The 55,800-nt window shown below is 69.4% G+C and carries 55 protein-coding genes, 1 other RNA gene and 1 pseudogene (2 of these 57 running past the window's edge); 26 read left to right on the forward strand and 31 right to left on the reverse strand.

The annotated features are described in order from the left end of the window. Positions 1–1,033, reverse strand: the 5' portion of a protein-coding gene (locus D187_RS10520; protein WP_002632408.1) for a serine/threonine protein kinase. 104 nt of this gene lie to the left of the window's left edge; 1,033 of the gene's 1,137 nt are visible here — the first part of the coding sequence; its start codon is at positions 1,031–1,033; its stop codon lies beyond the left edge, outside the window. Positions 1,034–1,055: 22 nt separating this feature from the next. Further along, positions 1,056–1,655, reverse strand: a complete 600-nt coding sequence (locus D187_RS10525) for a hypothetical protein (protein WP_155893304.1) — start codon at positions 1,653–1,655, stop codon at positions 1,056–1,058. A 592-nt stretch (positions 1,656–2,247) separates the two neighbouring features. Between D187_RS10525 and D187_RS10530 the strand changes: the two genes are divergently transcribed. Together D187_RS10530 and D187_RS54980 are read left to right on the forward strand one after the other, a co-directional pair. Further along, positions 2,248–3,450 carry an ISAs1 family transposase gene (locus D187_RS10530; protein WP_245591686.1) on the forward strand — a complete coding sequence of 401 codons (1,203 nt, stop codon included), beginning with the start codon at positions 2,248–2,250 and terminating at the stop codon, positions 3,448–3,450. A gap of 468 nt (positions 3,451–3,918) precedes the next feature. Then, a complete protein-coding gene (locus D187_RS54980; protein ID WP_155893305.1) occupies positions 3,919–4,356 on the forward strand; it encodes a hypothetical protein in 438 nt (145 codons plus the stop codon). A 194-nt stretch (positions 4,357–4,550) separates the two neighbouring features. Here the strand turns inward: D187_RS54980 and D187_RS10535 are convergent, their stop codons facing one another. Continuing rightward, positions 4,551–4,730 carry a hypothetical protein gene (locus tag D187_RS10535; protein ID WP_002632652.1) on the reverse strand — a complete coding sequence of 60 codons (180 nt, stop codon included), beginning with the start codon at positions 4,728–4,730 and terminating at the stop codon, positions 4,551–4,553. A gap of 91 nt (positions 4,731–4,821) precedes the next feature. Here D187_RS10535 and D187_RS54985 point away from each other — a divergent pair, with 91 nt between their 5' ends. From D187_RS54985 to D187_RS10560, 6 genes and pseudogenes are all read left to right on the forward strand, one after another. Then, positions 4,822–4,989 (forward strand): hypothetical protein, encoded by a 168-nt coding sequence (locus tag D187_RS54985; protein ID WP_002632651.1) that lies wholly within the window; start codon positions 4,822–4,824, stop codon positions 4,987–4,989. Positions 4,990–5,119: 130 nt separating this feature from the next. After that, on the forward strand, positions 5,120–5,692 hold the full coding sequence (locus D187_RS10540) for a redoxin domain-containing protein (protein ID WP_002632650.1): 573 nt from the start codon (positions 5,120–5,122) through the stop codon (positions 5,690–5,692). Then, a complete protein-coding gene (locus D187_RS10545; protein ID WP_002632649.1) occupies positions 5,689–6,315 on the forward strand; it encodes a DsbA family protein in 627 nt (208 codons plus the stop codon). Before D187_RS10540 ends, D187_RS10545 begins: the two co-directional genes overlap by 4 nt. A 142-nt stretch (positions 6,316–6,457) precedes the next feature. Next, positions 6,458–6,877 carry an aminotransferase class III-fold pyridoxal phosphate-dependent enzyme gene (locus tag D187_RS10550; RefSeq protein WP_002632648.1) on the forward strand — a complete coding sequence of 140 codons (420 nt, stop codon included), beginning with the start codon at positions 6,458–6,460 and terminating at the stop codon, positions 6,875–6,877. 59 nt (positions 6,878–6,936) lie between these two features. Further along, entirely contained in the window at positions 6,937–8,079 is a 1,143-nt protein-coding gene (locus D187_RS10555; protein WP_002632647.1) for a glutathione-independent formaldehyde dehydrogenase, read from the forward strand. A gap of 411 nt (positions 8,080–8,490) precedes the next feature. Then, positions 8,491–11,168: pseudogene (locus tag D187_RS10560) on the forward strand (ATP-dependent Clp protease ATP-binding subunit). Between the two features lie 447 nt (positions 11,169–11,615). On the opposite strand, the gene ssrA reads toward D187_RS10560, so the two are convergent. Then, positions 11,616–11,980: a transfer-messenger RNA gene (gene ssrA / locus D187_RS51600) on the reverse strand. A 207-nt stretch (positions 11,981–12,187) separates the two neighbouring features. On the opposite strand from ssrA, the gene D187_RS10565 reads away from it, so the two are divergent. From D187_RS10565 to D187_RS10575, 3 genes are all read left to right on the forward strand, one after another. Continuing rightward, positions 12,188–13,546 (forward strand): M16 family metallopeptidase, encoded by a 1,359-nt coding sequence (locus tag D187_RS10565; RefSeq protein ID WP_020917934.1) that lies wholly within the window; start codon positions 12,188–12,190, stop codon positions 13,544–13,546. Beyond that, positions 13,546–15,162: a M16 family metallopeptidase gene (locus D187_RS10570; RefSeq protein WP_002632642.1), complete on the forward strand. Its 1,617-nt coding sequence runs from the start codon at positions 13,546–13,548 to the stop codon at positions 15,160–15,162. The genes D187_RS10565 and D187_RS10570 overlap by 1 nt, the downstream gene beginning before the upstream one ends. Before the next feature lie 152 nt (positions 15,163–15,314). Next, positions 15,315–17,198, forward strand: coding sequence for an OmpA family protein (locus tag D187_RS10575; RefSeq protein ID WP_002632641.1), 1,884 nt, complete (start codon positions 15,315–15,317; stop codon positions 17,196–17,198). A 12-nt stretch (positions 17,199–17,210) separates the two neighbouring features. Here the strand turns inward: D187_RS10575 and D187_RS10580 are convergent, their stop codons facing one another. Next, entirely contained in the window at positions 17,211–17,672 is a 462-nt protein-coding gene (locus D187_RS10580; RefSeq protein WP_043429270.1) for a hypothetical protein, read from the reverse strand. A 788-nt stretch (positions 17,673–18,460) separates the two neighbouring features. Here D187_RS10580 and D187_RS10585 point away from each other — a divergent pair. The 3 genes from D187_RS10585 to D187_RS10595 are packed head-to-tail and all read left to right on the forward strand — an operon-like array spanning position 18,461 to position 19,789. After that, positions 18,461–18,895 carry a hypothetical protein gene (locus D187_RS10585; protein ID WP_155893306.1) on the forward strand — a complete coding sequence of 145 codons (435 nt, stop codon included), beginning with the start codon at positions 18,461–18,463 and terminating at the stop codon, positions 18,893–18,895. A gap of 22 nt (positions 18,896–18,917) precedes the next feature. Continuing rightward, positions 18,918–19,358, forward strand: coding sequence for a hypothetical protein (locus tag D187_RS10590; RefSeq protein WP_020917936.1), 441 nt, complete (start codon positions 18,918–18,920; stop codon positions 19,356–19,358). Positions 19,359–19,369: 11 nt separating this feature from the next. Then, positions 19,370–19,789, forward strand: a complete 420-nt coding sequence (locus D187_RS10595) for a hypothetical protein (RefSeq protein ID WP_020917937.1) — start codon at positions 19,370–19,372, stop codon at positions 19,787–19,789. A gap of 33 nt (positions 19,790–19,822) precedes the next feature. Here the strand turns inward: D187_RS10595 and D187_RS10600 are convergent, their stop codons facing one another. Together D187_RS10600 and D187_RS10605 are read right to left on the reverse strand one after the other, a co-directional pair. Next, positions 19,823–20,407, reverse strand: a complete 585-nt coding sequence (locus tag D187_RS10600) for a TlpA family protein disulfide reductase (protein WP_020917938.1) — start codon at positions 20,405–20,407, stop codon at positions 19,823–19,825. Further along, positions 20,404–21,426, reverse strand: a complete 1,023-nt coding sequence (locus tag D187_RS10605) for a CFI-box-CTERM domain-containing protein (RefSeq protein ID WP_245591677.1) — start codon at positions 21,424–21,426, stop codon at positions 20,404–20,406. The genes D187_RS10600 and D187_RS10605 overlap by 4 nt, the downstream gene beginning before the upstream one ends. Before the next feature lie 161 nt (positions 21,427–21,587). On the opposite strand from D187_RS10605, the gene D187_RS10610 reads away from it, so the two are divergent. From D187_RS10610 to D187_RS10620, 3 genes are all read left to right on the forward strand, one after another. Beyond that, positions 21,588–21,920, forward strand: coding sequence for a hypothetical protein (locus tag D187_RS10610; protein ID WP_020917940.1), 333 nt, complete (start codon positions 21,588–21,590; stop codon positions 21,918–21,920). 86 nt (positions 21,921–22,006) lie between these two features. Next, positions 22,007–23,188: a S1C family serine protease gene (locus D187_RS10615; RefSeq protein ID WP_020917941.1), complete on the forward strand. Its 1,182-nt coding sequence runs from the start codon at positions 22,007–22,009 to the stop codon at positions 23,186–23,188. A 118-nt stretch (positions 23,189–23,306) separates the two neighbouring features. After that, positions 23,307–23,570 carry a hypothetical protein gene (locus D187_RS10620; protein WP_020917942.1) on the forward strand — a complete coding sequence of 88 codons (264 nt, stop codon included), beginning with the start codon at positions 23,307–23,309 and terminating at the stop codon, positions 23,568–23,570. Here the strand turns inward: D187_RS10620 and D187_RS10625 are convergent. After that, positions 23,567–24,352 carry an RNA methyltransferase gene (locus D187_RS10625; protein WP_081713648.1) on the reverse strand — a complete coding sequence of 262 codons (786 nt, stop codon included), beginning with the start codon at positions 24,350–24,352 and terminating at the stop codon, positions 23,567–23,569. The genes D187_RS10620 and D187_RS10625 overlap by 4 nt on opposite strands. Positions 24,353–24,476: 124 nt before the next feature. On the opposite strand from D187_RS10625, the gene D187_RS10630 reads away from it, so the two are divergent. Beyond that, complete coding sequence (locus D187_RS10630; protein WP_020917944.1) at positions 24,477–24,992, forward strand: hypothetical protein; 516 nt, start codon at positions 24,477–24,479, stop codon at positions 24,990–24,992. A 51-nt stretch (positions 24,993–25,043) separates the two neighbouring features. Next, the gene (locus D187_RS10635; RefSeq protein WP_020917945.1) at positions 25,044–26,003 is read left to right on the forward strand and encodes a phosphoribosylaminoimidazolesuccinocarboxamide synthase; all 960 of its coding nucleotides are present in this window, start codon (positions 25,044–25,046) and stop codon (positions 26,001–26,003) included. A gap of 23 nt (positions 26,004–26,026) precedes the next feature. Here D187_RS10635 and purB read toward each other — a convergent pair whose 3' ends face one another. The 16 genes from purB to rimP all read right to left on the reverse strand — a co-directional run bounded on the left by purB (position 26,027) and on the right by rimP (position 44,299). Continuing rightward, the gene (gene purB / locus D187_RS10640) at positions 26,027–27,340 is read right to left on the reverse strand and encodes an adenylosuccinate lyase (protein ID WP_020917946.1); all 1,314 of its coding nucleotides are present in this window, start codon (positions 27,338–27,340) and stop codon (positions 26,027–26,029) included. Then, complete coding sequence (locus D187_RS10645; protein WP_020917947.1) at positions 27,337–28,287, reverse strand: ABC transporter substrate-binding protein; 951 nt, start codon at positions 28,285–28,287, stop codon at positions 27,337–27,339. The genes purB and D187_RS10645 overlap by 4 nt, the downstream gene beginning before the upstream one ends. Beyond that, entirely contained in the window at positions 28,287–30,494 is a 2,208-nt protein-coding gene (locus tag D187_RS10650) for a bifunctional serine/threonine-protein kinase/formylglycine-generating enzyme family protein (RefSeq protein WP_020917948.1), read from the reverse strand. Before D187_RS10650 ends, D187_RS10645 begins: the two co-directional genes overlap by 1 nt. A gap of 112 nt (positions 30,495–30,606) precedes the next feature. Continuing rightward, positions 30,607–31,062, reverse strand: a complete 456-nt coding sequence (dut, locus tag D187_RS10655) for a dUTP diphosphatase (RefSeq protein ID WP_020917949.1) — start codon at positions 31,060–31,062, stop codon at positions 30,607–30,609. A 77-nt stretch (positions 31,063–31,139) separates the two neighbouring features. Beyond that, on the reverse strand, positions 31,140–32,183 hold the full coding sequence (locus D187_RS10660) for a M23 family metallopeptidase (RefSeq protein ID WP_020917950.1): 1,044 nt from the start codon (positions 32,181–32,183) through the stop codon (positions 31,140–31,142). Between the two features lie 15 nt (positions 32,184–32,198). Continuing rightward, entirely contained in the window at positions 32,199–32,933 is a 735-nt protein-coding gene (locus D187_RS10665) for a hypothetical protein (RefSeq protein WP_002632485.1), read from the reverse strand. 170 nt (positions 32,934–33,103) lie between these two features. Beyond that, positions 33,104–35,284, reverse strand: a complete 2,181-nt coding sequence (pnp, locus tag D187_RS10670; RefSeq protein WP_002632486.1) for a polyribonucleotide nucleotidyltransferase — start codon at positions 35,282–35,284, stop codon at positions 33,104–33,106. 357 nt (positions 35,285–35,641) lie between these two features. Continuing rightward, positions 35,642–35,914, reverse strand: a complete 273-nt coding sequence (gene rpsO / locus D187_RS10675) for a 30S ribosomal protein S15 (RefSeq protein WP_002632487.1) — start codon at positions 35,912–35,914, stop codon at positions 35,642–35,644. A gap of 134 nt (positions 35,915–36,048) precedes the next feature. Continuing rightward, the gene (locus tag D187_RS10680) at positions 36,049–36,369 is read right to left on the reverse strand and encodes a ubiquitin family protein (RefSeq protein WP_002632489.1); all 321 of its coding nucleotides are present in this window, start codon (positions 36,367–36,369) and stop codon (positions 36,049–36,051) included. 1 nt (position 36,370) lies between these two features. After that, positions 36,371–37,240 (reverse strand): tRNA pseudouridine(55) synthase TruB, encoded by an 870-nt coding sequence (gene truB, locus D187_RS10685; protein WP_002632490.1) that lies wholly within the window; start codon positions 37,238–37,240, stop codon positions 36,371–36,373. 6 nt (positions 37,241–37,246) lie between these two features. After that, complete coding sequence (rbfA, locus tag D187_RS10690) at positions 37,247–37,606, reverse strand: 30S ribosome-binding factor RbfA (RefSeq protein WP_002632491.1); 360 nt, start codon at positions 37,604–37,606, stop codon at positions 37,247–37,249. Further along, positions 37,603–38,202: a DUF503 domain-containing protein gene (locus D187_RS10695; protein ID WP_002632492.1), complete on the reverse strand. Its 600-nt coding sequence runs from the start codon at positions 38,200–38,202 to the stop codon at positions 37,603–37,605. Before D187_RS10695 ends, rbfA begins: the two co-directional genes overlap by 4 nt. 91 nt (positions 38,203–38,293) lie before the next feature. Next, positions 38,294–41,614: a translation initiation factor IF-2 gene (gene infB, locus D187_RS10700; protein ID WP_020917951.1), complete on the reverse strand. Its 3,321-nt coding sequence runs from the start codon at positions 41,612–41,614 to the stop codon at positions 38,294–38,296. A 71-nt stretch (positions 41,615–41,685) separates the two neighbouring features. Then, the gene (locus tag D187_RS52105) at positions 41,686–42,039 is read right to left on the reverse strand and encodes a YlxR family protein (RefSeq protein ID WP_306413566.1); all 354 of its coding nucleotides are present in this window, start codon (positions 42,037–42,039) and stop codon (positions 41,686–41,688) included. 28 nt (positions 42,040–42,067) lie between these two features. Further along, the gene (nusA, locus tag D187_RS10705) at positions 42,068–43,756 is read right to left on the reverse strand and encodes a transcription termination factor NusA (RefSeq protein ID WP_002625010.1); all 1,689 of its coding nucleotides are present in this window, start codon (positions 43,754–43,756) and stop codon (positions 42,068–42,070) included. Positions 43,757–43,816: 60 nt separating this feature from the next. Continuing rightward, on the reverse strand, positions 43,817–44,299 hold the full coding sequence (rimP, locus tag D187_RS10710) for a ribosome maturation factor RimP (RefSeq protein WP_002625012.1): 483 nt from the start codon (positions 44,297–44,299) through the stop codon (positions 43,817–43,819). A 218-nt stretch (positions 44,300–44,517) separates the two neighbouring features. Here rimP and D187_RS10715 point away from each other — a divergent pair, with 218 nt between their 5' ends. From D187_RS10715 to D187_RS10740, 6 genes are all read left to right on the forward strand, one after another. Next, positions 44,518–45,321: a carbon-nitrogen hydrolase family protein gene (locus tag D187_RS10715; protein ID WP_002625014.1), complete on the forward strand. Its 804-nt coding sequence runs from the start codon at positions 44,518–44,520 to the stop codon at positions 45,319–45,321. A 95-nt stretch (positions 45,322–45,416) separates the two neighbouring features. Beyond that, complete coding sequence (locus D187_RS10720) at positions 45,417–45,866, forward strand: FecR domain-containing protein (RefSeq protein WP_155893316.1); 450 nt, start codon at positions 45,417–45,419, stop codon at positions 45,864–45,866. Further along, entirely contained in the window at positions 45,863–46,738 is an 876-nt protein-coding gene (locus D187_RS10725; protein ID WP_002625018.1) for a LysM peptidoglycan-binding domain-containing protein, read from the forward strand. The genes D187_RS10720 and D187_RS10725 overlap by 4 nt, the downstream gene beginning before the upstream one ends. Before the next feature lie 18 nt (positions 46,739–46,756). Further along, on the forward strand, positions 46,757–48,457 hold the full coding sequence (locus D187_RS10730) for an HD domain-containing phosphohydrolase (protein WP_002625020.1): 1,701 nt from the start codon (positions 46,757–46,759) through the stop codon (positions 48,455–48,457). Between the two features lie 85 nt (positions 48,458–48,542). Then, on the forward strand, positions 48,543–48,881 hold the full coding sequence (locus D187_RS10735) for a DUF971 domain-containing protein (RefSeq protein ID WP_002625022.1): 339 nt from the start codon (positions 48,543–48,545) through the stop codon (positions 48,879–48,881). 21 nt (positions 48,882–48,902) lie between these two features. Further along, entirely contained in the window at positions 48,903–50,624 is a 1,722-nt protein-coding gene (locus tag D187_RS10740) for a serine/threonine-protein kinase (RefSeq protein ID WP_002625024.1), read from the forward strand. Between the two features lie 25 nt (positions 50,625–50,649). Here the strand turns inward: D187_RS10740 and D187_RS10745 are convergent, their stop codons facing one another. The 5 genes from D187_RS10745 to D187_RS10765 all read right to left on the reverse strand — a co-directional run bounded on the left by D187_RS10745 (position 50,650) and on the right by D187_RS10765 (position 54,271). Then, on the reverse strand, positions 50,650–51,177 hold the full coding sequence (locus tag D187_RS10745; protein ID WP_002625026.1) for a ClpXP protease specificity-enhancing factor SspB: 528 nt from the start codon (positions 51,175–51,177) through the stop codon (positions 50,650–50,652). 28 nt (positions 51,178–51,205) lie between these two features. Further along, positions 51,206–51,703, reverse strand: a complete 498-nt coding sequence (smpB, locus tag D187_RS10750; protein WP_002625028.1) for an SsrA-binding protein SmpB — start codon at positions 51,701–51,703, stop codon at positions 51,206–51,208. Positions 51,704–51,717: 14 nt separating this feature from the next. Then, positions 51,718–52,572, reverse strand: coding sequence for a pantoate--beta-alanine ligase (gene panC / locus D187_RS10755; RefSeq protein ID WP_002625031.1), 855 nt, complete (start codon positions 52,570–52,572; stop codon positions 51,718–51,720). Positions 52,573–52,575: 3 nt separating this feature from the next. Continuing rightward, entirely contained in the window at positions 52,576–53,481 is a 906-nt protein-coding gene (gene panB / locus D187_RS10760; RefSeq protein ID WP_002625033.1) for a 3-methyl-2-oxobutanoate hydroxymethyltransferase, read from the reverse strand. A 166-nt stretch (positions 53,482–53,647) separates the two neighbouring features. Then, on the reverse strand, positions 53,648–54,271 hold the full coding sequence (locus D187_RS10765) for a deoxynucleoside kinase (RefSeq protein ID WP_002625034.1): 624 nt from the start codon (positions 54,269–54,271) through the stop codon (positions 53,648–53,650). Between the two features lie 214 nt (positions 54,272–54,485). Here D187_RS10765 and D187_RS10770 point away from each other — a divergent pair, with 214 nt between their 5' ends. Further along, positions 54,486–54,752 carry a hypothetical protein gene (locus D187_RS10770; RefSeq protein WP_002625037.1) on the forward strand — a complete coding sequence of 89 codons (267 nt, stop codon included), beginning with the start codon at positions 54,486–54,488 and terminating at the stop codon, positions 54,750–54,752. A 16-nt stretch (positions 54,753–54,768) separates the two neighbouring features. On the opposite strand, the gene D187_RS10775 is transcribed toward D187_RS10770, so the two are convergent. Both D187_RS10775 and rsmA read right to left on the reverse strand, forming a co-directional pair. Further along, positions 54,769–55,167 (reverse strand): hypothetical protein, encoded by a 399-nt coding sequence (locus D187_RS10775; protein ID WP_043429280.1) that lies wholly within the window; start codon positions 55,165–55,167, stop codon positions 54,769–54,771. Beyond that, positions 55,167–55,800, reverse strand: partial view of a 16S rRNA (adenine(1518)-N(6)/adenine(1519)-N(6))-dimethyltransferase RsmA gene (gene rsmA / locus D187_RS10780; RefSeq protein WP_002625040.1) — the 3' portion only. It continues 209 nt past the right edge of the window; 634 of the gene's 843 nt are visible here — the last part of the coding sequence; its start codon lies beyond the right edge, outside the window — the gene reads right to left on this strand; its stop codon occupies positions 55,167–55,169. The genes D187_RS10775 and rsmA overlap by 1 nt, the downstream gene beginning before the upstream one ends.

Consider the following 55,800-nt stretch of genomic DNA (forward strand, 5'->3'; position numbering starts at 1 on the left):
CGGCCTCATCAGCGAGGACCGGCGGCTCTACGGTCCCCAGGTAGACGAGCAGCTCTTCGCGCATCTCGGCGGCAGAAAAACGCTCGCGCGGATCCGGTTGGAGCGCACGCCGGACAATGGACCGCAAAGGACCGGGCGCGAACTCAAGTCGACGTTCCGCTTCCGAAGGGTGAAAGCGCAGCAGCCGGTAAGCCAACACGTCCAGGCTAAGCTGTGTGGTCCGCTCGGCACGCACAGGGAATGAGAACCCGACCGGGGCACCCTCCACAGGGGTATCAGTCAGGTCGAGCGGGTATTCAGCCAGCAGCATTTCCAGCAGCACAAGCCCGAGCGAGAACACGTCCGCTCTGCCGTCAATCATTCCCCCGATAAGCGGGTCGGTTCGGCTCCCGGTGGACTCCATCACAGCTCGCAGAACCTCGGGCGAACAGTAGGCCGGGTCGCCGCGCAGCAAGCCGGGCGGCGTCTTCAAGCGGTCGCGCAGCTCCGAGTACGCAGCACCGAAGTTCGTGAGCTTGACGCGCCCATCAAACCCGAGACGGATCCGCATGGGACCCACGGCGCGATGGACGATGTGCATCGGGTGGCCTTCACTGCTGATGCGCTGGTGAGCGTAACCAAGCGCACCCGCTACTTCCGCCGCGACGTATGCCGCAAAGGCGGGCGACAGACGACGCTCCACCAGCAGCGCGAAATCCATCGCGGTGAGGAGGTAGCAACCGCGCAAGTGCTCCATGACCACATAGGCGGTGTCGCCATGGGAAGCGAAGCCGTAAACCTTGGCGATGCCCGGGTGCTCCAGGTGCGACGCGAGCTGCACCTCTTCCCAAACCCGCTCACCCCTCTCACGGTCTGAGGACACCTGCACAGGCTTGAGAATGACCCTTGAGCGACGGCCCATGCTTCCGCTGATGGGGTGCCTCCAGGCAAGAAGAAGCGTGTCGTAATCCCGGTTTAGAACCTGGGTGTCGTAAACCTCGTATTTGAAGCCCTCGAATTCGAAGATAAGACGCGGGCCGGAGCTGTCCGCCATGTTGTGCTCTCCTTACGAAGCTCTACAGCCTGCCGAGGTTGGGGCTGTCCGCACGTCGCCAGTTCTCGCCGTCCGCGCGTGTGTAGAACACGCCCATTTCAAACTCAGCCGCGCCTGCCCCGTGGTCGCGAACCTCGACCCGACCAATCCACCGCGCGGGCTCGCCGGTAAGCGCTGCCGCGAGAAAGCCATCCTGACGGAGAAGGAAAAGGCTCCGGTACTCCTGCACCATCCGGCTCAGGTCCCAGCGGGACAGCCCTTGTCCGTGCTGCTCGACGTAGCGCAGCATCTCGTCGGCAACAAAACGGGGCGCGTAGTGCTGCGGCAGGTAAGGCAGGATCGCGAGGTGCCGACGCAGCCGCTCGGCCTGCACAGGCGACACGCTCCGCCCCTCGGGGATGGCTTCAACAGGCAGCCCGGCCCCCAGCAGCAGCGCGCCGAACTCGTCGAGGCCCGACAGCGCGTCGCGGGTAGCGGCAAGGGCCTCCGGGGGCGGGCGGCTCGCGCACGCAGTCGCGCCGGAGGCGAGCACCGCCAGCAGCACAAGCAAGCTCAGCGGGGCATGAACCGAAAAGCAGGCAACGGAAATCAACCTCATACGAGAGCGCGGTTCGCTCAGCACGGGGCACCACCTCCAGCGTGTTGGTTGGTGAGACAGCGAAACGCCCGGAGAGGTAACACAGTCATGTGAGCAGGGGAAGCCCGGGAGTCCCGAACATATACGAAACATATAATGCACGGATTGCGCGATCAGGCCCGAGTCAGGGAAATCAGTACAGAAATGTTCCCTACATGTATGGGTCAACTAGGCCGCTCGTGCGCGGCGTGTGCCCTTGCAGGACTCGGCAAGTCGCGGACCTGTTGACCACTCACGCGCGACGGTTCGGCCTGGCCCGTCATTACCGGGCCGGTCCTATGAGTAGCGGGGCCCGGTGGCAGGCTTGATTCAAAGTCCCACGAGAGAAGTTATCCCACCTGGACCTACGGGCGAGGTAAGGTGCCCATCCATGGGACGAGGTGGCGCGGGCAGCGGTGGGCTGATCGCGAGGCACGAGTCCGGCACAGGTAGGACGCGGGCCAGATGAGGCCGTTGGAGAGTCGACGTGGACGGGGAGAAAAACCGGGGCGGGAGAGCTGGCGGGCCCTCCACACCCCCTGAGAAGCAAACAGGGACGAGGAAGCAGCAGGGAGCAAACACCTCGGCCGTGCAGCAGATGCTGACGCGATTGGGACTGACGTTCAAGGAGATAGTGGGCCCGCGGGCCAGTCGCGGCAAGAGGCACGGGTTGGGGGCGCTCCTGTCGCTGCTGGTGGTGGGGATGGCGACGGGAAGAAGAGTGCTGCGACAGGTAGAGGCATTGGGGGAGGACCTGGTGCGTGAAGGGACGGAGCCGAAGGGGTTGAGCGGAGCGGTGTCGGACACGACGTTGGATAGACTGCTCAGTCAGCTTGGGCCCGAGGGATGGGACAAGGTGTTGCAGCAGTCGGTGCGGACAGCACTCGAGCAGGGAGTGCTGAGGCAAGACAAGCTGGCGGCGGGAGTGGTGTCGATTGACGGCAAGGCGGGGGAGAGCACGCGAGGACAAGCGCCGTGCGAGCCCTGTCACACACTCCGGGATGAGCAAGGGCAGGAGTATTGGTACCCCTTCGCGCTCCGGGCGGCGCTCACCAGCAGCAGGGCGTGCCCGGTGCTCGACCAGATGATGTTGGAAGGCAAGCAAGGAGAAGCGACGGCCTTTGCGAAGTTGCTCGGACGAGTCGTGGAGAAGTATGGCGAGCACTTCAAGTATGTGACAGGGGACGCGGGGCTGACGAGCGCGGCGAACGCGAGGGCGGTGAGGGAAGCGGGCAAACATTACCTGTTCGCGCTCAAGGAGAACTTCAGCCGGTTGCACGACGTGGCGTGGATAGCGCTGGCAACGGCCCCGGTACAGGTGAGAGTGAGAGAGAAGGCGCGGGGCGAGTGGGTGGAAAGGGAGTTGAGAGTCACGCCCGTACCCGAGACAGAAGAGTTTCCCGAAGCCCGGCAATGGATATGGGTGCGCAGCACGCGGGAGCGCGAGGGGCGTTTGCCCGAGGTGCAGACGCGACTGTTTCTCACCTCCATTCCCAGTGGGGAGTTGTCGGGGGAGCAGATGCTGACAGTAGTGAGAGGGCATTGGGGAATAGAGAACGGGCCGAACTGGACGGCGGACGTGGTGCTGGAGGAAGACACGGCCTCGGCCAGCCTACGGGGGCAGGCTCCCGTGGTGCTCAGTTGGCTGCGGCTGCTGGCCTACAACCTGTTGGCGTTGGTGCGCACACACCTGCCCCCAAAAGACGGCAGGCCCGTGTCCTATGCTCGCACCCAGGAAGTGCTCTACCAAGGCTTGCTGGGCCTGGCGGTGCTCCCGGAGACTCTGGCCGCACTTGCCTGAGCGCCCGCCAGCGCCTGGCTCCGGTCTCCTCTGCTTCCACCTCCTCGGCTTCGCGGGTCCGTCTTCAGCCAGTATCCCTCTCCGGGGGGCGCCTCTCGCGAGGGCCGTCTGGGAGAACGCCACCTCATTGCCTGATACGGCTTGTCTCCCTCCCACCCCTCCTCAAAACCTCCCCCCAGGACTTTGGATCAAGCCTGGTGGGAGGGCCTGGGTTGCCTGTCCACCCAAGGAAGGGAGCGGCCATGCGCCCAAAGCCTTACGGGTCAGGCTCGTCCCGACGGGCTCTGCTCCTCCTCGGCAGGAAGTCTCGACTCTGTCCAGAAGTCAACAATCCTCGCCAGGCAGGACATCTACCCAAAGTTAAAAATGATACACGGTGCGTCTATAGGACAAGCGAACTGCTCGTGCGGCTCCGGGTTGACGGCATGTGCGTTTGTACTTGAGGAAGAGAAAGGAAATCGGTCGGACATGAATCTCAAGGGTGTTCTTTCAGGTATCGCGGGTGCGGTCGTTCTCCTCGGCTCCTCGCATGCGTTTGCGTATGATCCCAATGCAATTCAGCGAGGGTGGGTCGATTCCATTGGGAATGAGCCGTACCCTGGTTTCATCGTTGGGCCAACGACGACGATGAGCATTCGTGGATGGGCCTGTGTCCGTCCGGGCACGGCCGACTATGGTGTGCCTTCAACACAGGTCGCCGTCGCTCATGGCAATGTCAGTCTGCCTGTTCTCGAGGTCCGTCAAACGGTGTACCGGCCTGATGTTGTCGCCGCTGGCGCTTGTTCGGGTTACTACAGTGGCTTCGTGGTGTGGGTTGCGAAGCCCGTGAGTTATGCGTCGAACTACTACGTCGCCTTCCTGGGGCCGTATGGGACGACCTACCTGGAAGGCCAGTCCTATTACTAAGGCGACAGGGGGGAAGCCGGAAGGCTTCCCCTTCTTCGTTTCCGCCCTCGGCCTCGGCTGAGAGCCGCATGAGCTACGTCCTGCAGCGCGTGCTCGAAGCTCACAAGCTTCGCGATTTCGCCGTCTGGGACCCGGCAAGCGAGCTCCTGGTGTTCCCCCAGCCAGGGACGTGACGGGGATGCGAAGGCGCCGTGCTACCGCTCGAAGAACGACACCTGCTGGAAGCTGCTGGCGGAGGCGAGCGAGGTAGGGCGCGGCCTGCCCTGGTACGTGGAGCGGGACCAGGCGTGCACGAACACCACGGGAGCGCCACGACCCCAGTCGAGGTGGAAGAGCCGGGTTCCGTCGGACGTCGGGAGGAAGGGGTCGCGCATCGCGCCTCCTGAGGCGGGGTGGATGCACGCGTCGATAGCTTCCTCCGGGTAAACGGCGCGATGACCTGCGAGGTCATGGACGCCGGAGCGCATGGCCGGGAGGGAGCCTCAGGGGTGGTCGCGGCGAGCGGAGGACGAGCGGAGGACGAACGGACCCGTCCTCTTCCTCTCCAGCACCGGCGAGGTGCTCACCCAACCCCGCGTGACGGGCTTCCTTGCGCCCAAGGACTTCCTCGTCGAGATGCGCAAGGTGAAGTGAGCCGCGCCTCCCTCTCCTCCGTGAGGGGGCCGGGGGGAGGGGGAGCGCGCACCTCATCCTCTCCTCATGGCAGAGGGGTGGGCGCTGGCCCCCCGCGTGGCCAATATTGTGGCGAAAGGGACTTCTCCCCATGGCCACACTCGCTCCTCCTCCTCCAGCTTCGGGCGTCCTTGTGCACGGTCTGCCAGCCGGTACGCGCGCACCCGAGCTGGACCTTCCATCCACCCCTGATGGGCGACGGGTCAAGCTCTCGGACCAGAAGGGCTCCCCCGCCGTCCTCGTCTTCTACCCGGGGGACTTCACCCCCGTCTGCACCAACGAACTGGGGCTCTTCAACGAGCTGATGCCCGTGTTCGGCCAGTTCGGCGCGAAGGTGTTCGGCATCTCGTGCGACTCCCTCTGGAGCCACATCGCCTTCGCCAAGGAGCTCCACATCCAGATTCCGCTCCTCTCCGACTTCCATCCGAAGGGAGAGGTCTCGCGCCGCTACAACGTCTACCGGGAGGACGTCGGCATCTGCGAGCGGGCGCTCTACGTCATCGACGGCAAGGGCGACATCTACTGGAGCTACGTCTCGCCCATCGAGCTCAACCCCGGCGCGGACGGCGTCATCGACGCGCTCGAGCGGCTGACCGGCAAGCAGATGGAGTTCCCCACCTTCCAGCCACAGCAGCAGCCACCTCAGCCGGAGGCCCGGACATGAGCAGACTTCACAGAGGCGTGGACACCAATGACTGGGCGAAGGGGCCGGCCGATGCCCCCGTCACCCTCCTGGAGTACGGCGACTTCGAGTGTCCCTTCTGTGGGCGCGCCGCCTGGGAGCTGAAGCGGCTCGAGAGCGCTATCGGAGACCGGGTCCGCTTCGTCTTCCGCCACTTCCCCCTCACCCAGCTCCACCCGCACGCGCTGCTGGCCGCGGAGGCCGCGGAGGCCGCCGGCGCGCAGGGAAGGTTCTGGGAGATGCAGGACGTGCTCTTCCAGAACCAGCAGAACCTGGAGGCTCCCGCGCTGCTGACGTCCGCGGCCGACCTGGGGCTCGACATGGGCCGCTTCACTCGCGACCTCCAGGAGCACCGCTCCCTGCCGAAGGTCCAGCGCGACTTCATCGAGGGCGTGCGCAGTGGCGTGAACGGCACCCCGACCTTCTTCATCAACGGGGAGCGCCACAACGGCGCCTACACGGCCGAGGCGCTGCTCGCCGCCATCGAGCAGCGGGTGGGGCCCGACATCGAGCCGATGACGGGGCTTCCCTGGGAAGGCGACCGCGTGCCGCGCATGGGCCGGCCCCAGTCGCGCATGCATGTAGGGGGCGCAGGGGCCCTGTGATGGCATCGCGACGAGAGTCCTCGGGGGCGAGCGCGAGCGTGAAGCGCGCGGACCAGCGGTACATGGGCCGCGGCTCCCCGCCGCACGACGTCCAGTTCGTCGGCTCCCGGGGCAGCTACGTCCGATTGCCCTCCAGCTGGCCATGGCCTCCACCGGCCGCTCGAAGTTCGTGTCCATCGAGGACAGCTACCACGGCAACTCCCTGGGCACGATGAGCGTGGGCGCCTCCGAGTACCGGGAGGACCTGCCCAACCTGCTGCGCGGCTGCCTCAAGGTGAAGCGCCCCCTGGACGCCAACGCGGTGGACCGGGTGGAGCGGCTCCTGCGCAAGCGGGACGTCGCCGCCTTCATCATGGAGCCCATCATCTGCAACCTGGGCGCACTCGTCCCCGACGCGCAGTTCATGCGCGGCCTCCAGCGTCTGTGCCGCCGCTACGGGACGCTGCTCATCCTCGATGAGGTGGCCACGGCCGCAGGCAGCAGACGTCAGCGCAGGCCCTGCAGTGCGTCGGTTACCCTTCCGCCGCGCGGCCAGCTCCCTCGGTGGGGCGGGTTGTCCTGACGTGCGTTCCTGCCAAGGCTTGTCGAGGACTACTGCAGCGCCATGCACAGGGAGACACCATGAAGGCACTCGTCTACGAGGGACCGCGCAAGGTCAGTGTGAAAGAAGTGCCGGACGCGAAGATTGAGCGGCCCACCGATGTGGTGGTGCGCATTCGCAGTACCAACATCTGCGGCTCCGACCTGCACATGTACGAAGGCCGCACCGACATGGAGTCGGGCCGGGTGCTCGGGCACGAGAACCTCGGAGAGGTGGTCGAGGTCGGCTCGGCGGTGGACAAGCTGAAGGTGGGCGACTGGGTGGCCGTTCCCTTCAACGTCAGCTGTGGCCACTGCGAGAACTGCGAGCACGGCCTGACCGCCTTCTGCCTCAACGCCAACCCGTCGGGGACGGCCGGCGCCGCCTACGGCTTCGCCGACATGGGGCCCTACAACGGCGGGCAGGCCGAGTACCTGCGCGTGCCCTGGGCCGACTTCAACTGCTTGCGGCTGCCGGAGGACGCCGAGGAGAAGCAGCTCGACTACGTGATGCTCGCCGACATCTTGCCCACCGGCTACCACGTCACCGAGCTCGCCGGGCTCATGCCGGGCGAATCCGTCGTCATCTTCGGTGGAGGGCCCGTGGGACAGATGGCCGCGCTCTCCGCCACCATCAAGAGCGCGAGCAAGGTGATGGTCGTCGACTGCCATCCGGACCGGCTCGCTCTCGCCGAGAAGATTGGCGCCATCCCCATCGACTACTCGAAGGTGGACCCCGTCGAGCGGGTGAAGGAGCTCACCAAAGGCAAGGGCGCCGACCGCGGCTGCGAGTGCGTGGGCTACCAGGCGCACGACCCGCAGGGGAGGGAGCACCCCAACCTGACGATGAACAACCTGGTGAAGGCGGTGAAGTTCACCGGCGGCATCGGCGTGGTGGGCGTCTTCATCCCCAATGACCCCGGCGGCCCCGACTCCTTGGCCAAGAAGGGTGAGATCGTCTTCGACTGGGGCATGCTCTGGTTCAAGGGGCAGCGCGTGGCGACCGGCCAGTGCAACGTGAAGGCCTACAACCGCCAGCTGCGCGAGCTCATCCACCTGGGCAAGGTGAAGCCCTCGTGGATCGTCTCGCACACGCTCCCGCTCGACAAGGCGCCGGACGGCTACCAGCACTTCGACAAGCGCGACAGGGGCTGGACCAAGGTCGTCCTGCAGCCGGCCGCATGAGCCTGCGCGGAAGCGGGGGAAGGGAGGGGGCCGCTTGATGGGCCCCCAGGGCCTCGCGAACCGCGCGTTCGGGACCTGGTGACGTTTCGAGCACTGACGTACGACGGCCCCTACCGGGGAAGGTGCGCAACAAGCCCGAGCCAAGAACCCACCGGGGAGGATGAGCCTGGGGGCGTGCCAGAGCAGCCGGCTGGCTGTTCGGGTGGCGCCCCTCGCCGTGTGCGCCAGGTGGGGCCGGAGGTGCAGACGTGAGGCAGCGGCAGGCGCGCTGCGGAGCGCTGCACGCCCCGAGGTTCGAGTGGGCAGCGACTCGGGGCCTCATGCTGCGGACGCGTTGCGGTCCCTAGCTTTACGTTCAACCGAGATTCGGGGCGCCACCGGTGTGACGGCCCTGAAGGGGGACTCTGCGCCATGGCCAACCTTTGTCAGCTCTGCCAGCAACGCCCCGCGACGACCCGGGTGACGCGGGTTGTGGGCAACCGGAGGAACGTCGAGGAGCTGTGTGACGTGTGCGCCAGCCAGCGCTCGCGCTTCGGGCGCGTAGGACTGGGCACGTCACTGTTCGACCAGTTCTTCAGCGGCTTCGACGAAGAGGACTTCGGGGGCCTGCGCGGAACACCCGAGGCCATCCGGCAGCCGGTGGAGCGCTACGACATCACCGAGGCCTTCTCGGAGGACACCCGCCGGGTGCTCACCTCGGCCGTCGAGGCCGCGCAGCAGGCGGGCGCACCCGCCATCGACACCGAGCATCTCCTGGTGGCCATCGCACGGGACCCGCGCGGCCAGGAGGTGCTCACCCGCCTGAAGATGGACCCGGCCCGGGTGGCCCAGCGCGCCGAGGCGGAGATGCGAAGGGGCAAGCGGCCCATGGAGCGGCCCGAGCTGTCGCCCCACGCCAAGCGTGCGTTGGAGCTCGCCTACGAGGAGGCCTACGCGCTCGGCCACTCCTATGTGGGCCCGGAGCACGTGCTGCTGGGCCTGCTGCAGGAGGGCGAGGGGACGGCGTCGGAAATCCTGCGGGAGCTGGGCGTCAAGCACCAGGACGCGCGCGAGGCCGTCAAGGAGGCGCTCGCCCCGGGCGCGGAGAAGCGCAGGTCCGACACGCCCACGCTGGACGAGTACTGCCGTGATCTGACGGAGCTGGCCTCCGAAGGCAAGCTGGACCCGGTGGTGGGGCGGGCGAACGAAATCGAGACCACGCTGGAAATCCTCTCCCGCCGCACGAAGAACACAACCCCTGCCTCATCGGCGAGCCGGGCGTGGGCAAGACGGCCATCGCGGAGGGCATCGCCCAGCGCATCACCTCCCAGTCCGTGCCCGACACGCTGCGCGACAAGCGCGTGCTGCAACTGGACCTCTCCGCACTGCTGGCGGGCAGCAAGTACCGCGGCGAGTTCGAGGAGCGGCTCAAGAAGGTGATGGACGAGGTGAAGGGCCACAGCGAGGAGATCATCCTCTTCATCGACGAGGTGCACACCCTCGTGGGGGCGGGCGCCGCCGAGGGCGCCATGGACGCCGGCAACATGCTCAAGCCGGCCCTGGCCCGCGGGGAGCTGCACGCCATCGGGGCCACGACCCTCAACGAGTACCGCAAGAACATCGAGAAGGATGCGGCCCTCGAGCGCCGCTTCCAGCCGGTGCTGGTCCCCGAGCCCACCCCGGAGCAGGCCATCGAGATCCTCGAGGGCCTCAAGGACCGCTACGAGTCGCACCACCGCGTGCGCATCAACGATGAGGCCATCGTGGCCGCGGTGGAGCTCTCCGACCGCTACATCCAGGGACGCTTCCTGCCGGACAAGGCCATCGACCTGGTGGACCAGGCCGCGGCGCGCGTGCGGCTGAGGCAGTCCGCACGCCCCGAGCGGCTGACCAACGCCAAGCACTCGGTGGCGAAGGTGCAGCGCTCGCTCGCCGAGGCGCGTGACCGCAAGGACAAGAAGCGCGCCCAGGAGTGCGAGGCGAGGCTGAAGGAGGCGAAGAAGGAGGAGTCGGCCGCGGAGAGGGAGTGGAAGTCTGCCAAGCGTGAGGAGACGCCGGAGGTGACGGACAGGGACATCGCCGAGGTGCTCTCGCGCATGACGGGCATCCCCGTCACCCAGATGACCGAGGATGAGCGCAGGAAGCTCATGTACCTCGAGCAGCGGCTGCACGAGCGCGTCATCGGCCAGGACGAGGCCATCCGTGCGCTCTCGCAGGCCATCCGCCGGGCGAGGGCCGGGCTGAAGGACCCGAACAAGCCCATCGGCTCCTTCCTCTTCCTGGGCCCCACGGGCGTCGGCAAGACGGAGCTGGCCAAGGCCCTGGCCGAGCTGATGTTCGGGGACGAGAAGGCGCTCATCCGCTTCGACATGAGCGAGTACATGGAGAAGCACACCGTGAGCCGGCTGGTGGGCGCCCCTCCAGGCTACGTCGGCTACGAGGAGGGCGGTCAGCTGACCGAGGCCGTGCGGCGCCGCCCCTACTCGGTGCTCCTGTTCGACGAGGTCGAGAAGGCCCACCCTGACGTGTTCCACATCCTGCTGCAGGTCCTCGACGACGGGCGGCTCACCGACGCCCAGGGCAAGGTGGTGAGCTTCAAAAACACGGTCATCATCGGCACGAGCAACCTCGGCTCCAAGATCATCCAGGAGGCGACCGAGCGCAAGGAGCCGCAGGACCGCATCCGCGAGCGGGTGATGTCCGTGCTGAAGGGGCACTTCCCGCCGGAGTTCCTCAACCGCATCGACGAGGCGGTGATGTTCGAGCCTCTCAACCGCGCGCAGATCCGTGAGATCATCAACCTGATGCTCGAGAGGACGCGGCGCCTGCTCCACGGGCAGGCCATCCAGATGGAGGTGACGCCCGCCGGCATTGACGCGCTTCTGGAGCGTGGGTGGGACCCCAGCTACGGGGCCCGGCCGATGCGGCGCGAGATCCAGCGCTCCATCGAGGGCCCCATCTCCGAGTCCCTCATCAGCGGCAAGCTGCGCGAGAACAGCCAGGTGCGCGTCGACTTCCGCGAGGGTGAGTTCAAGTTCGAGGAGGTGGAGGCCATGGAGGAGCGGGCGGAGCGGCCCGCCGCGGAGGAGCAGCCTCCAGCGGTCCACTGAGCTGGCTTGTCGCGGTCGAGGGCTCGCAGTTCCGCCGCTGCCATGGTGCGTCCGAACTGCTTGCCCTGGCCGCTCAGCCATGCGCACAGCTCGTCCCTCATCTCACCGCCACTCTGGTAGCGCTCGTCCGGGTTGCCGCGCAGGGCTGGGCTTGCCCCGGTTACGTGGCTCTCCCGCACATTGTGTGCTCGCCGGTCATGCGGCGATCAATGTTCGTTGGGACATCAGGCGTCCCAATGCGCGGAGCACATGAAGTGCGGGAGAGCCACAAAACCGGGGCAGGCTCAACACCACGTTCCCGTGGGAGACCCTCCGCGCTGAGGGGGCGAAGCTCAAGGTGTCCAGCGCCACGAGCGCGGCCAGTTCATCCGGCTGCCCCCCACGGCCTCGGCGGAAAAAGAAAACCCCGGGTCGCCTGATGGCGCCCGGGGCTCTCACTGCTTCTCTCTGTGGAGGCGGCGGGAATCGAACCCGCGTCCGAAAGCCTTCCGCTCTTCGACCCTACGTGCGTAGTCCGCGATTTGTTACGGCTCCCAGGCTTCCACGGACGGAATCCTGTGAGACGGTCCTGGAAGATCTCACCGCCAAGAGCCCAGGCTCCCTCGACGGCCAGCCCGCATTATGACGGTCCTACCCCACCCCACGGGCCGAGAGCGAGGGGACCGCGCACTGTGAGACTGCTAGTTAGGCAGCCAGCGCGAGCTCAACGTTGTCGTTGGCTTTTGTGTCTGTGTTGGGCGTTTTTACGAGCGACCAACATGCTCGGCACGCGTCTCGAACTTCCATGCCCCCGTCGAAACCAGGTCGCCCCCGTTTCTTGGGTACTGCTCACTCACTGCTACGCCACGTCACGGCTTCTCCTACATTAACCGCCGACAGGTCCACGTCAATCCTCCTGACGTCCCTCCCCGTTGATTCTCCGGCATCCGCTCTCGCCTGCTCCCTCTTGGGAATAGCGGCCGAGCCGTGTGGTTCGCGGGCACCCACCTCGTGGGTGCTTCAGCCACATGAGGACCTGCATGCATCGATGGCTCATTCCCCTTCTGCTCGTCCTGTGGGGCGCGGCGCTCCCCGCCTCGGCCGCCGAGCAGCCCGCTTCCCCCTTCTTCCCCTACCCCATGAAGGTCGACCGCCTGCCCAACGGGCTCACGGTCATCCGGGTGCCCTTCAACTCGCCCGGGCTCATCGCCTACCACACGGTGGTGCGCGTGGGCTCGCGCAACGAGGTGGAGCCGGGCCGCACGGGCTTCGCCCACTTCTTCGAGCACATGATGTTCAAGGGCACGAAGAACTTCCCCGAGGGTGAGCGCGAGAAGGTCATCGCCGCCTACGGCTACGACGACAACGCCTTCACCTCGGACGACATCACCGTCTACCACTCGTACGGGCCCACCGCCGGGCTGCTCAAGCTGGTGGAGCTCGAGGCCGATCGCTTCCGCCACCTCGAGTACCCCGAGCCTTCCTTCCAGACCGAGGCGCTCGCCGTGCTGGGCGAGTACCACAAGAACGCCGCCCTGCCCTGGCTGAAGCTCGAGGAGGAGCTCTCGCGCACCGCCTTCACCCGCCACCCCTACGGCCACACCACGCTCGGCTACTACGAGGACATCAAGGCCATGCCCCAGGCCTACGCCTACAGCCGGGCCTTCTTCGAGCGCTGGTACACCCCCGACAACGTCCTGCTCGTCATCGTCGGGGACTTCGATGACGCCGCGCTGATGGCGGCCGTGCAGCAGCACTATGGCCCCTGGGAGGGCAAGAGCGCCTCCATCCAACTGCCCAAGGAGCCGCCCCAGAAGCAGGAGCGCTTCGTCCACATCGACTGGCCCCAGAGCACCCAGCCCCAACTGCTCTACGCCTGGCGCACCCCGGCGGCGCGGCTCGACACCTCCGACGCCGCCGTCCAGGCCGTGCTCGGCACCTACCTCGTGGGCACCACCAGCCCGCTCTACAAGGAGCTCGTCCTGGACAAGCAGCTCGCCCAGGACCTGGACGGCAGCACCACGCCCCACCGGGATCCCCACCTCTTCAGCATCTCCGCCACCCTCCAGAAGGAGGAGAACCGCGCCGCCGTCCGCTCCGCCCTCAACGCCGCGGTGAAGGAGCTCGTCACCGGCAAGGTGGACGCCGCCCGCGTCGAGGCCATCAAGAGCCGCACCCGCTACGGGCTGCTCATGAACATGGAGACCGCCAAGGACGTGGCCCAGCAGCTCTCCTGGTACGCCGGCATCTACGGCACCCCGGACGCGCTCGCCCGCCATGCCCAGAAGATCTCCGAGGTGAAGCCCGGCGACCTCGTCGCCTTCGCCCGCCGCTACCTCCCCGCCGCCAACCGCACCGTGCTCTCCCTCACCCCCAAGCAGGCCGGAGGTCAGAAGTGATGCGTCCGCTCCTCTCCCGCTCCCTTGCCCTCGGCGCCGCGCTGTACCTCGGCGGCTGCGCCACCGCGTCCCGCACCGCCCCCACTCCCGAAGCGGCTCCGCCCCCCGCGCCCCCCCCGGCCCAGGCCCAGACGCCCGCCGAGCCCCCCGCGCCCACGTCCGTCCCCGCCCGGCCCCTGCGACAGCCGGAGCCCGCGCGGCTCGTCGTCCAGGCCCACCCGGACAGCCCCATCGTCAGCTTCCGGCTCGTCTTCCACGCGGGCTCGGTGGATGACCCCCAGGGCAAGGAAGGCCTTGGCGCCCTCACCGCGCAGCTGCTCGCCGAGGGAGGCACGCAGAGCCTCACCTCCGCCCAGCTCCTCGCGGTCCTCTTTCCCATGGCGGCCGAGCTGGACGCCTCCACCGACAAGGAGTTCACGGTCTTCTCCGGCCGCGTCCACAAGGACTTCCTGCCGCGCTTCCTCGAGCTGTTCACCGACGTGCTGCTCAAGCCCCGCTTCGATCCCCAGGAGTTCGAGCGGCTGCGCTCGCTGGCCCTCAGCGACCTGCGCAACGGGCTGCGCAGCGAGAACGACGAGGCGTTGGGCAAGGTGGCGCTCGACGCGCTCCTCTACGCGGGCCACCCCTACGCGCACTTCGTGGGCGGCACCGAGAAGGGCCTCGAGGCCATCACCCTGGAGGACGTGAAGGCCCACGCCGCGCGCGTCTTCACCCAGGACCGGCTCGTCATCGGGCTGGCGGGTCCGGTGGACGAGCAGCTCCAGCGCACCGTCGTCTCGCGGCTGTCCGCGCTGCCCGCCACCGGCGCGCCGCGCGTGCAACTGCCCGCCGTGCCCACCCCCGGCGGCCGCGCCCTCGTCGTGCAGAAGCCCACCCTCTCCACGGCCATCTCCCTGGGCTATGTCACCCCGCTGCGCCGGGGGGATCCGGACTTCTTCCCCGTGGCCTTCGCCCTGTCGTACCTCGGGGAGCACCGCCAGCTGGGCGGCGTGCTCTTCAACGAGCTGCGCGAGAAGCGGGGCCTCAACTACGGCGACTACGCCTACGCCGAGCACTTCATCGAGGAGCGCGGCTCCACGTACAGCCGCACCAACATCGCGCGCACCCAGCAGGATCTCTCGTTGTGGATCCGCCCCGTGGTGCCCGACAACGCGATGTTCGCCACCCGGGGCACGCTCTACTTCCTCGATCAACTGGTGGCCCAGCCCATCCCCGCGGACCGGTTCGAGCGCAGCCGGGGCTTCCTCCTGGGCTACACGCGCCTGTGGGAGCAGACGGATCAACGCCGCCTGGGCTACGCCATCGACGCGCTCTTCCACGGCACGCCGGACTACCTGGAGCAGTACCGCGCCGCGCTCGCGAAGATGACGCCCGAGTCCGTGCACGCCGCCGTGCGCCGCCACGTGCGTCCCGAGGCCCTCGACTTCGCCTTCGTCACCCAGAACGCCGAGGACCTGGTGAAGCAGTTGAAGGAGCAGGCCCCCTCGCCCATCACCTACGCCTCGCCCAAGAGCCCCGAGCTGCTGGAGCAGGACAAGGCGATTGGCGCGCGGCCCCTGCCCATCCGCCCCGACGCCATCCAGGTCGTCCCCGCGGACACCTTCATGGAAAAATAGCGGCTGGCGGACATACCCAGGGCAGGCACCCCGGGGGTTTTCTTCACCCCCCGGGGAGGCGGTGGTAAGAGCCGGACGGGTTCCAAGGCCCGAATTTCCGGGCCGCCACCCCGGAGCGGTCCTTGCGAAGCACAGCCATCCGACTCGCCGTGATGATCCTCCTGGTGGCCGGTGTCCCGGCACGCGCGGAGGATCCCTTCGTGCGAGGCTTCGACGCCGTCCCCCTGAAGGCGACGCCCGCGCAGAACAGCGGCATCGCGCTCGAGGGCGCCACCCCGGAAACCGCCCAGAGCTACCGGGCCGCCCTCCTCTTCGACTACACCCACGGGGTGCTCGCCCTGAAGCTGGGCGAGGAGAAGCTGGGCAACCTGCTGCCCTACCGGCTCGATGCCCACGCGCTCTTCGCCTGGCAGTTGCACCGCCGGCTGGAGATCGGCGCGGACCTGCCCTTCACCCTCGTGCAGGGCGACAACTTCCAGTTGCTGCGCGACGCGCTCGCCGCGCCGGACTTCCCGGGCGCCGCCGGCGTGAGGCGCTGGGGGCTCGGCGACATCCGGCTGCAACCCCGCGCCTTCCTGCTGCTGCCCGACGAGTTCCCCGTGGGCCTCGCCCTGTCCGCCGAGGTGCGGCTGCCCACCGGTGACGGGCAGAGCTTCCTCGGCGAGCGCGGCGTGCTCGTGGCCCCGAGGCTCGCGGTGGAGCGCGCCTTCGGTCCGGTGCGGGTGCTCGGCAACGTGGGCGTGCGCCTGCGTCCCCGCCCCGCCCAGTACCTCAACCTCTACGTGGGCAACGAGGTGACGTTCGGCGCGGGCGCCATCGTGGACCTGCCGGACGTGGGCCCCCTCACGAACGTGCAGGGACTCGCCGAGATGCACCTGGCCACGCCGATGTCCGCCCCCTTCAACTTCCACCAGGCCGCCTCCCTCAAGACGCCCTGGGGCGTGCTCGTCGGCGCGCGCACCCGCATTTACGGCCCCTGGGGGCTCGAGCTCGACGTGGGCCGCGGCGTGACGCTCGGCAGCGGCTACGGCCGCGAGGAGCTGCGCGTGCTGCTCTCCGTGCGCTACGACCAGGCGTTCCTCGACTCCGATGGCGACGGCGTTCCCGACTCGCGCGACAAGTGCCCCACCGAGGGCGAGGACGTGGATGGCTATCAGGACGACGACGGCTGCCCGGAGCCCGACAACGACGGGGACGGCATCACCGACGGCCAGGACACGTGCCCCAACGGTCCGGACAGCTGCCTGGACTCGGACAATGACGGCGTGCCGGATGGCATGGACCAGTGCCCCAACAAGCCCGGCCCTCCGGGCTACGACGGCTGCCCGGATACCGACGGGGACGAGGTGCCCGACAACGTGGACAAGTGCCCCGACCAGTCTGGCCCCCCCGAGAACGATGGCTGCCCCATCGACAATCCGCCGTTCGTCATCGTCGAGTCGGATCGCATCCGCATCAAGGGCAACATCCTCTTCGAGACCGGCTCGGCCACCATCCAGAAGCAATCCCTCAAGCTGCTCGACGAGGTGGCCACCGTGCTCGATCGCAATCCGTCACTCGGACCCGTGCTCATCGAAGGGCACACCGACAACGTGGGCTCGGACACCCTCAACCTGAGCCTGTCCCAGCGCCGCGCCCAGTCCGTCATGGACTACCTCATCTCCAAGGAGATCGAGGCCCATCGCCTGCGCGCCAAGGGCTTCGGCGAGTCCCAGCCCATCGCCACCAACGGCACTCCGCTCGGACGCGCGAAGAACCGCCGCGTCGAGTTCCGCCTCATCAAGTCCGAGGTGGAAACGGCCCCGCGCATCGTCCCCCAGGACAAGAAGCCCGAGGGGGACACCAAGGCGAAGCCCGAGGGAAACGGCAAGTCGGAGACCAAGGCCAGGCCCGAGACGGCCACCAAGGTGAAGTCCGAGGCGGCGACCAAGGCCAAACCCGAGGCCGCCACCAAGCCGAAGCCCGAGTCCTCCACCAAGCCGACCACCAAGGCCAGGCCCGAGGCCGCGCCCAAGGCCAGTGCCGAGAAGCCCTGAGGTCGGTCCGGTTCAGCGCGTGGGCTTGAGCGTGGAGAGCGAGCGCTCGACGCGCGCTGAACCCGGGCCGTAGTCCCGCTCGGCGGCCGTGTAGAGGACGAGCACGAAACGCTCCTCGCGAGGCAGCAGGTAGACGAGCGTGCGGGAAGTGCCCTGCTGGAACTCGTAACGGGCCACGGGACCCGCGGGGAGCGTGCCCTGGGTGGCGTTGAGCCGTCGGCCCGGCACCGGGACGCCCGCGGCCTCAAGCACCGCTTCCGGCTCCGCGTCCAGCTTGGGCGCGGGTCCCGGCACCGAGCGTACTTCCAGCCCGCCCTCGAACCAGGCCACGGCCGGAGGGCCTGGTTGCTCGGAGCGCAGGGCCATGCCGGAAGGAGGCTCGTACTGGAGCCCGAGCGCCTGAGACTCCAGTTGGCGCGAGCAGGCGGCGACACAGCCCAGGAGCAAGCACAGCGTCAGAGCAAAGCGGTTCATGGAGGGTAGCGTGCCACACACTCCGCCCTCCCAAGAGTGCGGGCTCGCATCCATCCCACAGCACATTTTTCCGGTTCGGGACGGCGGCGTCCTCCACGCAGGAGTAACCCGCGCGCATATCTCCTTGAATTCACAGCGGAGACTCGGATTGAGGGGGTTCGGCACGGCTGATGCTAAAGCCATCCTCGCGGACGATGTGGGTCCGGTGGATGGGGCAGCACGGGGCGGTACGGGGTTGGGCGGGTCGGGGCAGCACGGGGCGGTACGGGGTTGGGCGGGTCGGGGCAGTACGGAGCAGCACGGGGTTGGGCGGGTCGGGGCAGTACGGGGCGGTACGGGGTTGGGCGGGTCGGGGCAGTACGGAGCAGCACGGGGTTGGGCGGGTCGGGGCAGTACGGAGCAGCACGGGGCAGTACGGGGTTGGGCGGGTCGGGGCAGTACGGAGCAGCACGGGGCAGTACGGGGTTGGGCGGGTCGGTGACGGACGTAGGTAGCGAGTGGGAGTGATCGCTCGCGGATACGGCTCGGGGGGTAGGGGATGGGGAAGGTTGGAGCCGGTCCTCGCTGGTGAGTTCAGCCGCGAGGGCCGGTGCACCCCTTGAAACGGGACATGCTGAAACCGGGAACGCACCACGGCGCGCGCTTCGCGCCGCGTGGCGCGGAAGGTGCCTTGTACCGAGGCAACTCCGCGCTCACGGCCGTGGTGCGCACACGGAGAACGGGGACATTGCCCCGGACCCCATTCGTGTCCCATGCTCGGCCCTCTTCGTGATTGGGGGCGGGATCGCATGCGCAGGACACTCGGGCTCCTCTTGTCGGTGGGGCTGACTGGTTGCACGACGGTGAACGTGGCGTCGCTGCCCTCTTCCCGGGACACGCGCGACGTCTTCGTCACCACCTCCGATGTCCAGGTTCCCTACCAGAGCCTCGGACTGGTGCAGGCCACTCGCAAGGGCGTGCTGCTCTTCGGCTTCGCGGATCCCGCGGGCACCAGCCTCGAGGACGGACTGCGGGACACCCTGCTCCCCGAAGTGCGGCGCATGGGCGGCGACGGCATCATGAACGTGCGCTTCCATCAGACGCAGTACGCGCTGCCCACGCGCCTGCTCTTCGCCCTGCTCTTCTTCATCCCCCTGCCCTCCCAGGTCACCTTCAGCGGCGAAGTGGTGCGGCTCGATCCCGAGGGTCTTCCGCCACCTCCTCCCAACAGCCCGTCGCGCTGACCCCCAACCGCCAGGAACTCCGGTGAGACTTCCCCTCTTGTTCTGCTTGCTGCTGTGCGCGGGCTGCAACGCCGTGTCGCGCGGCTCGAGGCTGTCGGACCGTCCGCCCCACACCGGGCGAGGCCTGTATCTCAGCACGGGGGGCTCGCCCTGGCCCTTCCGCACGATCGGCTTCGCCCAGATCACCGGCTACGGCGTCACCGTGGCGGGGCTCACGGACGTGGGACACGCCGCCATCGATCAGACCATCCAGGGCGCGCTCGCGGACGCAGCCCTGAAGATGGGCGGCGATGGCGTCATCCACATCGAGTTCGAGGACCAGAACCCGCCCACGGATGTGGAGCGCGCCTCGGACCTGTCCGAGTCCATCTCCAACGGGTTGAGCGGCCAGGGGGGCGTGAAGACCCGGGACCGCAACGTGCTCGTCACCGGTGAAGTCATCCAGTTCCTCCCCTCCCCGTGAGACTCCCTCCGATGCGACTTCCCACCGTGCTCGCGCTCCTGGCGTTCACCGGGTGCACCGTCGTCAACACCGCCTCCGTTCCCTCCAGCCGCGACGGCCAGGACATCTTCGTGACGGCGGGCGACATCTCCGAGCCCCATGAGTCGCTCGGCCTCGTGCAGGTCACGCGCTCGGGGGTGCTGCTCTTCGGCTTCGCGGACGTGGTGGGCACCGACCTCGAGGCGGGCTTCCATCAGGCGCTCATCCCCCAGGTGCGGCGCATGGGAGGCGATGGCGCCATCAACGTGCGCTTCCACCAGACGCAGTACCTGCCGGTGACGAAGGCGCTGGGCGTCCTCTTCTTCTTCATCCCCCTGCCCAGCAGCGTCACGCTGAGCGCCGAGGTGGTGAAGCTCCAGCGCGCGGCGGCGGCACCCGGCGCGTCGCGCTGAAGCCCAGGCGCCCCGCGGCGCACGGCGGCGGCCCTACTTGAGGGCCCGCTCGATCCGCTGGCGCAGCGCCGCCTCCGACAACATGCCGCGCTGCGCGTCCACCACCTGCCCCTTGCGGTCCAGGAAGTAGAGCGTCGGCAGGGCCGTCACCTGGAAGACCGCCGCCAGCTCATCCGGCGCGAACACCACGTACGGCGCCAGTTCCGGCATGCGGCTCTGCACGAACTCCTGCACGAACAGCGGCGCGTCCGGCATCTCGTCCCGGCTCGCCGCCACGAACACCAGGCCCTTGTCCTCGTACTCCTTGGCGAGCTTGATGAGCGACGGCATCTCCGCCTGGCACGGCGCGCACCACGTCGCCCAGAAGTCCAGCATCACCACCTTGCCCTGGAGATCCGCCAGCGACATCGTCCCGTTGTCGTACTTCTGCAGCTTCATCACCGGGGCCACGGTGCCGTCGGACGCGAGCCGTGCCCGCAGCGCCTCGCTCACGCCCAGGTACGACAGTCCCGCCAGCCCCAACAGCCCCGTCACCACCAACAACACCTTGCTCCACCCATGGCGCGGCGGCTGCGGTGGCTGCTGCTGCCCGGCGTCTCCAGTCTGTGGCTCCGTCACGTGCGTGACTCCCTCGTCGTCTTCAACACCCGATGTACCTGCGTGAGCACCCGCCGCACCTCGCGCCTCACCCGCGGCCGGCCCACCACCCAGCGCGCCAGCCCCGGCCCATGCCGGTAGTAGACGCGAATGAACCCGCGCCCCCATGCGTGGCGGCGCAACACCTCGTCCCGGAACGCCCGGAACGTCACCAACTCCGGCGCGCCCTCTCCGAACGCCGCCGTCACCACGAAGCACGAACTGGCCGGTGAAATCCACATCAGCCGCTTGTTCGTCTGGTTCATCACCGCCTTGAGCTCGCGCGCCTCGGTGTACAGGAAGACCAGCAAGTCCCCCCGCGTCGACGGGAAGTCCTCGCCACTGGCCTCCTCGAACTCGATGCGCGAGCTGCCCGCGCCCCGCACCTCGTCCACCGTGAACAGGAAACGCTTGGAGCTGGGCTTCGTTTCGATCTCCACCGAGCGCAGCTCGCCGAAGTAGGCCCGGAAGGGCACCTGGCAGGCGGAACACACATACGCGTGGATGCCGGGCCCCGGCACGTACCCGTATTCGTTGATGCGCTTGCAGCCCATGTTGGGGCAGGCGAGCCACACCTGCGCCACGGGCTCCTCGCGGGGATCGTAGCGCGACGCCCCCGTGTGCCGGTCATACACCGGCCCCACGGCCTGCTCCCGGGTGCCGAGCGAACGCGTGGGGTGCGCCACGCGCTCCAGCTCCACCGCGCGCCGCCACGCCTCCTCCGCCTGGGACAGCCGTCCATCCACCGTATGGCACAGCGCTTCCCCGTGCGCCCGCAGCGCCTCGAGGAGCCGATCCGTGGCCTCCGCCGGCCCCGCGTCGCGCCGCACCGCCAGCCCCAGCGCCAACACCTGCTCCAGCTCCGGCAGCAGCGCCTCGGCCGCCTTGCGCGCCGGATCCTCCGCCCGGTGGTACACGGGGGGCTCCGGAATCCGGGGGAACAGCGCCAGCGCCTGGGCGCGCAACGGCTCGCGCGCCTCGTGCGCTCGCGGAAGGGACATGGCCTCCGCCCGCTTCCGGGCGGCCTGGAAGAACTCGTCGGGCTGCAAGGCCGCGCACATTAGAAGGAGCCCCGTCCGCTGTCAGCGCCCTTCCCCTCCCTCCGCCGGAAACTGGCCTCCTGGTCTGCTCCGATGTACGACTGGGTAGGAGGGTGTGAACGATGGGTTTCCTGAAGTTCCTGGTGTGGACGGCTTGCGCGATGGGGCTCGGGGTCTTCCTGGCCACGGTGGACTTCAACGGCCGCACGCCAGTGGAGTACGTGCAGCGGGAGTGGAAGCGCCAGGTGCAGCCGAGCCGTGTGGAGCGGGTGACGAACAGCCTGCGGGACGCGCTCGACGACGCCGAGGACGCGGTGAAGCGGACGACCAGGCAGGCGACCCCGGCGGCGGTGAAGGCCCCGTCCCCGGCTCCGGCCCCCGCGGCGGGACCGCGCGAGCGCATCACCCCCGAGGATCGCGCGGCGATTGATCGCATCATCGCCCAGAAGAAGTAGTTGCCCGGAGGGGGCGGGAGGGCCCCGCTTCCGCTCCGCTCCCTCCCACCCTAGGTTGTCAGAAGGCGGTCTGGGGAGAGGCGGGGATGATGGCGGGTCAACGGTGGTGGACGGGGATCGCGCTGGCCGTGTTGTTGAGCGCGCCGGCCTGGGCGAGCCCGAGCGCACAAGCGGGCAGGCTGTGGGTGGAAGCCAAGCAACGCGCGGTGCGAGAGCAACGCTCGGCGCTCAGTCAGGTGGCGCGAGCGGCCATGCCCGCGGTGGTCTCCATCACCACGCGCCAGCCCAGCCCCACGCCCGGCGCCGAGGGAGAGACGCAGAAGGGCATCGGCTCGGGCCTCATCATCCACTCCGACGGCTTCATCCTCACCAGCGCGCACGTCGTCGAGGGGGCGCAGGACATCACCATCTCGGTGCTGTCGCCGGGGGGTTACGCGGAGGAGTATCCGGCGGAGCTCGTGGGCGAGGACACGCGCACGGACTCGGCGCTCCTGAGGATCCACGCCCCGCGCAAGCTGCCCGTGCTCAAGCTGTCGTCGGCCTCGCGGGTGGAGGTGGGCGACTGGGTGATGGTGATTGGCAACCCGTTCGGACTGACGCACTCGGTGACGGCGGGAGTGGTGAGCGCCAAGGGCCGCACGGACGTGACGCCCAATGGGCGGGACGGTGACTTCGACTACATGCAGGTGGACGCCTCCATCAACCCGGGCAACTCGGGCGGGCCGGTGTTGGACCTCAATGGGGAGGTGGTGGCGATCGCCAACGCCGTGAACGTGGCGGGCCAGGGCATCGGCTTCGCCATCCCCGTGGACATCGCCAAGGCGGTGCTGCCGCACCTGCAGAAGTACGGCCGGGTGCGCCGGGGCTGGATGGGCGTGTCCGTGCAGGACTGCACCCCGGACGTCATCGAGGCCTATGGCCTGGGACACCCCCGGGGCGTGGTGGTGTCGGAGGTGATGGATGGAGGACCCGCCGCGCGCGCCGGCCTGCAGGTGGGCGACGTCATCGAGGGACTGGATACACTCCACGTGGAGCGGGCCCACAAACTGCGCTGGCAGGTGGCGGCCCGGGGCGTGGGCGGCCGGGTGATGCTGCACGTGCGCCGGGGGGAGCAGCCCCTGAAGATGAAGGTGCGGCTGGAGGAGCAGCCAGGCGAGACGGTGCCCGCCACGGCCGTCCTCTCGGCACCGTCCAAGCACGTCCAACCCGCGGAGACCGAGGGAACGGGAGGCTCCGGGCAGGCGGGCAAGAAGGCGGGCTCGCCCTGAGCTGGAAGGCGGAGGGGGGCGCCCGCGTCCCCGCCTGCCTCCTTGCGTTCCGCGGCGGCCAGCGCTACACGAGGCTCCTTTCCGCACGATTTTCGCTGCGTTGCATTGAGGAGCTGTCATGCCTGAAGCACAGAAGACCACCCTGAAGAACTGGCCGCGCACGGCCAAGGGCGGGGGCAAGAAGGCCTGCACCGTCGAGGGTTGCAAGCGCCCCTACCGCGCCAAGAGCTACTGCTTCTTCCACTTCAAGAAGTGGCGCCAGGGCGAGCTGCCCCACTCGCGCTACCGCACCTGCTCCAAGGCGGAGTGCCGCGTGAAGACCGAGAAGGGCGGCCTGTGCGCCAAGCACTACGCCGAGACCTACAAGACCGCCGCGGCCTAGGCGTTCCGGCGCGGGTCTCGCGAGGGCGCTTCCTGCTCGGAAGGGCCCTTGCCCCCGCCCATCATCCTCCCCACGTGCTTGAAGGCCGTGAGCCACAGCTCCGCCTCGCGCTGGGTGAGTTCCGCTCGCAACAGACTCCGCTCCAGCTCGCGCAGCACGTGCTCCGGCGCCTGCGGGTTGAGGAACTGCGCGCGCAGCAACACCTCGCGCATCCGCTCCCCCAGCGCGCTCACCGTGCCCATGCGCGCGCCCTGGAACTCCGGCGCCACCTCCGCCGCCCGCTCGGGCGCGCCCCGGCCCTCGCGTGAGCACAGGTAGAGCAGCACCGCCGCCGCCTGCGCCAGGTTCATCGAGGGCTGCACCTCGCTGGTGGGGATGACGAGGAAGTCCGAGCAGAACGCCAGCTCCTCGTTGGACAGCCCCCGCTGTTCACCCCCCAGCACCAGCGCCACCCTCCCCCGCCGGCTGTGCTCCGCCAGCCGCGCCGCCGCCTCCTCCGGGGTGAGGGCGACACGTCCCTCGATCTGGGTGCGAGAGGTGGTGCCAACCGCGTACACGCAGTCCTTGAGGGCCTCGGGCAGGTTTTGTGCCACGGCCATGCCCTCCAGCACCGCCCCGCCCTTCACGGCGAGCCGCTCGGCGCCCCGGAAGGAGTAGGTGGCGGGATCCGACAGGATGAGCCGCGAGAAGCCGAAGTTGGCCATCACCCGGGCCACGGCTCCCATGTTCTCGGGTGAGCGCGTCTGGTGCAGGACAACCGTCAAGTTCGCTGCCGGGAGCATGCCCCCGAGTTTAGCTTTCCGTGTCAGAGCCGCATCGGTATATTCCCCTACGATGCGTCGCTGGGTCGCTGGCCTGCTCCTCTCTCTCGTGGTCCTGACGGGTTGTGGCGTCGGGAGTGCCCCCGTGCGCGCTTCTCCAGGTGCCCGGCAGGCCCTCACCGGCTCGCCCGAGCTGTTGGAGTTCGAGAGTCCCTCCACCCGCCTGGAGCTGTACCGCGAGGTGGCGCGCCTCTCGCAGTTGGAAGCGGGCCAGGCCGCGCAGTCCTCCATGCTCTTCCCCATCACCCTGAACGGGGAGCTGGTGGCGGCCCCGGGCATCGAGGGGCGCACGGATCTGTTGCAGGCGCCCGACGCGGGGGCTCCCCTGCAGTTGAACTTCGATGGGCGCACGGGCGAACGCTGGCAGGAGGATCGCCGCGAGAGCTTCCAGGGTCTGTCCGAGCGCGAGGCCGCCGAACTGGTGGCGCGCACGCTCTTGGCCCACTGGAAGGTGAATCCCACGGGCGTGGTGCAGGTGGATCGGGCGTCGAGCGCGCCCTACGCGGCCGCCTACGTGGACGGCATCCTGCGCATCAACCCCGCGTTCCTGTACATGGCGGCGGCGTACGGTCCCGCTTCCCTGCCGGGCGCGGTCCAGTAGAGTCCGCGCCTCTTTCTGTGCCCCATTTCACGGGGCCGAGGCGCTTCTCTCGTGACTACCTCCGCACTCCACGCCCAGCTCACCCAGACGCTCGGGCGCGTCCACCTGCCTTCCCTCGGCGAGCACTACCAGGGCAAGGTGCGTGACACCTACCGCCAGGGGGACCGGCTCGTCCTGGTCACCTCGGATCGTCTGTCCGCGTTCGACCATGTGCTGACCACCATCCCCTTCAAGGGCGAGGTGCTCAACCGGCTGGCCCACTTCTGGTTCGAGCGCACGCGCCACATCGTGCCCAACCACGTGCTGGACATGCCGGATCCGAACGTGATCGTCGCGCGTGCCTGCCAGCCCTTCGCGGTGGAAGTCGTGATCCGCGGCTACCTCACCGGCAGCCTGTGGCGCGACGTGCAGAAGGGCACGCACACCGCCTACGGGGTGGCCTTCCCCGAGGGCATGCGCAAGGACGAGGCCTTCCCGGAGCCCCTCTTCACGCCCTCCACCAAGGCGCAGTACGGCCAGCACGACGAGCCCATCTCCGAGAAGGAGATCCTCGCGCGGGGCCTGGTGAGCGCGCGGGACTGGGCGCGCATCACCGAGGCGGCGCGCGGGCTGTTCCTCGAGGGCCAGAAGTGGGCGCGCTCGCGCGGCCTCATCCTCGTGGACACCAAGTACGAGTTCGGCAAGGTGGGGGATGAGCTGTACGTCATCGATGAGATCCACACCCCGGACTCGAGCCGCTACTGGGTGGCCGACGAGTACGAGGCGCGCCTGGCCAAGGGCGAGGATCAGCGGATGCTGGACAAGGAGAACATCCGCCAGTGGCTCATCCGCGAGCGCGGCTTCCAGGGCCACGGCACGCCGCCCGCCATTCCGGACGACGTGCGCGTGTCGCTCGCGGAGAAGTACCTCGCGGCCTACGCGCAGCTCACCGGCACGCCGCTCACGCTGGAGCCGGGCGACGTGCACGCGCGCATCGAGAAGAACCTGAAGGCGCGTGGCTACCTGAAGTGAGCCCCCCGGGCCGCCGCGCCCTCTTATGCGCGGCGCCCGAACACGCGCTGGAAGATGTCGTCCACGTGCTTGAGGTGATAGCCGGCCGAGAAGCAGTCCTCGATCTCCGCCGGCGTCATCACCGCGAGCAAGTCCTTGTCCTGCAGCAGCGCCTGACGGAAGGGCACGCCCTGCTCGAACATGCGCATGGCGTTGCGCTGGACGACGACGTAGGCGGCCTGGCGGTCCATGCCCTTGCGCGCCAGCTCCAGGAGGATGCGCTGGGAGTTCACCACCCCGCCGAGCTGCTCCAGGTTCTTCTGCATCCGCTCCGGATAGACGCGCAGGTTCTCCATCAGCCCGGAGAAGCGGTGCAGCATGAAGTCCGCCACGATGGTGGCATCCGGGGCGATCACCCGCTCCACCGACGAGTGGGAGATGTCGCGCTCGTGCCAGAGCGCCACGTCCTCCAGCGCGCTCAGCGCGTAGCCGCGTAGCAGCCGCGCCAGTCCCGACAGGTTCTCCGAGAGGATGGGGTTGCGCTTGTGCGGCATCGCGCTCGAGCCCTTCTGGCCCGCGGTGAAGTGCTCCTCGGCCTCGCCCACCTCGGTGCGCTGCAGGTGGCGGATCTCCACCGCGAACTTCTCCAGGCTCGAGCCCAGGAGCGCCAGCGCGGAGAAGTACTCGGCGTGCCTGTCTCTCTGGATGATCTGACTGGAGGCCGGCGCGGGCGTGAGGCCCAGCTTCTGGCAGGCGAACACCTCCACCGACGGCGGCAGGTGCGCGAACGTGCCCACCGCGCCCGAAATCATTCCCACGGACACCACGTCCCGGGCCCGCTCGATGCGCGTCCTCGCGCGGCGCAGCTCGTCGTACCAGATGGCCAGCTTGTGCCCGAAGGTGATGGGCTCGGCGTGGATGCCGTGGCTGCGGCCCATCATCACCGTGCGCGCGTGCTCGAAGGCGCGCTTCTCCACCGCGCCCATGGCCCGCTCCACCCCCTGGAGGATGAGATTGGCCGCGTCACGCAGCGACATGCCCAGCGCCGTGTCCAGCACGTCCGAGGACGTCATCCCCAGGTGCAGCCAGCGCGCGCTCGGCCCGATGCGCTCCTCCATGAAGGTGAGGAACGCGATGACGTCGTGCTTGGTGGTGCGCTCGATCTCCTCGATGCGCGCGGCATCCGCCTCGGTGAAGTCACCGGCGCGGGCCAGACAGTCCTCCAGCGCCTCGCGCGGCGCGATGCCACCCTGCACCATGCCCTCCAGCGCGGCGAGCTCCACGTCGCGCCAGCGGCGCAGACGGGCCACGTCGGTCCAGAGGGAAGACATCTCCTTGCGGCTATAGCGGGGAATCACTCGAAAACCCTCACGGGGAAGTCTCTCCTGGCGGCGAAGCGCAGCAGGTCCAGCACCACGTTCTTGGAGCCCTGCACCTTGCCGGCGGCGGAGAGGTTGATGGCCAGGTCCAGTCCCTCGGGTTGTGCCACGGCGAGCGCTCCCGGGTCGACCTTCTCGTGGATGATGCGGTTGGCCAGCCGCCCCGCCTGCTGGCCGATGGCGGTGGGACTGGGCGAGAGCGCCAGCGTGGCGCCCTCGCGCACCTGGCTCGGGGTGAGGCCCACCAGCGGCAGGCGCTGGGCGGTAGCGAAGGCGATGAGCTGCTCCACGACGGAGGCGTTGCCCACCGTCTTGTCGGCCACCATGAGCAGGGCGTCCACCTTGTCCTTCGCGCCAGCGAGCACCTTCTCCACCTTGGACTCGGCATCCGTGTCCAGGGGCACGATGGACAAGCCGAGCGGCTCCGCGGCGATGCGCGCCGCCGCCAGGCTGCCAGAGGAGAAGCGCGCGTCATGCAGGATGCCCACCCGCTTCACCGTGGGAGACACGGCCTTGAGGGCGGACAGCTCGGGTTGGAAGTCGCTGGTGAGCGCGATGCCGGTGAGGTTGGGCCCCTCCAGGCCATACTTCTCGTAGTAGGGCACCATGGCGAAGAGCACGGGCACGTCCTTGCCCAGCGAGCGGCGCGCGGTGTTGGCCGCCAGCGGGCCGATGGCCAGCACCAGCGCCGGCTTCTGCGCGGCGATGCGCTGGAAGGCGCGCGAGGCCGCCTGGGCACTGTCCTCCAGCGTCACCTCCACCACCTCGGCGCGCACCTCGGCGCCAAAGCCCGCCACCACCGAGGCGTAGGGCGCGAGCGCCGCGGACTTCACCACCACCGCCCGGGGACGCGCCGGCTCCGCGGCGACGGCCCCCCAGGGCAGCACCCAACACGCCCACCACAGCAGCACCGCCCACCGGCTCATCACGGCTCCCCCTTGCAACAGCGAAACCCCACCGACGCGGAGCCCGAGTCGGGTTCCGCGCTCATCCGCGCCGAGCAGCGCACCGAGGGCTGCTGGCGATCGAACGCCCCGCCCTTCTGCACCCGATCGGCGCCTCCCATCGACGACGACGTCCACTCCGCCACGTTGCCCGACATGTCCGCCACCCCATACCCCGAGCGGCAGCGGGCGAACGAACCCGAGGCGGCCGGCTCCCCGGCATTGCCCTGCGTGTTGCACCCCTTGGCATCGAAGGTGGCGCCGTAGGGGTAGCGCAGACTGCCCGGCCCCTTGCAGGCCTTCTCCCACTCGTCCTCGGAGCACAGGCGCTTGCCGAGCTTGCCGCACTCGGCCCGCGCCTCCTCCCACGTCACGCCCACCCGGGGAACGGCCCCCGCCTGGTTGGGGAACTCGAACTCGTCGATGCAGAAAGTCGCCACCTGCCGGGGCATGAGCAGCGGCTCGGCGGCGGTCCCCTCCTCGGCCGTCTCCTTGCCCATCTTGAAGGTGCCCCCGCTCACCCGGCGCATCCCCTTCGGGCACTCGCTCGCGGGCAGCAGCGGCTCGGCCCCCGCGGCGTCCTCCCGGGGAGCCGCGACGGAGGGAGCACCCGCCACCGGCGCGGCGGGAGCCTGGGACGCCTGACGCCACTTCAACAGGCCGTAGCCCGCCATCGCGCCCAGGCCCAGTCCGCCCACCGCCAGCAGCGGCATCCACAGCCGGGACAGCAGCGAGGGGCGGACCGCGGGAATCACGGGATCCGTGCGCGTGGCGGCCCGGCTCGACGGGGCGGCGGCCTTCGCCGCGGGACGGGGCTCGGCGCGCGCGACGGGCTGCGCTCGGGCCTTCGGAGCCGGAGCGGGAGCCGCGCTCGCAACGGGCGATCGGTCCGTGTCCATGAGCGCCGCGAGGGCCTCGGAATCCAGCTTCTGGGTGGCGTCCGGCGGGACGATCTCCTCGGTCACCGACACCTGGGGAAGCTCCAGCGTGGTGCGCTCCGAGACAGGGGCCTCCTGCGTGACCTTCGGCACCTCGTCCACCGCCGTGTCATCATCGTCGGCATCGGGAGGGGGGCCGTGGCCGACGGTCGGCACCTGCACGGTGGGCGGCCCGAGCGCGGGCAGCTCCGTGGTGGGCACGGGCGGGGGTAGCGAGTTGGGACGCGGGGCCGCCGTGGCCAGCTCGGCGGTGAGGCTGAAGGGCACCTGTTGCCGGGCCTTGGAGCGGCCGGGCCCCTGCGTGGCGGGCCGCACCGCCGCCGGCCGCGGACGCGAGGAGAGCGCCGCGGTGAAGTCGGAGAGGAACTCGCCCGCGGACTTCGGACGCGCGAGCGGGTTGGCGTTGGTGGCGCGCCGGTAGAGGGCCTCGATGCCCGAGGGGAGATCGGCCTCGTAGGCGAGCAGCTCGGACACCTCGCCCTCCTCGGGCGTCTGCCCCGTGAGCATCTCGCCCACGATGATGCCCAGCGCATAGAGGTCCATGCGCGTGTCCAGCTCTCCCCCCTCGAAGTACTCGGGAGCCAGGTAGCACCCCACCTTCCACGCCTTCTGGGCCTGGATGTAGGGCAGGCGCGGGATGCCCAGGGCCAGACCGTAGTCCGTCACCTTGAGCTGATCCGACAGCAGGAAGATGTTCTCCGGCTTGAGGTCCGAGTGCGGCCCGTAGCGGTGGGCGCTGTCCAGTGCCTCGGCGAGCTGCACCAGCAGCGCCTCCACCTCCTTGAGCGAGAAGCGCTGCCCCTGGGACACGCGCTGCTCGATCTTGCGCCGCAGCGTCGTGCCCTCCTCCAGCAGCTGCGTGGTGAAGAAGGGCCGGTTGCGATCCTCGCCCTCTTCGTACACGCGCATGTGGTGCGGATGGGTGAGCTTCTTGCCCGCGCGCAGCGCGAGCGAGAACTGGGTGCGCTCCTCCTGCATCTGCACCAGGCGGGGGTTGATGATCTTGAGCGCGACCTCGACGTCCATCTCCAGGTCCTGCGCGCGGAACACATGGCCCACCGGGCCCGGGCCGATCACCTCGCGAATGGCGTAGCGCCGGGCGAAGGTGTCACCGGGCTTGTAGGGGGCTTCCACCGTCGCCGTGCGACGACGCGGAGCCGCTCCCGCCGAGGCCCCCGCGAGCTTCAGCCCACAGGTGGTGCAGGACGCGCTGTTGTCGGGGACAGGGCTGCCGCAGCGTTGACAGAGCAAAACGGTTCAACTCCGGGGGAGGTGGAGGGCAGGTGGGGAGAGGGGGGGTCCTCCCGGTTTACCCGGAGATCTCTTACCGCGCCGCGACAAGGGGGAGCAAGGAAGGCCGCCGTCAGCGGCCCGTGGAGCCGAAGCCGCCCGCACCGCGCTCGGTGGAGTCCAAGACTTCCCATTCCACGAGAGAAACGCGAGACACGGGCGCCACCACGAGCTGCGCGATGCGCTCGCCTCGCTTCACGGTGAAGGGGTGCGAGGAGAGGTTCACCAGCACCACCTGCACCTCCCCCCGGTAGTCCGCGTCCACCGTGCCGGGCGAGTTCAACAGGGTGAGGCCATGGCGCAGCGCGAGTCCCGAGCGGGGCCGCAGCTGCGCCTCGAACCCCGGAGGCAGCGCCAGGGCCAGGCCGGTGGGAATGGCCGCCCGCTCGAGCGGCCCGAGCGTCAACTCGCCCTCGATGTCCGCACGCAGGTCCATCCCGGCGGCGAGCGCCGTCTCGTAGCGAGGCAGGGGCAGGGGCTCCGGATGGGTCCGCACCCGGCGAACCCGCACGACGATCGGCGAGGTCATCGGCGACGCTGTAACACGCCCCCCCGAGCAAGCGAGTTCCAGGAGCGGGGCGCACGAGAACTTGCGCGGGAGCGCCGTCAGGGCTCGCCCGCCGTCCCCGCGAGCGGTGGCGGTCGGGAGCGGGTGCGAAAGCGCAGGGGATCCACCGGCTGGGAGGACAGGGCGAGTTGATAGTGCAGGTGCGGCCCGGTGGAGCGTCCGGTGTTGCCCGAGCGGGCGACGAGCGCGCCACGCGCCACCCGCTCCCCCGGACGCACCAGCAGCTCCGAGTTGTGGCAGTAGGCCGTCGTCACCCCGCGCCCATGGTCGATGATGAGCACGCGGCCATTCACGGCGTCCTCGCTCGCGCGGCGCACCCTGCCCTCGGCCACCGCGAGCACCTCGGAGCCCTCGCGCACGACGAGGTCCACCCCCGTGTGCAGCTTGCGCGTGCCCAGCACGGGGTGGAGGCGATAGCCGAAGGGACTGGAGACGGGAGTGTGCTCGGGCACGGGCCAGGCGAGCCCGAACGCCGTGGCGAGCGCGAGCGCCTGGGCCGCGGCCCCCGTGGCCGCCTCGAGCCCCGAGGGCCAGTGCCGGGCGAGGTGTTCCAGGCTCGGCGTGCCGCCCTCGGCCGTCACCCGCGCCAGCGCGTAGCGGGTGGGGATGGGGCCCGCGAAGAGGGCGGCGAGACGAACCTCCTCCTCGGGGAACTCCGGGGCCAGGGCCTCGAGCAACCGCCGGGCGGCCTCGGGACCCTTGGCCTCATCCAGCAGCGCGCCGGGAGCGAGCCCCAGCTCACCCGCGAGCGCATGGACGGGCGCGCGGGCCTCGGCGGCAAGGCCCTTGAGCGCGAGGAAGGTGCCCTGGGCGAGCGGAGGAGCCCCGGAGACGAGCACGGGAGCAGCGCCCACGAGGGGCGGCAGGGGACTGGCCGGGGAGCCGGGAGGAAACCGGGGCACCACGGCGCCTCCCGTGCCCTCGTAGTAGGAGAGCAGGGGCCGGGCGGTGCTCGAGCGGCCGAGCGCCCAGGCCGTGCCACGCCGGACGAGGGCACCCGCGGGCGTGTGGTGCCAGGCGGTCCATAGACAGAGGACGGCCAGGGAGAAGTCGAGCAGGCCGCGGGTGGGGCGCGAGAACATGGGCGGGGCCGCTCCTCAGCGCAGGAAGGAGTGCAAGGGTGTGGCGTCGAGGGCGGCGGCGATCGCCAGGGGCACCACCACCGCGGAGCCGGGCAGCCCATGGCAGAGGGCGCGAAGGAAGCCACGCGCATGTTCCGCGGAGGCCGCGTCGGCGTGCTGGAGGTTGCGGAGCACCGCGCGCGCGCCCAACCGCCACAGCAGCCCCCCGAGCGCCGCGAGCGCGAGGAGCCGGGCGACCCCATCCGCCACCGGCTCGCCCAGCAGCTCGCGCCACGAGAGGTACACGGTCCCCTGGACGAGCCGTGCCACGACGCAGGCACCGGCCCCGACGACGAGCGCGGTGGCCAGGGGGCGGCTCCACCGCAGGGTGGTGGGGGCGCGCAGGCAGCGCCGGAGCACCCCGCGCCACGTGTCCCCCGTCGAGGCGGAAGGTCCCTCGCGGTAGCCGAGCGCGGGCAGCGCGAGCACCCCGTCCGCGGAGAGCTCCCAGACGAGGGCGAGGACGCGCGCGAGCAGCGTGCGGCGCTCCAGGGAGAGCAGGTCCACGAGGGGCTCGGTGAGGGGATGGCGGCTGACGAGCTGATCGAACGCGGCATCGAACCCATCCACCAGGGTCAGCAGCCGATCATCGAGCGTATCCGCCGCCGCGTGGACGCCCACGGCGATGAGCGCCAGCAGGCCCAGCGGCATGAAGGCCCACCGGAAGAGGCCGAGGAAGCGTGAGAACGCGGTCAACGAGACCTGGGACACAGGACGCTCCGGACGAGGGGCCCACGCATCAACGCACCAGCCCCGCCGAAAGGTTTGTCCCACCAACGGCGCCCGCAAAACAAGACGCCCTCCCCCGCCGGAGCGGAGAGAGGGCGTCTGTCACCTCACGCCACCCCGCGGTGGACGCGGGGCGGAGGAGTCACACCGGCTCAGGCCTTGGCGCCGGGCTGAGTGGCCTCGGTGGTGGAGGCAGCGGCCTCGACGGGAGCGGCGGGGACGCTGCCCTGCTGGGCGGCGGCGCGCTCGGCCATGGCCTCCTTGCGCGACAGGCGGATCTTGCCCGTCTTGTCGATGCTCACGACCTTCACGAGCACCTCGTCGCCCTCCTTGAGGATGTCCGAGACGGCCTTGACGCGCTTGTCGGACAGCTCGGAGATGTGGATGAGGCCGTCGGTGCCGGGGAACAGCTCCACGAAGGCGCCGAACTCGGCGATCTTGCGCACCGTGCCCGTGTAGATCTTGCCGATCTCCGCCTCGCGCGTGAGCGCCTGGATCATCGCGATGGCCGACTTGACCGAGTCCACGTTGGAGCTGGCGATGTCCACGCGGCCCGAGTCGTCGATGTTGATGACGGTACCGGTGCGGGCGATGATGTCCTTGATGACCTTGCCGCCCGGCCCGATGACGTTCTTGATGAACTCGGGGCGGATCTGCAGGGTGGTGATGCGAGGCGCGTAGGCGCTGATCTCCTTGCGCGGCTCGGCCATCGTCTTGAGCATCTCGCCGAGGATGTGCAGACGGCCCTGACGCGCCTGCTCCAGCGCGCGGCTCATGATCTCCGTGGTGAGACCGGTGATCTTGATGTCCATCTGGATGGAGGTGATGCCCTGGGCGGTGCCGCACACCTTGAAGTCCATGTCGCCCAGGTGATCCTCGTCACCGAGGATGTCCGAGAGGATGGCGACCTTGTCGCCCTCCTTCACCAGACCCATGGCGATGCCGGCCACGGGCGCCTTGACGGGCACGCCCGCGTCCATGAGCGCCAGGGTGCCGCCGCACACGGAGGCCATGGAGGACGAGCCGTTGGACTCGAGGATCTCCGACACGAGGCGGATGGTGTACGGGAAGCGATCGCTCGCGGGCATCATGTTGCGCAGGGCGCGCTCGGCCAGGGCGCCATGGCCGACCTCGCGACGGCCGGGGCCGCGCAGGGGCTTGGTCTCGTTCACACTGAAGGGCGGGAAGTTGTAGTGCAGCATGAACTTCTTGAAGGACTGGCCGTTGAGCAGCTCCAGGCGCTGCTCGTCCTCGGTGGTGCCCAGCGTGGTGACGACGAGCGCCTGCGTCTCGCCGCGGGTGAAGAGCGCGCTGCCGTGGGTGCGCGGGAGCACGCCCACCTCACAGGAGATGGTACGCACCTCGGCGTGTCCACGGCCACCGATGCGGCCGCCGTCCACGGTGAGCGTGCGCATGTGCTCGTACTTCAGGTCTTCCACCACCTGCTTGGCGTGCTTCTCCACCTGCGGGGTGAAGCCCTCGGCGAGCTGCTCCTTGAGCTTCGCCACGGCCTCCTTCTTGGCCTTGGAGAGCGCGTCGTAGCGCGCGTGCTTCTCCTTGATGGTGTAGCCATGGACGATGCCGTCCCAGACCAGCGCGCGCACCTTGGCCTTGAGATCCTCGGACACCGCGGGGACGCGGTCGTAGGAGCGCTCGGTCTTGTTGAGCGTGCGGCGCAGCTCGTCCTGGAGATCCAGCGCGGGCTGGGCGGACTGCTTGCCGAACTCGAGCGCGGCCACCATCTCCGCCTCGCTCACCTCCTCGGCGCCACCCTCCACCATGACGATGGCCTCGCGGCTGACGGCCAGGACGATGTCCATGTCCGACTGCTCACGCTGCTTGGCGGTGGGGTTGGCGACGAGCTTGCCGCCCACGCGGCCCACGCGGATGCCCGCGATGGGACCGTTGAAGGGGATGTCCGACACCCACAGCGCCGCCGAGGCGCCGGTGATGCCGTGCACGTCCGCCTCGTGCTCGGGGTCCGAGGAGATGACGCTCGCGATGACCTGGGTCTCGTAGGCGTAGCCCTCGGGGAAGAGCGGACGCATGGAGCGGTCGACGATGCGGCTGGCCAGCGTCTCCTTCTCCGTGAGGCGCCCCTCGCGCTTGAAGAAGCTGCCGGGGATGCGGCCGGCCGCGTACAGCTTCTCCTGGAACTCCACCGTGAGCGGGAGGAAGTCCACGTCCTTCTTCTCACGCGCGCTCACCGCGGTGACGAGCAGCATGGTGTCGCCATAGCGAACCACCACGGCGCCATCGGCCTGCTTGGCCAGGTGGCCCGTCTCGATGCTCAGCTCGGCTTCGCCAATCTTGACGCTCTTCTTCAGGTGCATAGTCCGTCTTGCCTTGTGACTGTCTGGTGGCCCCCCGAGCCGCGCGCGCCCCGTCCTCGCGAAGCGAAGACCGGGGACCACGCACCTCGCTGTGAGGCCGGTGGGGTGGATACGGTCGCCAGGCCTGGAACCAGGCACAGACAGGCAACCGCGACTGTGTACTGCGGTGGGGCGCCTTCGGAAGCGCCGGAGGGATACGCCGGAGTTTTGATCCCTGCTCGCGCGGGCCCACCCGACTTCGGGGGTCGGCCCGTCCGAACGAAAACCAAAACGTCCGTCTCGTCTCCACCGTCCTTCTTGAGCGCTGACAACAACTCGGGGCGCCGGCTCATGCCAGCGCCCCGGGTTTTTCAAGGCCTACTTGCGGATGCCGAGGCCCTCGATGAGCTTCTTGTAGCGGTTGGCGTCCTTGCTGCGCAGGTAGTCGAGCAGGCGGCGGCGCTGACCGACGAGCTTGAGCAGACCGCGGCGGGAGTGGTGGTCCTTCTTGTGCGTCTTGAAGTGCTCGGTGAGCATGGTGATGCGCTCGGAGAGCAGCGCCACCTGCACCTCGGGAGAGCCCGTGTCGCTCTCGTGGGTGCGGTACTTCGAGACGACCTCTGCCTTGCGGTCCTGATGCAATGCCGACATGTGATTCCTTCGCTTCTCTTCCCGCTCCGGAGTGAGGTACTGCGGTCGCCACGGTCCGCGGAGGGGTACAGACCGGGTCTCCAGCTTCTAATAAACCGGGCGCTTATAAGCGTCGCCCGGATGAGCGGTCAACCTTAAGCGCCCGAGGGACTGCTCGGAGGGGGACGCGACAACAGGAAGAGGTGGAGCCTCCGTCCAGTCGACAGTCCCGTCCCCCCCAGGGCGAGCTCCTCGAGGGCATGGGAGTCCAGGGCCAGGTGCACGTAGGAGCCGCCGGTGGCGGGCCTGTCCCCGGCGAGGTGCTGGCGCAGCCGGGGGTAGAGCGAGAGCAGGGTCTCGAGCACGTCGCCCAGGCCCGCGTTTCCGGGCACGCCGAGGCTCACCTCGCGACGTCCCTCGAAGAGGGGGCGCAGGGGCGGAGGAACCACCACGTTGACGTCGAGCGGCCGGGCCACGCTAGACGAGCACACGCAGGTAGCGCAGCCGGCCGCGGACCACCTCGGCCACCGCGAGCAGCACACCCGAGGGTCCCACCACGCGCACCCGGCCCGGATGCGAGGGGGCCTCGACGGGCACGCCATGGGACACCCGCTCCGCGTCCGCCGCGCTCACCAGCACCGCGGGCAGGTCCACGAGCGCCTCGGACACGGGCAACAGGCGCCGCACCAGGGCCTCGGGCTCGCGAAGCAGCGCGGGCACGTCCGCCAGGGGGAGCGCGTGGGCGAGGGAGAAGGGCCCGCTCGCGGTGCGCCGCAGCGCCTCCAGGTGGGCCCCACAGCCGAGCGCCCGGCCCACGTCATAGGCGAGCGTGCGAACGAAGAAGCCCTTGGAGCAGCGCACGGACAGGTGGAGCTGGGTGGCGTTGAAGTCGCGCAGCACCAGCTCGTACACCGTCACCTGACGGCTGGCGCGCTCCACCTCCTCGCCCGCGCGGGCCAGCTCGTACAGCCGCTTGCCGCCCACCTTCACCGCCGAATACATGGGCGGCACCTGCTCGAAGGTGCCCCGGAAGCGGCCGAGCACGTCCTCGAGCAGCGAGGCGGTGAGCGGCGGCACGGGCGCCTCGGCGACCACCTTGCCCTCGGCGTCCTGGGTGTCCGTCTCCGCGCCCAGACGCACCACGGCGTCATAGGCCTTGTCGCCCTCGGTGATGAAGCCCGCCACCTTGGTGGCTTCCCCCAGACACAGGGGCAGCACCCCGGTCGCCATGGGGTCCAGCGTGCCGGTGTGGCCCACCTTCTTCACCCGGAGCAGACCGCGCACCTGTCGAACCACGTCGAACGACGTGGGGCCCTTGGGCTTGTCGATGACCAGCACGCCGTCCATGCTCAACTACCCACCTTCCTTCTCCTTCACCTCGCGCAGCAGCCGCTCGATGCGGTCACCCCGCTCCAACGACTCGTCGAAGGTGAAGAATACTTCGGGCGACACCCGCATGTTCACCGCCTCGGTGATCTGCCGGCGGATGAAGCCCTTGGCCGCCTCGAGCCCCTTGTGGGTCTCCTTGCGCTCCTGCTCGCTGCCCATCATCGAGTAGTAGATGCGCGCGGTCTTCAGGTCCGGCGACACCTTGACGCCGGTGATGGTGATGTAGCCAATGCGCGGATCCTTCAGCTCGCCCCGGGTGAGCATCCTCCCCATGGCTGCCTGGATCTCCTGGCCCACGCGCTCCGGCCGATTGCTCGTACTCATTTCTTCTCCCACTCCCTCGGATTGCGCAGGCTCCGGGCACGCGCCCGGACCTCGTCCTCGGACAGCGAGCCCCGCCGTTCCGGGGGGATGCTCGGCTGTCCGCCCTCCCGCTTGTTGGGCCGACGCTCCCAGTCCACCATGCCCTCGGCCTCGGCCATGGAACGATCTCCCCGGCCCATGCCGGCGATGAGTTCCTCCAGGTCCGCCTCCGGCCCCGCCTCGTCTTCATCCCCATCGGGGCTCTCCGCCTCCTCGGCCGCCGCGTCCCGTGCGGGGGGCGTGGAGCGCGGGGGGGTGTAGAGCGTGTCGCCAAAGCCCATGATCTCCGTCTGCCGGGAGATGAGCGGAGCGACGTACATTTCCTCGACGAAGTGGATGACCTTCTCCATCTGCTCGTCGACATGGCGGCGGTCGTTGCCCACCACCGCCAGCGCGAGTGTGGCCTTCTGCCACAAATCCTGATCATCCACCTCGGCCACGGCCACGTTGAAGCGAGCCTTCAAGCGATCCGTTACCCGGCGGAGGACCTGTCGTTTGGCCTTGAGGGAGCCACTATCCGGAATCTGGAGGGTCAACCGCGCGACACCCACGAACATGACTCAACGCCCCTCGTCCCGGTGACCGCGCCGTGAAGGGCGGGCCACCGGGAGAAATCCCGGTGGTGGAGAACGGCGACCCCGAGCGGGACTAGCTCAGGCTCGGCCGCGTCTCCTCGATCTCGTAGGCCTCGATGATGTCGCCGGGCTTGAGATCGCTGTAGTTCTCGATGCCGATACCGCACTCGAAGCCCTGGGCGACTTCCTTCACGTCGTCCTTGAAGCGTCGCAGCGAGGCCATCTTCCCCGAGTACATCTGCTTGCTGTCGCGCAGCAGGCGGATGAAGGCGCCACGCTTCATGACGCCATCGAGCACCGCCGCGCCGGCGATGGTGCCCAGCTTCGGCACGTTGAAGGTGTTGCGCACCTCCGCACGGCCCAGCTTGCGCTCGGTGCGGATGGGCTCCAGGAGATCTTCCATGGACTTACGCACACCATCGATGAGCTCGTAGATGATGCCGTAGGTCTCCAGCGTCACTTCCTGGGCCTTGGCGGCGGCCTCGGTGCCGGACTCGGGCTTCACGTTGAAGCCCACCACCATGCCCTTGGAGGCGGCCGCGCGCATCACGTCGCCCTCGGTCATGGCGCCCACACCCGCGTGGATGATCTCCACCCGGACCTTGTGCGTGGACAGCTTCTGCACCGCTTCCTTGACGGCCTCGGCCGAGCCCTGCACGTCCGCCTTGATGACGAGCCGCAGCTCCTTGGGACCACCGCCCGCCTTCGTCTTGGCGAAGAGCTGCTCGAGCGTCTCGCGGGTGCTGGCCTTGCCCAGCTCCGCCTCGCGGCCCTTCATGGCGCGGTGGGTGGCGATCTCCTTGGCGGCCTTCTCGTCCGCCACGGCGTTGAGCGCCTCACCGGCGGTGGGGACACCGGACAGACCGATGACCTCCGCGGAGTAGCCCGGGAGCACTTCCTTCACGGCCTCGCCCCGGCTGTTGTTCATGGCGCGCACGCGGCCGAAGTGGGTGCCGGTGACGACGGCGTCGCCCACCTTGAGCGTGCCCTCCTGCACCAGCACGGTGGCCACGGGACCGCGGCCCTTCTCCAGCTTGGCCTCGATGATGGCGCCCACCGCCGGACGGGACGGGTTGCTCGTGAGCTCGAGCACCTCGGCCTGCAGCGCGATGTTCTCCAGGAGCAGGTCGATGCCCATCTTCTGCTTGGCCGACACGGGGACCATGATGGTCTCGCCGCCCCACTCTTCCGGAGTGAGCTCGTAGTTGGCCAGGTCCTTCTTCACGCGGTCCGGGTTGGCGCCCGGCACGTCCATCTTGTTGATGGCGACGACGATGGGCACCTCGGCGGCCTTGGCCTGCTTGATGGACTCGATCGTCTGGGGCATCACGCCGTCATCGGCGGCCACCACCAGCACCACGATGTCCGTCACGTTGGCGCCGCGGGCGCGCATGGCCGTGAAGGCCTCGTGGCCCGGCGTGTCGAGGAAGGTGATGTCCCCGCGCGACGTCTTCACCGAGTAGGCACCGATGTGCTGGGTGATGCCACCGGCCTCGCCCGCCGCCACGTTGGCGGCGCGGATGGCGTCGAGCAGGCTCGTCTTGCCGTGGTCGACGTGGCCCATGACGGTGACGACCGGCGGACGCGGACGCTCGTCCTCGGGGCGCACCTGGACCTCGGGCAGGAAGTCCTCGACCTCGAAGCCGGCCTTCTCTACGCGCCAGCCGTAGTCGGTGGCGATGAGCTCGGTGGTCTCCGCGTCGATGACCTGGTTGGCCGTGGCCATCTTGCCCAGGCCCATGAGCTTCTTGATGAGCTCGTTGGTGCGCACACCCATGCGCTGGCCCAGGTCGGACACGCTGATGCCCTCCTGGATCTTGATGACCTTCTTCTCCTCGGCCATCTGGGTGATCTGCGTCTTGGCGCCCTTCTTCGTGGGCTTCTTCTTCTTGCCACGGACGGGGATGGTGACGCGGCCCCACACCAGGTCCGTCATCTCCTGCTTGGAGATGCCGCCCTCGGTGCCCGGAGCGCCCTTCTTGCCACGCCCGCCGGCCTTCTCGTTCTCCTTCTTCTTGGAGACGTCGACGAGCTCGCGGCCCCGGCCCAGGTGGTCCGGAACGACCTTGTACTCGCGCTTCTCACCGATGGCGCTCTTGCCCGGCGCCATGGGGTACTGCCGGCCCGCCGAGCCCGTGGTGGGCGTGACCCGGCGCACCTGGATGAGCGGGCGCGAGATGACGACGGCCTGGGTGGCGGTGGGACGCAGCGAGCGCGGATCCTGTCCGACCTGCTGGTGAGGCACGCCGCCCACCATGTGGGTCGGCGACGCGGTCGCCCCGCCCGCGGGAGGAGCCGCCTGGCCCCCCACCGGAGTGCCCGGAGACGAAGGACGCACCGGCGCCGAGGACGAGCCACTGCGCTGGTACTGGCTCGGCCCACCGCGCTGGTACTGGCTGGGTCCACCCGGACGGCCACCCTGACCACCGGGTCCACCCGGACGGCCACCCTGACCACCGGGTCCACCCGGACGGCCACCCTGACCACCGGGACCGCCGGGACGGCCCCCCTGACCACCGGGTCCACCCGGACGGCCAGAGCCCGACATGCCGGGTCCACCCGACGAAGGGGACCGCTGGGGTCCAGAAGAGGGATGCGAAGGCGTCCGGACAGCGGGCGGAACCGCCGAAGGCGGCGGGCGGGTAGGCAAGTGGGGTGACTCCTTGAAAGAGGATACTGGCCGCGAGGCGGCTGGGGCGGAGGTCGGAGCCCGAGGGGGCTCCACCGCCCGAGGCGCCTCGGCGGCGGCGACGGGAGGCTGAGGGGCAGCAGGGGTGGGAGGCGTCGCGGCCACCGCGGGAGCGGGAGCCTCGGCGCGAGGAGCCTCGGCGGGAGCCGGGGCGGCGGCCTCGGCCCGGGGGGCCTCGGCTGCGGGAGGAGGAGGCGGCGGCGCGGCCACCGGGGCGGGTGCCTCGGGGGCGGCCGACATCGGCGTGGTCACGGCCGGAGCGGGCGTGGCGGGAGCGGCCGGGCTCTCCGCCACGGGCGCGGCGATGGGCGGAGCCTCGGCACGAGGGGGCTCGGGAGGCGCGACCACCACGGCGGCGGCCTCGGTGGCGGCCGGCTCGGTGACCTCACGCGGCAGGTCGACGGAAGCGGTCGGAGCCGCGGAGGCGGGTGCCTCGTCGGCCTGCTCGGCGGAGGGCGCGTTCGACGGGGCCTTGCGGCGCACCACGAAGCCCTTGGCCGCCACGGGCGCGGCGGCCTGCTTCGGCTTGCGCTTGTCGAGGATCCGCTGCACCGCGGAGGTGGCCTGGTCGTCCTCGAGCGAGGACGAGTGGCTCTTGACATCGTAGCCGAGCGCGACGAGCTCGGTCACGACCTCTTTGTTGTCGAGCTCGACCCCGTGGTCCTTGAGCTCCTTGGCAATCTCGTGAACTCGCTTCTTCGACATACCTTGCTTGGCCTTTTGCTCCGCCGGCTACCAGGCGCAGCACCCTAATCCAAAAACGTGTGTGAGTGGTGCTAACGCCCACTCCCTCCGGTCGCTCCACCCCGGCCCGGGACCGACTCCAGCGCCTGTCCCAGGAGCGACGGGTCGACCGGACCCGCCTTTCCCCGGAAAGCCCTACCGAAGGCCTTCCGCTTCACCGCCGCCGCCAGGCACCCCACCCCACAAAGATAAGCCCCGCGTCCAGGGAGCTTCCTCCGCCCATCCACCACCACCCCCCCTTCAGGCCCCACCCCCAATCGGATGAGCTCCTCCTGGCTGCGCCTCGCGCCGCAACCGATGCAGCTTCGCACCGGTCCGGCCCCTACAGGCAACTCTTCTCTACTATTAGTACTGGAGCGGGCTTTCAGGCGCATCCCCTCAGCCATCCAAGCGAGCTTACGACATTACCGCGAACTAAGCGCCCGCCGGCTCGGCGGAGGGCGAGGAAGCGGACGAGCCCCGCTCGGCGTTGAGTTCCGCCCGGAGCCGGGCTTCCTCCACCAGGTAGTTCTCCGCCGCGCTCTTGAGCTGGCGCGCCTTCTTGATGCCCACCCCCGGGACGTCCCCCAGCCGGGCCAGGTCCTTCTCGTTGGCGATGTCCTCCACCGACTTGTAGCCGGCCAACACCAGCTGCTCGATGGCCTTCTCGCCCATGCCGCGCACGCGCGCCATGCGCTCGGTCTGGCTGAGCTCGTCCGGATGGCGGCGCGCCTCGGCCTGGCGGGCCTGCTCGCGCTCGCGCTCCATGCGGGACAGCTCCGCGGCGTCCAGCCCCATCTGCTTGCGCGCCTCCTCCTGCATGGCCGGCACGCGCGAGGGATCCACGCCCGGAATCTGCGACAGCACCTCCGCATTGGCCTCGGCGATGTCCTTGGCCTGACGGAAGCCGTGGGCGTAGAGCGTCTCCACCAGCATCTCGTTGACGCCGGGCAGCGCGCCCAGGGAGCGGTTGGCGAACTCGCGCATCTCGCGCACGCGGCTCTCGCTGTTGATGTCCAGCTTCCAGCCGGTGAGCTGCGCGGCCAGGCGCACGTTCTGGCCCCGGCGGCCGATGGCCAGCGACAGCTGGTCATCCGGCACGATGAGCTCCATGGCGTGGTTGGCCTCGTCGATGATGACGCGGCTGACCTCGGCGGGGGCGAGCGCCGAGCACACGAAGCGCGCGGGGTCCTCGTCGAAGGGGACGATGTCGATCTTCTCCCCGCGCAGCTCCTGCACCACCGCCTGCACGCGGCTGCCCTTCATGCCCACGCACGCGCCCACCGGGTCCACGTCCGCGTCGCGGCTGGACACGGCGATCTTCGCCCGGCCGCCCGGCTCGCGCGCCGCCGCCTCGATGACCACGATGCCCTCGGCGATTTCCGGCACCTCCATCTCGAAGAGCTTGGTGAGCAGGTTGACCGAGGCGCGGCTGAGGACGATCTGCGGGCCCTTGGACTCGCGCAGCACGTCGAGCACGTACGCCTGGACGCGGTCGCCCGCGCGGTACGTCTCGCGCGGCACCTGCTCGCGCACCGGCAGCACCGCCTCGGCGCGGCCCAGGTCCACGATGATGTTGCCGCGCTCGAAGCGCCGGGCGATGCCGGTGACGATCTCGTTCTTGCGGTCCTTGTACTCGTTGAAGACGTTCTCGCGCTCGGCGTCGCGGGTGCGCTGCAGGATGACCTGCTTGGCCGTCTGGGCCGCGATGCGCCCGAAGCCGCGCCGGAACGTCTTGAGCCGCAGGATGTCACCGTACTGGTTGTCCTGGGCCTTGGCCTCCTCGGCGTCCTCGTCCCGGTAGAAGATCTGGAACACGAGCTCGTCGCCCGGCTCCACTTCCATGCCCTTCTTGTGGGCCTCGTCGAGGGGAATCTGGTTCACCGCCTGGATGGGATCGGTGATGGTCTCCACCACGGTGATGGCCTGGAAGAGCTCCACCACGCCCTTCTCGGCGTCGTACTTGGCCTCGAGGTTGCGCTCCTGGCCGAAGTGCTTCTTGGCCGCGGTCGTCATCGCGTCCTCGAGCGTGGAGATCAGGACGCTCCGCTCGATGCCCTTGTCCTTGGCCACCTGATCCAGGACGAGGTTGAGGTTGATGGTGGGATTGGCTGGCGTGGGCATCTTCTTCTCCAAAGGTTCCACGGGCGCGCCCGCGCGAGGGCGCCCCCTGTATGTGGACTGCTAGAACTCGAACTCCAGATTGGCCTTGGCAATGTCCTTGAAGGGGATGCGGAAGCTGCCCGCTCCTTCCACGTCCACGCTGATGGCGTCGGCCGCCACCTCGGTGAGCGTGCCGGTGAAGTTCTTGCGTGGCGGCTCCCCGATGGGCCCGAAGGTCTTCACCTTCACCCGCTGGCCCTTCACCCGCTCGTAATGCTGGGGCTTCTTCAGGGGACGGTTCACGCCCGGGCTGGACACCTCGAGGTTGTACTCGTGGGGAACCATGTCCTCCACGTCCAACACCGTGTCCACCGCCCGCGACACCTGCGAACACTCATCCAGGCCCACCCGCCCACCGGGCTTGTCGATGAACAGGCGCAGGACCCAGCCCTCGTGCTCGCGGACGAACTCCACCTCGAGGAGCTCCAGCCCCTCGCCCGCAACGATGGGCTCGAGCACCGATTGTGCCCTCGCCTCCACCGTCTGCTTGATGTTCTCCGCCATAGGCCGCTTCGAAAACTCCGGACTCCCAAAAACACGAAAAGCGGGCACGGACGGCCCACTTTTCGAGGAACTGCGTCGAAAAATGTCGGCGGCGTCCCTAGCACACGCCACCTCGGGGTGTAAAGGAAGACGCACCCCTTGCTCCGTCAGCAAAACACTCCCCCCGGGCACAAGGATTCCCGGGGTTTCCGCGACAAGGAGGCGATTATAACGGTCCCATGCACCTCATCGCCGCCGCCCAGATGGTGTCCACCTCGGACAAGACCCACAACCTCGACTCGGCCCTCCGGCTCGTCCGGCGGGCAGCCGACCTGGGAGCCCGCCTCGTGGGGCTGCCGGAGAACTTCAGCTGGATGGGCCCGGAGGCCGAGCGCGCCGCCGCCGCCGAGACGCTCGAGGGCCCCACGCTCTCGCGGATGGCGGAGGTGGCGCGCGAGCGCAAGGTGACACTCCTGGCGGGCTCCATCCTCGAGCAGGGGGCGCCGGGGGGTCGACTCTACAACACCACGGTCGTCTTCGGGCCGGATGGCGCGCGCCTGGCGGTGTACCGGAAGATCCACCTGTTCGACGTGGACGTGGGAGATGGCACGCCCTACCGCGAGTCCGCGGCGGTGGCCCCCGGCACCGAGGTGGTGGTGGCGGACACGGAGGTGGGACGGCTGGGACTGTCCATCTGCTACGACCTGCGCTTTCCCGAGCTCTACCGGCGCCTGGCCGCGGGAGGGGCCACGCTGCTGGCCGTGCCGGCGGCCTTCACGCTGATGACGGGCAAGGACCACTGGGAGGTGTTGCTGCGCGCGCGCGCCATCGAGAACCAGTGCTACCTCTTCGCCCCGGCCCAGGGCGGGCGGCACTCGCCCCAGCGCGTCACCTGGGGCCACGCCATGGTGGTGGACCCCTGGGGCCTGGTGACGGCCCGGGCCTCCGAGGGCGAGGGGCTCGCCGTGGCGGCGATGGATACCGAACTGCTCGCGCGCGTCCGGCGAAATCTGCCTTGCCTGCAACACCGTCGACTGGAATGAAGCAACCAGGCGGTTGGAGCAGGCCCCCCTGGGTGCCGGTTGCATTCCCCGGTACACTGGGGGCTGGACCCCCCGTGAACAACCGCTGGTATTCAATGATGTTCGTCCTCGCCCTCTCGGCCCTCGGCGTGGCCTGCCCCGCCGATGAGAAGCCCGTCGCGCCAGTGCATGTGCCGGCCGTACCGCCCCCGGTGCGCCGCGCCCAACTCAAGGGGCTGCACGGGGACGTGAAGGTCAAACGCGCGGCCGGAGACGAATGGCTCCCCGCCCAGGAAGGCATGGCGCTCTTCGAGAATGACAAGGTGCGCACCGTGGCGGGAGCTGGAGTGCAGGTCGTCTTCGAGCAGGGCAGCGTGGTGAACCTGGGCGAGGACGCGTTGATCGGCATCGCGGAGACGCGGCCCCGCCCCGGTCAGGAGCGCACGGACCTGACGGTCTTGCGCGGACGGGTCGACGCCGAGCTGGAGGACTCCTCGCGCCAGTCACTCTCCGTCACCACCCCCGCGGCCACGGTCCGGGCCGGAAGGGACATCGTGTTCCAATGAGGCTCTACCTTCTGATGGCGTTGCTGTCCCTCGCGCCCGGCGAGGTCGAGGTTCGCGCCGGCGAGTCGCTGGACCAGGTGGCCGAGCGGACCCTGGGCCACCGCGACGGAGCCAGTGAGCTCAAGGCGCTCAACAAGTTGCAGGGCGACACGCTCGTGCCCGGCACGAAGCTGAAGCTGCCGGGGGCCGATCGGGAGAAGGCGCAGATGGCGCTGGAATCGGCGCGCAACTCGGTGGCGCAGGCCGATCCCAAGTCGCCCCAGCACGACGAGGCCCTGGCCAAGCTCAAGGAGGCCGAGTCCCACTTCCACAGCGCGCGCTACGTGGAGGCCGCCCAGACGGCCGACGACGCCTGGAAGCGGCTCGCCGAGCGCCCCGCCCAGCCCACCCGGCTGAGCGTGGTGGTGAACGAGCGGGGCGACACCGTGGTGAAGGCCGTGTCCGGCCGGGTGTCCGTGGAGGGCGGCGGCACCACCCGGGTCATCGAGGACGGGGCCAGTGTCCAGGTGGAGAAGGGCCAGGCGCCGCGGCTGGCGCTGGGCGTGCCCCGCCCCACCCAGCCCCAGGACAATCAGCGGCTGAGCGTCAAGCCCGTCAAGAACGGCCTGGAGCCCGTCGTCATCTCCTGGCAGGCGGTGCAGGGCGCCGAGAGCTACGAGGTGGAGCTGGTGCCCGCGCAGGGCGAGCGCCGGGTGATGCCCGCCTCGCAGCCCCGGCTCCAGGTGCCGCTCGCCGCGGGCACCTACCGCTGGAGCGTGCGCGCGCTCACGCGCGACTCGCGCTCCGAGGCCTCGACCGAGCGGGGCTTCGAGGTGGCGGAGGTCCCCGCCAAGCGCCTGCGCGTCAAGGTGCAGTCCTCGAAGTGGAAGTAGCAGCGAGGCCCATCCCCCATGCGGCTCTTCAAGACGCTCCTGCTGTTGATGCTGGTGGCCAGCCTGGTGCCCACGGTGATGGTGGGCCTGCTGTCCGTGTCCGACACGCGCGAGCTGCTGGTGCGCGACGCCCAGGAGATGGCCCAGGAGCGCGTCAAGCAGCTCAAGCTCAAGGCGGAGACCTTCCTGGCCGAGCCCACGCGCGCGGTGATGGGCATGGCGCGCGTGCCCCGGTTCTTCTCCCTCCCCCTGGAGCAGCAGCAGACCTACCTGCGCTCGGTGCTCAACCAGCGCCGGGAGATCCAGGCCATCACCGTGCTGGGACTGGATGGCCGGCGGCTGCCGGGCCTGCAGGCCTTCGCCGTCAATGACGTGCCCCCCACGTCGCTCGCCGAGCACGAGGCCCGCGCCATGGAGCTGCTCGAGGGGCTCAACGGCCTGCGCTACGCGGACGTGGTGGGGCGCAGCGATGGCGAGGCGGTGGTGACGTTCGCCATCTCCGTGGGCGAGCCCATCCAGGGCTACATCGCCGCGGACGTATCGCTCGGGGAGCTGCAGACCATGCTCGCCCAGGAGCGCGTGGGCAGCACCGGCTTCGTCTACCTCACCGATGCCCGGGGCCTGGTCATCGCCGGCGGTGGCGGGCTCGTGGCCCACCAGGATGCCTCCAAGCGGCCCGTGGTGGCCTACCTCCTCCAGGACGTGTCGCGCACGCAGGACACGGACATCCTCCACGTGGGCAACTTCGGCGAGGGCTCGGACGCCGTGGTGGCCGCCTACGGCACGCTGGCCGATCCCAACTGGGCCATCATCTCCGAGCAGCCGGTGGCGCTCGCCTACAAGCAGGTGGAGACGATGGAGCGGCGGCTGCTGCTCACCGTGCTCGCCGCCACGCTGGTGGCCCTGGGGCTCGCCGCCTTCTTCTCGCGCGGCGTCACCCGCCCCCTCAAGGGCTTCACCGAGGGCGCGCTGCGGCTGGCCCAGGGCAAGTTCGGCCTCGAGGTCAACGTGCCCCAGAAGAACGAGCTGGGCGACCTGGCCCGGACGTTCAACTACATGAGCAAGCAGCTGCTCGCGTACGACCACGAGAACCGCGGCCTCTACGAGAGCCTCGAGCAGGGCTACCTGGAGACGATCGTCGCGCTGGCCAACTCCATCGACTCCAAGGACTCGTACACCCGCGGCCACAGCCAGCGCGTGGGCGACGTGGCGGTGGAGATCGGCCGGGAGATGGGCCTGTCCGAGCGCGAGCTCAAGCAGTTGCAGTTCGGCGGCATCCTCCACGACATCGGGAAGATTGGCATCGTGGAGTCCATCCTCTGCAAGCAGTCGCGGCTCACCGACGACGAAATGGCCATCATGCGCGGCCACCCGGACATCGGCGACACCATCATCAAGCCCATCAGCTTCCTGGGCCCCATGCGCGCGTGCGTGCGCAGCCACCACGAGCGCTGGGACGGCACCGGCTACCCGGACGGGCTCAAGGGCGAGGACATCCCCCTGCTCGCGCGCATCGTCGGGTGCGCGGACACCTTCGACGCCTGCACCTCCACCCGCCCCTACCAGAAGGCCATGCCGCTGGAGAAGGCCATGGAGATCCTCGACAACCTGAGCGGCCGGCAGTTGGATCCCTCCGTGGTGGAGGCGCTGCGCCGGGTGCTCAAGAAGCGCGGCGTGCGCGTGGAAGGACACCGCCTGCCCGTGAAGCTGGCGTCGTGACGCCGTCACCTTCCGCCGCCCATCGCCCCACTCCCGGTGGTAAGCAGCACCCGGGCCGACTCCTGGCCCCGAGAGAGGAATCGCCTTGAGCTTCTGGGATCGCATCAAGCCCGCCGAGCGCCCCCTGTCCGCCACCGAGGCGGAGGCGTCCGCGGACGGCCTCCACCTGCGCCTGCTCTGGGAAGACGGGCTGAAGACGGACACGAGCGCGCAGCACCTGCGCCAGCAATGTCCGTGCGCCGGGTGCGTGGACGAGTGGACCAACAAGCGCACGTTGGACGCGTCCCAGGTGCCCGCCTCGCTGCGCATCACCCAGGTGCAGCCCGTGGGCAACTACGCGCTCAGCTTCGTCTTCAGTGACGGGCACTCCACCGGCATCTACCCCTGGAAGCTGCTGCGCGAGCTCACCCAGCCCCGAGGCTGAGGCTCTCCGGAGGCGCGCCCCGTGAAAGAGTCCCGCTACCAGCTGGTGCGTCCGCTCGCCGTGGGAGGCATGGCGGAGCTGTTCCTCGGCAAGACGCGGGGCGCGGGCGGCTTCGAGAAGCCCGTGGCCATCAAGCGCATGCTGCCGCACCTGGCCAGGGATCCCACGCTCACCCGGATGTTCCTCGCCGAGGCGCGGCTCGCCACGCACCTGCAGCACCAGAACATCGCCAGCGTCTACGACGTGGGCAGCAGCGCCGAGGGCCTCTTCCTCGTCATGGAGCTGGTGGAGGGCTGGGACCTGAGCGTGCTGCTGCGCCACGCCCTGCACCACGGCCAGCGCTTCCCCCCGCACCTGGTGGCCTTCATCGGCACCCAGGTGCTCGCCGGACTCGTGCACGCCTACCGCCGCCTGCACGAGGGCCGCCCCGTGCTCACCGCCCACCGCGACGTGTCGCCCTCCAACATCCTCGTGTCGCGCGAGGGCGAGGTGAAGGTGACGGACTTCGGCATCGCCCGCATCGAAGGCGTCTCCGTGGGCTCCCAGCCCGGCACCTTCAAGGGCAAGCTGCCCTACTCCGCGCCCGAGGTGCTCCAGGGCGGGCCCGCCACCGCCGCGAGCGATCAATTCGCGCTCGGCATCGTGCTCCATGAGCTGCTCTCCGGACGCCACCCCTTCGAGCCGGGTGAGTCGGCGGATTCCATGGCGCTCGCCCTGGCCATCATCCAGCAGGAGCCCGCGCCCCTTGCGGAGGTTCCCCCCGCCTTGCACGCGGTGATTTTGCGCGCCCTGGCCCGTGCCCCCGCCCAGCGCTTCCCCCGGCCCGAGGACATGGCCGAGGCCCTGTCGCGCTACCTCGCCCAGAGCGGCGAGCCCGCCAGTTCGCACGCCCTGGCCGGCTTCATCGCCCAGCTCCACCCGCCCCCCACGCTGCTCGAACGGGAAGAGCCCGCCGAGCAGCCCCATGCGCAGACCCACACCCTTCCGCACCTCACCCTTTCCCCCAACGCCATGAAAACTCCCAACTCCGAGCTCCCGCCCGAGGAGGACTGGGATGAGGTGCCAGGTGGCCCCGCGCTCAGCACGAGTGGACAGGTCGTCCGGACCGAGCCCGAGTCCACCCCCCCACTCGCCTCGCGCTGCGCTCATTGCCATGCCCCTCTTCCCGCGGACGGAGCCCGGTGCTCGCGGTGCGGCCAGACCCAGTCCCCCGTCATCTCCCCCCTCGGCCGGGACGACACACCGCTCGAGCTCGCGTCCCCCTCCCGGACACCGGAGCCGGCGGAGTTCTCCCCGCTGGAGCTCGGCGGGCCACGAGCCGCCCAGGCCGAACTCCCGCGGCTCGCCGAACGGGCTCCCCGGCCCCAAAACACCTATGTGCCGGTCGACATGCGCGGCCCCTGGCGCCGGCGCCTGCGCTCCCTGCTGACGACGCTGCTCGTGCTGGGAGCCGTCGGCGGAGCGCTCTGGGTGGCATGGCCCCACGCGGGGCCCCTGCTCGCGCGGCTGCGCGCCTCCCTGGGCGTCGCGCCCCACACCGCCATCCTCTCCATCCAGAGCACCCCCTCGGGCGCCACGGTGAGCGTGGACGGCAAGGTGGTGGGCACCACGCCCCTGTTCATCGACAACATCTACCCCGAGCAGGACATCCCCGTGCGGCTCACCCTCAAGGGCTACAAGCCCTGGAAGGGCACCTTCACGGGAAACCAGCCGGTGTCGCTCGACGTCCAGCTCAAGCGCTGAGGGCGGCGGGCCCGGGGCCCACCGCTCACTTCACCAGACGCAGGTGGCCCCGCCGGGGCTCGGGCGGCTCGTCCTTGGGGCCCTCGGCCTCGGAGGGCGGCAGCGGCGCCTCGGACTCTGGCGGAGGCAGCACCTCGCGCAGCACGGCCCGGGGACGCTCCATGGGCGCCGGGGGCGGACTCGCCGGCTCCGGCATGCCCTCGGGCACCTTGGACGTCACCATCGACTGTTGGAGCAGCTCGGCCGGCATGTCGTCCGGGTACGCCCAGGACTCCTTCGTCACGTGGCTGGTGACGGCGAAGAGCGAGGACCAGGGCACGGCCACCTTGAAGCGGCTCCCCGAGAAGCTCAGCGTGCAGCGCACGCCCCACTCCCCCACCGTCAGATCCGGCGGATCGAACCGGTAGGAGAGGTTGAGGCGCAGGTGGGACTCACTGCGCAGCGAGTGGGGGACGAGCACCCCCGGACGGCGCGCGTCCAGGTGGATCATCACCATCCCCCTGTCGAGCGCGGCGAGCAACCGCGCCTTCTTCTCGGGAACCTTATTGTCCATCGCCGTCGCCGGCGGGAGGGGGGGCGTCTCAGCGACGGCGCATCGCCCGGTCCATCTCCCGCTTCGTCTCCCGTTCCTTGATGTCCTGCCGTCTGTCTTCGTGGGTCTTCCCGCGGCACAGCCCGAGCTCCACCTTGGCCCGGCCCTGCTTGAAATACATGAGCAACGGGATGATGGAATAGCCGCGCTCGCGCACCTTCGCCATCCAGCGGTCGAGCTGCTCGCGGTGCAGCAGCAACTTCCGGCCCCGCAGGGGCTCGTGGGAGAAGAAGCTGGACGGGTTGTAGGTGCCGATGTGGGCGTTGAGCAGGTAGAGCTCGTCGCCCTTGGGCAGCGCGTACGCGTCCGACAGATTGACCGTGCCGGCCCGCAGCGCCTTCACCTCGCTGCCGGTGAGCAACAGGCCCGCCTCCAGCTTCTCGTCCACGGAGTAGGTGGCGCGCGCCTTGCGGTTCTCCGTGATGACCCTGATGCCGGGCTCACCCGTCCCGCTCTTCCCGCCGCCCTTACCCTTCGCACCCGACATTCGCGCGTGTCCCTCTAGCCGCCGATGGGCTGGTTGTCGATGAGCCGGGTCTTCCCGGCGAAGGCCGCGATGATCATCCTCGCGGGCTGCCCCGGCGTCACGGCGGACAGCGGCTTCAACGACGTGGCATCCACCAGCTCCACATAATCCTCGCGCAACCCCGCCGCCGCCAGTTCACGGCGCACCACGTCGACGAGCGCCGCGGCCTCGCGAGTGCCCCGCTGGTGGAGCGCCTGGGCGGCCGCCATTCCCCGCGACAGGGCGAGCGCCCGGTGACGCTCCTCCGGCGACAGGTAGGCATTGCGCGAACTCATGGCGAGCCCGTCCGGCTCACGCACGGTGGGCATGCCGACGATCTCCACCCCCAGGCACAGATCGCGCTCGAGGGCGCGGATGACCTGGAGCTGCTGGTAGTCCTTCTCGCCGAAGAGGGCCACCCGGGGCTTGAAGAGGCACAAGAGCTTCGTCACCACCGTGGCCACGCCCTGGAAGTGGCCGGGCCGGCGCGCACCGCACAGGCCCTGGCTCACCTCCCCCACCGTCACCGACGTCTGGAAGCCGGGCGGGTACATCTCCGCCGGCTCGGGGGTGAACACCGCCTCCGCGCCGGCACTGGCGCACTTGGTCAGGTCTCCCTCCAGGTCGCGCGGGTAGCGTGACAGGTCCTCGTTGGGACCGAACTGGGTGGGGTTGACGAAGATGGAGGCGGCGACGACGTCGGCCCGGCGGCGTCCCTCGCGCATCAATGACAGGTGGCCGTCGTGCAGGTAGCCCATGGTGGGCACCAGGGCCAGGCTCCGGCCCGAGCGGCGAAGCGACTCCACCCAGGCGGCGGTCTCGGCGACGGTGCGAAGGACGAGCGGGGCCATGGGCTAGACCGGAGCTCCGTAGATGGGACCCACCTTGTCAGCCACCTCGGTGGGCAGCGCGTCCGAGACGGCCGGCTGCGTGGGCATCAGCCGCACGGGCTGCTTGCCCTTGAAGGAGTGCTCCTCGTCCGGGAAGTTGCCCGAGCGCACTTCGGAGAAGTAGGCGCCCGCCGCCTCGGTGATGGAGCCGTGCAGGTTGGTGAAGCGCTTGACGAACTTGGGCTTGAAGTCCGGATTCATTCCCAACAGGTCGTAACAGACGAGCACCTGGCCATCGCAGTGCTTGCCGGCGCCGATGCCGATGGTGGGGATGGTGAGCTTCTGGGTGATCTGCCGCGCCAGATCCAGCGGCACGCCCTCGAGCACCAGCGAGAAGCACCCGGCGCGCTCCAGCGCGAGGGCATCGTCCACCATCTTGCGCGCGGCGTCCTCGTCGCGGCCCTGCACCACGTAGCCGCCCATCTTGTGCACCGACTGCGGCGTGAGACCCAGGTGCCCCATGACAGGGATGCTGGCGCGCACGATGGCCGACACGACGTCGGCGAACTCCGCGCCCCCCTCGAGCTTCACTCCGCCCACGTTGCCCTCGGACACCAGGCGGCCCGCGTTGCGCACCGCCTCCTGCACCGACACCTGGTAGCTCATGAAGGGCATGTCGCCCACCACCAGCGCCCGCTTCGTGCCCCGAGCGACCATGGCCGAGTGGTACACCATCTGATCCATGGTGACCGGCAGGGTGGAGTCGTGACCCTGGACGACCATGCCCAGCGAGTCCCCGATGAGCAGAACGTCGGCTCCGGCCTCGTCGAACAGCCGGGCGAAGGTGGCATCGTAGGCCGTGACCATGCAGATCTTCTGTCCGGCCTGCTTCTGGCGCTTCAGCGTGTGGATGGTGACCTTGTCCTTCACGGTTCACCTCCTAATGGTGAGGGGTAGGGTTCCTGCGGTGCGAGCATGGACGTCCTTCACCGTCCCCCGAGGGGGATCGCCTTGGACGGCCACCGAGGAACACTCTAACGCCCTTGGGCTCGCCGTGGGGTCTCTCTTTGAGACCGGGCGGGCGAACGGGCGCCGCTCAGGCGCGTCTGCCCGGGGACACCTGCGCCCGGTCGATGGACGCCAGCAGACCCTGCAGGTCACCTTCGTCGTGGACGAAGTCGATGTCCGACGTGTCTACCACCAACAGCGGGGTCTCCGTGTAGCGGGAGAAGAAGTCGTTGTAGGCGTGGACGAGCTCCTCCAGATAGCCCGCGTCGAACTGGCGCTCGAACTCGCGGCCCCGCTTCTTGATGCGGTGGAGCAGCACGTCCAGACGGGCCTTCAGGTAGATGACCAGGTCGGGCCGGGTCACCCGCGGCGCGAGCGCCTCGAAGACGCGCTCGTAGAGGGCCAGCTCGTGCGAGTCCAGCGTCAGGCACGCGAAGATGCGATCCTTGGCGAACAGGTAGTCGCTGACCGTCACCGACTGGAACAGGTCCGTCTGGAACAGCTCCTGCTGCTGCTTGAAGCGCGAGAGCAGGAAGAAGATCTGCGTCTGGAAGGCGTACTTCTGCCGGTCCGAGTAGAAATTGGCGAGGAAGGGATTCTCCTCGACGATCTCGAAGGTGCGCCGCGCGCCGAAGCGCCCGGCGAGGATGTCGGAGAGACTCGTCTTGCCGACGCCGATGGGCCCCTCGACCACGATGTAGCGGTTGTCCATCCGCTTCGAGACCTCCCGAACTTCGCTGGAACTCCGCCCGGAAGCGCGGCCCCACGGCCACGGCCCACGGCGGGGCGCGGATAAGAGCACGGGAGCCGCGAGCGGGCAATGTTCGCGCGCCTCGCGAGCACGCCGGGCTTGACGGCCAAAGAGGCGTCCACTACCAGGGATGCCCACGCGCGGAAGCGAGCGGGACACGCGAGGATCTGGAGCGATGAGCCGACGTCAGCGAGCGAGGACGATCACCGAGCTGGAGCCCTCCCCGGCCCCGGCCACCGGAACGACCGAGCCTCCCCCTCCGCCGGATCCCCTCTACGGGGTGGCCCTGCTCAAGATGGCCCTGGAGCTCAAGCGCCAGCGCGAGAGTTCTCCAGAGGAGATCCTCCGCGGCGTGCTCGCGCGCATGCGGCTGTCCGAGGGGGAGTTCCGCGCCTGGCTCGCGCAGCAGGGCGAGCTGGCCAAGGTGTTCGGCGGCCCTTGAGCGCCCCCGGGCCCGCTCAGTGCGCGGCCAGCCAGCCCTGGAGGACGATGTCCACGGCGTTGCTCAGGGACTTGCAGAACGAGTACTCGGTGCGGAGCCGCTCCACGGGTGAAGCCGCCTCGAAGCGCCGCGTCTCGAAGAAGAGCGCGTACACCACCCGCTCCCCCACCTTGGAGCGGATGCCGAGGTGCTCGCCCTGCACGTCCATCTGCGGCAGCAGCATCCTATCCAACGAGCGGTACACCCGGGCCATGTCCCGCGTGGCGCCCACGAAGACGTCCTCGTCGACCACGGGAATGGGTGCCGGGTCTCCCCACCGCAGGAGCACCTGTCCCTCCACGCACGCGAACACCGCGTACACCACGCCGAAGCGGTGGAGGATGGGCTCCAGGGTCTCCACGGGCAGGGGCTTCATCACGCGCCGCGCTCCTCCTCCACGGGCCCCAGCGCGCGCTCGAGGGCGGCGAACTCCACGGACGAGAGCGTCTCCGCGCGCCGCGTGGAATCGATGCCCGCCGTCGCCAGGGCCGCGAGGAGCTGCTCGTGCGTGCCCAGCGACTTGTCGGACTTGAGCGAGTTGATGAGCGTCTTGCGGCGCTGGGCGAAGCCCGCCTTCACCACGCGGATGAAGCGCGCGCCATCCACCACCGGCGCCAGGGGCTCGGGGCGGCGGATGAGCCGCAGCACCGCCGAGTCCACCTTGGGCGGCGGATGGAAGCGCTCGGCCTCGATGTCGAAGAGGTTCTCCGCGCTGAAGTAGAGGCCGAGGATGGCGGTGAGCAGCCCGTACTCCCGCCCGCCCGGCTCCGCCGACAGCCGGTCCACCACTTCCTTCTGCAGGGTGAAGACGGCGCGCGTCACGTGCTCGCGCTGCTCGAGCACCTGGAAGAGGATGGAGCTCGTCAGGTGGTAGGGCAGATTGCCCGCGACCTTCACCTCGGGAGCACCCGCCACCTCGGCGAAGTCCACCGTGGCCGCGTTGCCATCCACCACGCGCACCCCGGGGATGGCCTCCTTCTCCAGCACCGCGATCATGTCGCGGTCCTTC

Origin of the sequence: Cystobacter fuscus DSM 2262 (assembly GCF_000335475.2) — a bacterium.
Lineage (GTDB): Bacteria > Myxococcota > Myxococcia > Myxococcales > Myxococcaceae > Cystobacter > Cystobacter fuscus.

Coding starts and splice junctions, on each gene's coding strand:
- D187_RS10575 (WP_002632641.1), top strand. CDS start 15,315: ATGATCCTCCTGGTGGCCGGTGTCCCGGCACGCGCGGAGGATCCCTTC.
- D187_RS10715 (WP_002625014.1), top strand. CDS start 44,518: ATGCACCTCATCGCCGCCGCCCAGATGGTGTCCACCTCGGACAAGACC.
- D187_RS10770 (WP_002625037.1), top strand. CDS start 54,486: ATGAGCCGACGTCAGCGAGCGAGGACGATCACCGAGCTGGAGCCCTCC.
- D187_RS10565 (WP_020917934.1), top strand. CDS start 12,188: ATGCATCGATGGCTCATTCCCCTTCTGCTCGTCCTGTGGGGCGCGGCG.
- nusA (WP_002625010.1), bottom strand. CDS start 43,756: ATGCCCACGCCAGCCAATCCCACCATCAACCTCAACCTCGTCCTGGAT.
- D187_RS10660 (WP_020917950.1), bottom strand. CDS start 32,183: ATGTTCTCGCGCCCCACCCGCGGCCTGCTCGACTTCTCCCTGGCCGTC.
- D187_RS10765 (WP_002625034.1), bottom strand. CDS start 54,271: ATGGACAACCGCTACATCGTGGTCGAGGGGCCCATCGGCGTCGGCAAG.
- panC (WP_002625031.1), bottom strand. CDS start 52,572: ATGGCCCCGCTCGTCCTTCGCACCGTCGCCGAGACCGCCGCCTGGGTG.
- truB (WP_002632490.1), bottom strand. CDS start 37,240: ATGGACGGCGTGCTGGTCATCGACAAGCCCAAGGGCCCCACGTCGTTC.
- pnp (WP_002632486.1), bottom strand. CDS start 35,284: ATGCACCTGAAGAAGAGCGTCAAGATTGGCGAAGCCGAGCTGAGCATC.
- D187_RS10545 (WP_002632649.1), top strand. CDS start 5,689: ATGAGCAGACTTCACAGAGGCGTGGACACCAATGACTGGGCGAAGGGG.
- D187_RS10580 (WP_043429270.1), bottom strand. CDS start 17,672: ATGAACCGCTTTGCTCTGACGCTGTGCTTGCTCCTGGGCTGTGTCGCC.
- D187_RS10620 (WP_020917942.1), top strand. CDS start 23,307: ATGCCTGAAGCACAGAAGACCACCCTGAAGAACTGGCCGCGCACGGCC.
- D187_RS54980 (WP_155893305.1), top strand. CDS start 3,919: ATGAATCTCAAGGGTGTTCTTTCAGGTATCGCGGGTGCGGTCGTTCTC.
- D187_RS10615 (WP_020917941.1), top strand. CDS start 22,007: ATGATGGCGGGTCAACGGTGGTGGACGGGGATCGCGCTGGCCGTGTTG.
- D187_RS10695 (WP_002632492.1), bottom strand. CDS start 38,202: ATGTTCGTGGGTGTCGCGCGGTTGACCCTCCAGATTCCGGATAGTGGC.
- dut (WP_020917949.1), bottom strand. CDS start 31,062: ATGACCTCGCCGATCGTCGTGCGGGTTCGCCGGGTGCGGACCCATCCG.
- D187_RS10570 (WP_002632642.1), top strand. CDS start 13,546: ATGCGTCCGCTCCTCTCCCGCTCCCTTGCCCTCGGCGCCGCGCTGTAC.
- D187_RS52105 (WP_306413566.1), bottom strand. CDS start 42,039: ATGGCTGAGGGGATGCGCCTGAAAGCCCGCTCCAGTACTAATAGTAGA.
- smpB (WP_002625028.1), bottom strand. CDS start 51,703: ATGTCGGGTGCGAAGGGTAAGGGCGGCGGGAAGAGCGGGACGGGTGAG.
- D187_RS10730 (WP_002625020.1), top strand. CDS start 46,757: ATGCGGCTCTTCAAGACGCTCCTGCTGTTGATGCTGGTGGCCAGCCTG.
- D187_RS10585 (WP_155893306.1), top strand. CDS start 18,461: ATGCGCAGGACACTCGGGCTCCTCTTGTCGGTGGGGCTGACTGGTTGC.
- D187_RS10535 (WP_002632652.1), bottom strand. CDS start 4,730: ATGCGCGACCCCTTCCTCCCGACGTCCGACGGAACCCGGCTCTTCCAC.
- D187_RS10745 (WP_002625026.1), bottom strand. CDS start 51,177: ATGGACAATAAGGTTCCCGAGAAGAAGGCGCGGTTGCTCGCCGCGCTC.
- rbfA (WP_002632491.1), bottom strand. CDS start 37,606: ATGAGTACGAGCAATCGGCCGGAGCGCGTGGGCCAGGAGATCCAGGCA.
- D187_RS10775 (WP_043429280.1), bottom strand. CDS start 55,167: ATGAAGCCCCTGCCCGTGGAGACCCTGGAGCCCATCCTCCACCGCTTC.
- D187_RS10610 (WP_020917940.1), top strand. CDS start 21,588: ATGGGTTTCCTGAAGTTCCTGGTGTGGACGGCTTGCGCGATGGGGCTC.
- D187_RS10605 (WP_245591677.1), bottom strand. CDS start 21,426: ATGTCCCTTCCGCGAGCGCACGAGGCGCGCGAGCCGTTGCGCGCCCAG.
- D187_RS10625 (WP_081713648.1), bottom strand. CDS start 24,352: ATGCTCCCGGCAGCGAACTTGACGGTTGTCCTGCACCAGACGCGCTCA.
- D187_RS10645 (WP_020917947.1), bottom strand. CDS start 28,287: ATGAGCCGGTGGGCGGTGCTGCTGTGGTGGGCGTGTTGGGTGCTGCCC.
- D187_RS54985 (WP_002632651.1), top strand. CDS start 4,822: ATGGCCGGGAGGGAGCCTCAGGGGTGGTCGCGGCGAGCGGAGGACGAG.
- infB (WP_020917951.1), bottom strand. CDS start 41,614: ATGTCGAAGAAGCGAGTTCACGAGATTGCCAAGGAGCTCAAGGACCAC.
- rpsO (WP_002632487.1), bottom strand. CDS start 35,914: ATGTCGGCATTGCATCAGGACCGCAAGGCAGAGGTCGTCTCGAAGTAC.
- D187_RS10550 (WP_002632648.1), top strand. CDS start 6,458: ATGGCCTCCACCGGCCGCTCGAAGTTCGTGTCCATCGAGGACAGCTAC.
- D187_RS10530 (WP_245591686.1), top strand. CDS start 2,248: ATGCTGACGCGATTGGGACTGACGTTCAAGGAGATAGTGGGCCCGCGG.
- D187_RS10720 (WP_155893316.1), top strand. CDS start 45,417: ATGATGTTCGTCCTCGCCCTCTCGGCCCTCGGCGTGGCCTGCCCCGCC.
- D187_RS10725 (WP_002625018.1), top strand. CDS start 45,863: ATGAGGCTCTACCTTCTGATGGCGTTGCTGTCCCTCGCGCCCGGCGAG.
- D187_RS10555 (WP_002632647.1), top strand. CDS start 6,937: ATGAAGGCACTCGTCTACGAGGGACCGCGCAAGGTCAGTGTGAAAGAA.
- D187_RS10595 (WP_020917937.1), top strand. CDS start 19,370: ATGCGACTTCCCACCGTGCTCGCGCTCCTGGCGTTCACCGGGTGCACC.
- rimP (WP_002625012.1), bottom strand. CDS start 44,299: ATGGCGGAGAACATCAAGCAGACGGTGGAGGCGAGGGCACAATCGGTG.
- D187_RS10540 (WP_002632650.1), top strand. CDS start 5,120: ATGGCCACACTCGCTCCTCCTCCTCCAGCTTCGGGCGTCCTTGTGCAC.